The organism is Oceanitalea stevensii, assembly GCF_014837105.1.
Classification (GTDB): domain Bacteria; phylum Actinomycetota; class Actinomycetes; order Actinomycetales; family Actinomycetaceae; genus Oceanitalea; species Oceanitalea stevensii.
In genome coordinates, this window is record NZ_JACSPO010000005.1 from 182,207 (window position 1) to 232,367 (window position 50,161).

Consider the following 50,161-nt stretch of genomic DNA (forward strand, 5'->3'; position numbering starts at 1 on the left):
GCAGTCGCCGTCGGAGACGAAGGACTCGATGTCGGAGATCTGCTTGTTGTCGTCGTCGCCGGCGTCGGCGACGCGGAACTCACCGATGACGCCCTCCTCCTGGAGGACCTCCACCTGCTGCTGCATGGTGGTCCACCCGGTGACGCGCCACGGGTTGGAGATCGAGGCGTTGGAGAAGCACAGCGTCTGGGCGCCGTCGGCGGCGAACTCGGAGGTGTCGACCATCTCGATGGGCTCGATCATCTGCAGCCACGGGGTGGCGGGGTCGCCCTCGGGCTCCATGTCGCGCTGGGCGAGCTCGCGCTCATAGTCCGCGCGGACGAAGAACTCGCCCTCGGGGGTACCGCCCTCCTCGCCGGTGCCGTCACCGGCGTCGTCGCCGGCGTCCTGGGAGGCGGCGGTCGTGGGGTCCGCGGACTCGGACGGGGTGTCGGTGGTGCAGGCCGTGAGGACGAGGCCCAGGCCGAGGACGCCTGCGGTGAGGCGGAGCGTGGTGTGCTTCATCAGTACCCTCCTTGGTAGCGATGCGGGGTCGGTAGGTCGTGGGTCGGGCGTGCGGACGGGACTGCGGCTCAGCTCATGCGGCTCCCACGGGCTGGGGCTCGGCCGGGGTCTGCGGGGCGGTCGTGCGGCTGCCGCGGCGCATGCGGGACTGGTTCGCCGCGAAGGCGACGGCGGCGATGATGATGACGCCCTGGATGGTGGGGTTGAGGGTCGAGGGCATGTCGAGCTGGACGAGCAGCCGCTCGAGCAGCTGGTAGGTGAGCGCACCGGCGATCGCCCCGACGATCCACCCGCGCCCTCCGCCGAGGAGCACACCACCGAGGACGACGGCGGTGATCGCGGTGAACTCCATGCCCTGGCCCACCTGGGCGGTGACGCCGGCGAAGCCGCCGACGAGGATGCCCGCGACCGTGGCGAAGAGGGCGGACAGGACGAAGGCCCCGGTGCGCACGATCCACACGCGGCCGCCGGCGAAGGTGGCGGCGGTGTCGTTGTCGCCCGTCGCGACGAGCACCCGCCCGTAGGAGGACCTCATGACGAGGATCCCGACGACGGCGAGCGCCACCATGATGAGCAGCGCGTAGGGCAGCTGGCGCAGGACGGGCATGTCGATGCCCATGCGGCCCCACTGGCGGAAGGTCTCCGACAGCGCGCCGGTGGGCGCGCCGCCGGTCCACAGCCGGATGGCGCCGTAGAGGACGAGCATCGTGCCGAGGGTGGTGATGAAGGACGGGACCCGCAGCAGGGTGGTGACGAGGCCGTTGACGAGGCCGACGAGCAGCCCGAAGCCGATCATGAGCGCGATGACCGGCCAGGTGCGGTCCTCCTCGCCGTTGATGAGCTTGGCGGCGATGACCACCTGCGCCCCCACGAGGCTGCCGACGGAGAGGTCGAACTCACCGGAGACGATGACGAAGTACTGGCCGATGGCGAGGACGACGAGCGGCGCCGCGTTGCGCAGGAAGGCCATGAGCGACGGCGGCTCGTAGAAGCCCGGGTTGAGCACGAGCATGACGACGACGAGGAAGGCCAGCACGACGAGCACCGGCCCGCTGCCGTTGTGCCGCAGCTGGGTGAGGACGGAGGGCCGCGCGGGGCGGGCAGCCTCGGTACGGCTGGTCACGAGTGGCCCCCTTCGGTCGCCGGTGCCGGTCTCGCGCGGCGGGACGTCGCGTCCCGGAAGCGGGCCCTGGCCTTCTTCGGGTCGATCTGCCGGCGGGCGTACATGGCGACGGCCGCGATGATGATCGTGCCGCGCAGCACGTCGCGGAAGAACGGGTTGATCTGCAGCGAGTTGAACAGGCTGTCGAGGACGCCGAGGATGAGGACGGCGGCGATCGTGCCGCCGATCCCGCCCCGGCCACCGAGGAGCAGCGTGCCGCCCAGGACGACGGCGGCGATGGAGTCGAGGTCGTAGCCCGCGCCGTAGATCTGGGCGCCGACGCCCGTGCTGAACCGGGCGGCGAGCAGCAGGCCGGCCAGTCCGGCCATCGTCGAGCACATGACGTGCGCGATGACGAGGGTGCGGTCGGTGCGGATGCCCGAGAGCCGGGCGACGTCGATGTTGCCGCCGACGGCGAACATGCTGTGGCCCAGCCGCGTGCGGTGGAGCATGAGGACGCCCACGCCGGCGATGACGAGCATGATGACGGCCGACAGCGGCAGGATCCCGATGCGCGTGTAGCCGAAGCCCTGGAAGGACGTGGGCACCGCGCCGGACGGGCCGGGGTAGCGGGTGTCGAGGAAGCCCTTGATGATGAGGCCCGAGCCGAGCGTCGTGATGAACGCGTGGACGCCGAGCTTGGTGGTGACGATCCCGTTGAACAGGCCGACGGCGGCCGAGACGCCCAGCGCCGCGGCGACACCGAGGAGCACCCGTGACTCGTCACCGTCCATGACGACAGCGGCGACGAGGCTGCTGAGGGCCGCCACGTACCCGACCGACAGGTCCAGGGAGCGGCACAGGATGACGAGGGTCTGCCCGATGGCGATGAAGCCGAGCAGGCTGGAGCGGGTGAGGATGTCGATGATCGAGCCACCGCTGAACAGGTTGTCCCCGCGCATGGCGAGGAGCACGCCGGCGACGACGAGCAGGATCAGCAGGGCGACGTAGATGAGCGGGACCGAGCGCAGCGGGGAGCGCCGGGCGGGAGAGGTGCGGGCGGGGCTGCTCGGTGCGGCTCCGACCTCGGGGGTGGCGGTCATCATGCGCTCTCCTCCAACGCGTCGTGGCGGGTGGCCAGGGCCATGACGGCCTCCTCGTCGCAGCCGCCGGGCAGCTCGCCGCTGATCTCACCGTCGTGGAGCACGATGATCCGGTCGGCCATGCCGATGACCTCCGGCAGCTCGGAGGAGATGAGGACGATGGCCACGCCCTCGGCGGCGAGGTCACGCATGAGCTCGTAGACGGCCCGCTTGGCCCCGACGTCGATGCCGCGGGTGGGCTCGTCCATGACGATGACGCCGGGGTCGGTGACGAGCCACTTGGCCAGGACGACCTTCTGCTGGTTGCCGCCGGACAGGAAGCGGACCTCGTGGCTGCCGCTGCGGGCGGCGAGCTCGAGGGAGGAGAGGATCTCGGGGACCCGGCGGGCCCGGCGCGCGGCCTGACGGGGGACGACGGCATCGAGCACGAGGCGGGCGTTGGCGGCGACGGACTGGTTGAGGGCCAGGCCCTCGGCCTTGCGGTCCTCGGTGACGAGGGCCAGGCCCGAGCGCACGGCGTCGCGAGGGGAGCGCGGGTCCACGCGCTTGCCGTCGACGTGCACCTCGCCGCTGCGGAAGCGCTCGACGCCGAAGAGGCCGTGGGCGATCTCGGTGCGCCCGCTGCCCTGGAGGCCGGCGAGGGCGACGATCTCCCCCGCGCGGACCTCGAAGCTGATGTCGCGGACCATGTCGTTGCCCACGCCGCGCACGGCCAGACGGACGTCACCCTTGCGGGTGCCCTCCCGCGGCTCGGGGAACAGGGCGCTGATCGAACGGCCGACCATCTTCCGGACGAGCTCGTCGGAGGTGATGCTCGCGGTCTCGACCGTGTCGACGAGACTGCCGTCCTTGAGGATGGTGATCCGGTCGCAGAGGTCGAAGATCTCCTTGAGCCGGTGCGAGACGTACAGGACGGCGACGCCGCGGTCCTGCAGACGGCGCACGAGGCGGTAGAGGAGCTCGACCTCGTGGTCCGCGAGCGCCGCGGTGGGCTCGTCCATCGAGATGATCCGGGCGTCGAAGGACATCGCCTTGACGATCTCGACGACCTGCTGCTCGGCGACGGACAGCGCGCGGACCTTGACGTCCGGGGCGATGGTGTCCACGCCGAGGTCCGCGAGGAGGGCGGCGGTGTCGCGCACCATCTGGGCGCGGTCGACCAGGCCGCGGCGGCGTGGCTCGCGGCCGAGGTAGACGTTCTCGGCGACGGTCCGCTCGGGCAGGAGGTTGAACTCCTGGAAGACGGTGGTGACGCCGGCGGCCTGTGCCTCGAGCGGGTGGGCGAAGGTGACGGGCGCGCCGTCGAGCTCGATGGTGCCGGTGTCGGCGGGCTGCACCCCGGCGAGGATCTTCATGAGCGTCGACTTGCCCGCGCCGTTCTCCCCGACGAGGGCGTGGACCTCCCCCGCGCGGACCTCGAGGTCGATGCCGGTGAGGACCTGCACCCCGAAGAAGGACTTGGTGATGCCGCGCATCCGGAGGAGCGGCGCGTCCGCGCTCACCGTCCGACCTCGACCCAGGTCCGGGAGGCGGCGGAGCGGACGACGGCGTCGGCCAGCAGGGTGGCGCGCAGCCCGTCGTCGAAGGTCGGCAGCCCGTCGACGGACTCGCCGGCGATGGTGCGGGCGGTGTCCGCGACGAAGCTGGAGAAGCACTCCTGGTAGCCCTGCGGGTGCCCGGCGGGCACGCGGGCGTACTGCGCGGCGGGGCCGGAGAGGGTGTCGGGGTCACGCACGAGCAGGCGTGAGCCGTCGCGGGCGCCGTGCCACAGCTTCTCCGACTCCTCCTGGTCGAAGGCGATGGTCGAGGAGGCCCCGGAGACCTCGAGGAACAGGCGGTTCTTCCGGCCGGGTGAGACCTGGGAGATGGTGGCCGTGCCGACGACCCCCTTCTCGGTCTCGAGCTGGAGGGCGACGAGGTCCTCGGTGTCGACCGTCGCCCGGTCCGTGCCTCGCTCGGCGTTGACGGTGGCGCTGGTCGCGCTGACGGCGGAGATGCGGTCCCCGGTGACGAACTCGAGGAGGTCGCACCAGTGGGAGCCGATGTCCCCGAAGGCGCGGGTCGCCCCGCCGAGGCGGGCGTCGACCCGCCAGTTGTCGTCCTCCGGCCCGGCGAGCCAGTCCTGGAGGTAGGAGCCGTGGGCGAGGACGACACGGCCGAGCTCGCCGCGCCGGACCATCTCGCGGGCCTCGCGGACCATCGGGTGGAAGCGGTAGACGAAGGGCACCGCGCCGACGAGACCGGCAGCCGCGGCGGCCTCGCGCATCTGCGCGGCGTCCTCCGGGGTGGTGGCGAGCGGCTTCTCGCACACGACGTGCTTGCCGGCGGCGAGCGCTCGCATGGTCAGCTCGTGGTGCAGGTAGTTGGGCGTGCAGACGTGGATGACGTCGACGTCGTCGGAGGCGAGGAGCTCGTCGACGTCGCTGAACAGTCGCGTGGCGAGGAGCTCGTCGGCGGCCTGCGCGGAGCGCCCCTCGCTGCTCGCCACCACCCCGACGACCTCTCCGCCGTTCACCCGCACGGCGCGCGCGTGCACGCCGCCCATGAATCCGGCTCCGACAATTCCTGCGCGGTAGCTGCCAACGCTGGCAGCCTCGCGTCCCCGGTCTGCTGTGACCCCCGTAACAGGCATGGCTAGGACCGTACGGAGGACTTAGGTCACATGTCAAGCAAAAGCCGCAATATCAACATCGGACATGTGGTCGACAATTACGTCAGGCCATCCGACAAAAGTCCGGGTCCGCTCGCCCCACCGGCCGGCCCGACACATACTGCGGCGCAGCGCTCATCGACCGTGCGCGCGAGCCGATCATCCGAGGGGATGGCCGACCCGCCCCGGGTCGTCGTCCCTCACACCATCGGGAGTGCCTGTGTACCGCCGTCTCGTCCGCGCCGCCGTCGTCGGACTCGCCGCGATCGGGCTGGTGGCGGCCGGCGCCCTCGCGCCCGCGTCGGCCGACTCCACCGGCGGCTCGGGGGGCTCGCGGACCAACCGGCTCGACGTCCCGTTCACCTCCAGCGGCTACCGGTCGAGCTACCACATCTTCGCCGCGGGCCTGGACTGGTCACGCCCCGTGGGCCTGCTCGTCTACACCGACGGCTCGGGCGGTCTGGGGCTGGACCAGCCGAACAGCGACTTCCTCCTGGACGCCGACGGCAGCAAGGGCCTGGTCGCCGTCGCGCGGAAGCACAACATGCTCCTCGTGACCCCCGAGGCCCCCGGGCCGGACTGCGACGACTCCGACAACTGCTGGTACGACGTCGCGCACGCCCCGGGCAAGGCGCGCTGGTCCTCCGACCTCCTCGCCCGGGTGAAGTCCCAGTACGACATCGACCTCGATCGCGTCGTCATCGCCGGCTACTCCTCCGGCGCGCAGTGGGCCACCCGCTTCTTCCTGCCCGCCCACGGCGAGGCGCACTCGGTCGACCTCGCGATCGCCATCTCCTACGGCGGCTCGCCCGTGGGCACCGCCCGGTTCTCGCCCGGCTACAAGGCCTCGACCGTCGTCTCCTTCGACACCGGGACGGCGGACGAGGACGGGTACACGACCAAGCCGTGGGGCGCCCGCGGCGGGTACAGCTGGTACACCCGCAACGGCTTCACCACGGACGCGACGTGGGTGGCCCGCGAGGACCACTACCGCTGGGGCCAGTTCGCCCCGATCGTCGACCGCGAGATCCGGCAGCACCTGGGCGGCGCGCCCAGGCCGAGCACCCCGAAGGTGCGCGCGATCCCGGCCGAGGACGGCAGCAGCACGCGTGACATCGTCGACGGCGGGATCGGTGGCCAGGGCAACGTCTACCATCTGGCCGACAGCTTCTCGGGCAGCGCCCGGTACGTCTTCCAGTACGGCAACACCGGCGGGCGCAGCTACGTCGGCGACTGGGACGGCGACGGCCGGGACTCCCTCGCCTACCGGGTGGGCAAGACCTTCTTCATCCGCGACATCACCAGCGCCGGCGCCCCCACGCGGGCGATCGACTACGGCCGTGCCGGGGACGCCGTCCACGTGGGCGACTGGGACGGCGACGGCGTGGACACCTTCACCGTGCGCCGCGGCCAGACGTACCACGTGAAGAACTCCGTCCAGGGCGGGGACGCGGACCACGTCATCCACTACGGCCGCGAGCAGGACACCATCCTCGTCGGCGACTGGGACGGCAACGGCCGCGACACCTTCGCCGTGCGCCGCGGCAAGATCTACCACCTGAAGAACGCCATCCGCGGCGGGGACGCCGACCACGTCGTCAGCTACGGACGGGCCGACGACGACGTGTACGTCGGGGACTGGGACGGCGACAGCCGCGACACCCTCACGGTCCGCCGCGAGCGCACCTACTACGTGAAGAACGCGATCCGCGGCGGGGACGCGGACGTCGTCCTGAAGTACGGCCGCGACGAGGACACCACGCTCGTGGGCGACTGGAACGGCGACGGCAAGGACACCCTCGGCATCCGCCGCTGAACGAGAACGGTGACTCCGTCGCGACCCTCGGCTCACCCGAGGTCTGGCACCCTCCAGCACCTACCGTCCGCGCGACTGCAGTGCTAGACATAGACGTGACGCAGGTCACAAACTGTGTCCTGTGCGTGACATCGGGGGGTACTCCAGCATGCGCACGTTCACCTATCGCCGAGCGGTTCCGGTCGGAGCCCTGGCACTCGCGCTCATCGCAGGGATGAGCGTCGCACCACAGGGAGCTCGAGACGCGGCGGCACAGACCGACCTGCCGTGGATGGACACCTCCCTGTCGCCCGAGGAGCGGGCAGATCTCCTGATCGACGCCATGACCCTGGACCAGAAGATTCAGCAGATCTCCAACGAACCTGTCTACAACGAGGACCTGGACGTCGACGGCGATCCGGACACCGACGACCGCACCCGGTGGGACTGCGACTTCACCCCGGTCGGTCGCCACATCGAGGGGATCCCGGAGCTCGGCATCCCCGACTTCCGCCAGGCCAACGGCGGCACGGGAATCCGAGGGGGCGACTGCGTCCCCGAACCCGTCGCCACAGCCCTGCCCGCCCAGGTCGCCTCCGCGGCAACCTTCAACTCCGACATCGCCTACGAGTGGGGCGAGCTCCTCGACGTCGAGCTCCGGTCGTGGGCGCACCATGCCCTGTGGGGCCCGGGGATGAACCTCATCCGCACCCCGTACGGCGGCCGCAACAACGAGTACTTCAGTGAGGACCCGTACCTCACCGGTGTGATGGCCTCCGAGATCATCAGGGGCGTCCAGGCCCGGGGAGTGAGCCACGCGACGGCGAAGCACTTCGCGGCCAACGAGTCGGAGTACCAGTTCGAACGGTGGACCTCCGCCAACCGCGTGCCGTCGCGGGCGATGCACGAGCTCTACCTGCTGCCCTTCGAGATGGCGGTCAAGGACGCTGACGTCGCCTCGATCATGTGCGCCTACCCGCACGTCAACCACAGCTACAACTGCGACAGCATCCCGCTCCTGCAGGACACGCTGCGCGACCGGTGGGGCTTCGACGGCTACGTCTACTCCGACCGGCGCGCGCAGCAGAGCACCGTCGCCTCGGTCCTCGCCGGCGTGAACGTCGAGCTCGATGAGACCGCCGAGTGGTACACCCCCGAGCTCATCAAGGCCGCCATCGCGGACGGCGAGATCACGGAGGAGCACATCGACGGGCTCCTGCGGGAGCGGTACATCGTGATGTTCGAGTACGGCGACTTCGAGGACCCGCACACCGAGTTCCTCTGGGACGAGCTCGACCCGCTCATCGAACGGGGCGGTGAGCACGCCGAGCTGGCCAAGCAGGCGGCCGCGGAGAGCCTCGTGCTCCTGCGCAACGACGAGGACGTGCTCCCCCTCGACGCCGACGCGATCGACTCGATCGCGCTGATCGGCGCGGAGTGGTTCGCCGGTGAGGCGACCCTTCCGCCTCGCAGCGGCAACCGCGAGGAGAACATCTCGGTCATCGAGCCCTACCAGGTGACTCCTGAGGAGGGCCTTGAGGAGGTGCTCGAGGACCTCGACTCCGACGCGACGGTGACCTACAACAGCGGTGACTCCACCGCGGAGGCCGTGGAGCTCGTCGAGGACTCCGACGTCACGATCCTCATGATCGGCGACGTCGCCCGCGAGACCTGGGACAAGAACAGCAACTGGCGCGAGGAGAACCCGGGCGGCGGCACCAACGGTGCGGAGAACGAGATCCCGGACATCGACCTCCCGTCGGTCGAGGGGACCAACCAGGTGCTGCTCATCGAGCGGGTGCTGGACGCCGACCCCGACACCATCGTCGTCGCCAAGACACAGGGGCAGGTCAACATGCCTCGCCTGGAGGACATGCACACGCTGGTGCAGGCCTGGTACCCGGGCCAGGAGGACGGCGCGGTCGTCGCCGAGGCGCTCTTCGGCGTCACCAACTTCTCGGGCAAGCTGCCGGTGACCATCGGGTCCACCGACCGCGAGGCGGCCTTCGCCACCGAGCTGCAGTACCCGGGCCGGCTCGAGGACACCGGAGTTCCCGGTGGCATCGGTCGTGACCCGCTGTGCAACGACGAGGACGAGACCCCGCCCTGTGAGGAGTCCGGACCGGCACCGCAACGCGTGGTGCGGTACCTGGAGAACCTCGAGATGGGGTACCGCTGGTACCAGGCCAACGACCTCGAGCCGGAGTTCCCCTTCGGCTTCGGCCTGTCGTACACGACCTTCGAGTACTCCGACCTCAGCGTCACGACGTCGCAGACCGGCGGGTCCCACTCGTTGCACATCGACTTCACGGTGACCAACACCGGCGACGTCGCGGGCGCCGAGGCCGCGCAGGTCTACCTCACGCTGCCGGCCGAGGCCGAGGAGCCGCCCAAGCGGCTCGTCGGCTTCGACAAGCCCTACCTGGAGCCGGGCGAGAGCGAGCGGGTCTCGGTCGTCCTCGACGAGTCGGCCTCCAACCACCCGCTGTCCTACTTCGCCCCGGACCACCCGAACGACCTCGCCAGGTGGGCCGAGGGTGACTGGGTCACCCCGGAGGGCACGTTCACGGTCCACGCGGGCTCGTCCTCGGCGGACACCCCGCTGACCCAGGACGTCGTGCTCGAGGCCGAGGAGCCGCCGGCCCAGCGCTACGGCTTCTTCCTCTCGAACGACTGGACCGGTACGGCGCACTACGCGTTCCAGTACGGCCGGTGGACCGACGAGGTGCTGATCGGTGACTGGAACGGTGACGGGACGGACTCGATCACCGTGCGCCGCGGCGCGGACTACTTCGTCAGCAACGCCCCGCGGGGCGGGGACGCCGATCGGGTGTTCCGCTACGGCAGGCCCGACGACGTCGTCCTGGTCGGTGACTGGGACGGCAACGGCGTCGACACGCTCGCGGTACGCCGCGGCAAGACCTACCACGTGAAGAACTCCCTGCGCGGTGGTGACGCCGATGCTGTGATCCAGTACGGGCGGACCAACGATGCCGTCGTGGTCGGCGACTGGGACGGCAACGGCACCGACACCTTCGCGGTCCGCCGCGGCGCGACCTACTACGTGAAGAACTCTCTCCGCGGCGGCGCCGCCGACCGGGTGTTCGTCTACGGCCGGGCCGACGACATCACGTGGGCCGGCGACTGGGACGGCGACGGACGGGACACCTTCGCGATCCAGCGAGGCCGCGTGTTCCACGTCAACAACTCGCTGTCCGGCGGTCCGGCGGACTTCGCGATCACCTACGGCCGCGTCGGCGACGAGGTCCTCGTGGGTGACTGGAACGGCGACGGGAGGGACAGCCTGGGCGTGCGCCGGGCGCCCGCGGTCGACTGACCACCTCGGGTCTCGGGACAACGAGAACGGCCCCAGCAGGCTCTCGCCGTGCTGGGGCCGTTCTGTTCGCTGTCTCAAACGAAGTGCGCCCGGAGGGACTCGAACCCCCAACCTTCTGATCCGTAGTCAGATGCTCTATCCATTGAGCTACGGGCGCATCAACCCCGGAGGGCCGAGAACGAGCATAGCCGTCCTACGCCGCCGGTGAAAATCCCAGACCCCCTCCAGAGGCCGTGACTTTTACCACGCACCCCCGTCCCCCTCGCGTCCCCCCTTCGCCGACAGCTGGATCCCGCACCGGGCAGGATCCAGCTGTCGGCGCATGGGGTGGGTGGTCAGCCCGCCTTGGTGAGGGCGGTGACGTCCTTGGTCGAGCCGGCGGCGGCCGGGGCCTCGCCGCGGGGGCGGCGGACACCGATGGTGTCGCTGCCGTTGCCGTCCCAGTCGCCCACGTGCACCTCGTCGCCCTCACGACCGAAGGTGACGACCGTGTCCGCGTCCCCGCCGCGCAGGGCGTTGTTCACGTGGTACGTCCGGCCGCGCTGCACGGCGAAGCTGTCACGCCCGTCGCCGTCCCAGTCGCCGGCAAGCACGACGTCGTCCGCCTTGCCGTAGGGGAAGACCACGTCCGCCGGTCCACCGGTCAGGGAGTTGCGCACGTGGTAGACCTGCCCGCGCCGCACCGCGAAGGTGTCTCCGCCGGCACCGTTCCAGCTGCCCACGAGCACCTCGTCGTCGGCGCGGCCGTAGCGGAAGACGGTGTCGGCATCGCCGGGGTTGAGGGAGTTCTTCACGTGGTACTCCGCCCCGCGGCGCACGGCGAAGGTGTCGGTCCCGTCGCCGTCCCAGTCGCCGACGAGGACGGTGTCGCCCTCGCGGCCGTAGCGGAAGACGTCGTCCGGAGCGCCACCGGCGACGCCGTTGGCCACGTGGAACTCGTTCCCGCGGCGGACCGCAACCGTGTCACGGCCGTCCGCGTCCCAGTCACCGATGTACACCTCGTCGGCCCACCGGCCGTACATGAAGTGGACGTCCGTGGACCCGCGCCACGTGTTGGAGAGGTGGAACTCCGCCGTCCGGCGGTCCACCGGCTCGGGCTCGGGCTCGGGCTCCGGCTCCGGCTCGGGCTCGGGCTCCGGCTCGTCGGTCTCCGCCGGCAGGACGAGCGGCAGCGAGGTGACGACGTTGCCGTCGTCGTCGGCCACGCGCGCGAACCACAGCTGGTCGACGTCGGTGGCCGCGAGCGGCACCGTGACGGCCTCACCCGGCGCCGCGGAGGCGGACACGACCTCCGTCGACGGCGCGGTGACCGCGAAGGCGGTCGGGCGCAGCGTCGTCGAGCGCACGAGGTCGATCTCGACGACGAGCTCCTCGTCCGTCGCGTCGTAGCGCGCGTTCTCCCCGCGGAACGCGGGCTCGTCGTAGCGCCACGCCTCGAAGGTCTCGAGCGTCGGGGAGTAGGCGTTGACGGCCATGAGCCCGGCGTCGAGGTCGAGCTGGAGGAGCCGCTGGAAACCGGTGTCGCGGTCGAGCATGTCCTCGCGGGTGACGGTCGGGTCCTCTGCCTGGGTGGAGCGGTAGCCCTGGTAGTCGGCGAGCATCTCGACGACGGTCCGCCCGGTGGCGCCGACGTTGCTCACGGCGACGACGTCGGGCGAGACCTCCGTCGCGTCGGTCTGCTCCCCGGTCACCGGGTCCCCGTACATGGTGGAGACGCCGTGGTAGTGACCGCCGAGGACGAGGAAGACGTTGTCGTTGGGCGCGACGACCGTCTCCCAGACGTCGTTGCCGGTGGCCGTGTAGCGGTTGTCGATGTCCTCGCGCTCACCGCTCGTGTGCAGGTAGGAGTGCACGCCGAGGACCACGCTGTGGTCCGGGTGCGCGGCCGCCTGCTCGGAGGCCCAGGCGAGCTGCTCGTCCGACGGGCGGTACGGGAGGCTGATGGAGAGGAAGTCCGTGCCGCCGGCGGAGAAGTAGTCGGTGTGCGCGGAGTTGTCCTCCGGCGCCCACGGCTCGCCGTACCAGGGCTCGTCCTCGTACATGCTCACCGGGAAGTAGTCGTTGTACTTGTCGTTGTTGTGGCCCCACATGTTGTCGTGGTTGCCCGGCAGCACGCCGTTGGGGATCTGGGCGTCGTTGAGCAGGCTCATGATGTCCTGCGCGGCCTGGAACTCGCGGTCGGCCCGCTCCTCGGCGTTGTTGCCATTGATCCAGTTCTCGATGATGTCGCCGGTGAGGGTGTTGTAGCCGATGTGGCGGGCGTCGGCGTTGGCGACCACCCACGTGACCATCTGGCGGAAGACGTCCCGGAAGCCCTCGGCGAGGAACTGGGTGTCGGTCATGTGGTTGATGGCGACGTCGTAGCTGCCCGGGTCGGCGAAGGCGTTGTCCTGGACGCCCACCTCGTCGAGCAGGCCACCGCTGGTGCGGGGTCCGTCGATCACCATGACGTGGGCGACGCCGTCGACGACCGCCGACGCCGGCACCTCGCCGACGAGCGTGAGGGCACCGTCGGCCGACGGGACGGCCGTCTCAAGCGGTTGCCACGCGCCGTCGGCCCAGAGCAGGAGCTGGAGCTCGTTGCGCGGGGTCGCCGTGCCTGTCCAGACGACCTCGACGGGCCCGTCGGTGGGGACCTCGAAGCGCTGGAAGGGGAAGCCGTCCGTACCGGTCACCTCGCCGGGCTCCTCGACGAGCTCCTCGCCGTCGACCTCGAGGGTCGCGGGCACGGCGTCGGGGCTCGCGCCCTGACGGACGACGACGTCGGCGGAGTCGCGCAGGTCGGCCACGCGGGCGGTGACCTCGAGGGACGTGCCGCCCTCGTCCGCCGTCGTCACGGTGGTGGCGCCGTCGTCGGCGGTGGAGACGGACGGGGTGCCGGGGACGTGGTTGGTCTCCACGCTCACGGGGTCGAGCTCGCCGGGCAGCGGCTCGGTGGGGTCGACGTACTCGGCGTCACGCAGCTCGCCGGGGGTGCGCTCGGCGGTGACGACGAAGTCGAGCTCGTTGTCACCGGTCGCCTGGGCGCGGGTGTAGCTCTCGCCGAGGTCGTCCTTCGTCCAGTTCCGGGTCTCCTCACCGAGGCCGCAGGGGGTGTACCTGTCGACGGTGACGTCGTAGGAGGCAACGGCGTCGACGAGGGTGCCCTCGGCGTCGGTGATGTACATGCCGTAGCCGTCGGTCTGGTTGAGGCCGGTGGCGTAGACGCCGTCGGCGATGTCGCGCAGCGCGGCGGGGGCGCCGGTGGGGACACCGACGTAGGTCTCCCCGGGCTGCAGGGTGACGCCGAGGTCGGCGATCTGGACGTCGGCGCCGATGCCGGGCTGGCCGGTCCCGTAGCAGCGGTAGGCGCTCCAGCCGGACAGGTCGACGGGCTCGCTGCCGTAGTTGCCGAGCTCGAAGAACTCGTCGTTCCCGCCCGCGGGGCCGCCGGCCGCGATCTCGCTGAGCCGCACGTCCCGGAGGCCCGCGAAGGTGGGCGCGGGGGCGTAGTCGGTCGTGGGGTCGTCAACACCGGGGGTGCGGGTGGCGGTGACGACGAAGTCGGTGAGGTTGTCGCCGGTGTCGGCGACGCGCTGGTAGGTGGTGCCGTCGAAGTGGTTGAGCTTCTGGTCGACCGGCGAGCCCGCGGTGCAGGGGCTGTTGCGGTTGTCGTAGACACCGACGCGGTCGACGATCTCGTCCTCGCCCGTGAGGAGCATGACGCCGAAGTCGCGCCAGTGCATCGAGGTGCCGTAGGTGACGTCGGCGTCGGCCGCGTACGTGCCGCCGTCGCGCGCCGCGAGGTAGCTGTCGCCGGGCTCGACGACCGACCCCTCGGGCAGCGCGCCGATCTGGAGGTACTGGGTGCCGTTCTCGCCGCAGCGGAAGAGCTGGTAGCCGCTCATGTCGACCGGCTCGTCGCCGTAGTTGGTGATCTCGACGTACTGGTCGGTGGTGCTCTGCGCGCCGCTGCTGTTGAGCTCGGAGAAGCGCAGCCCGTTGTCCACGGTGGCGACGTCCTGCTCGGTGACGTTGGGGGCGCCCACGGTGCGCGGCGCGACGACCCAGTCCCGCTCGATGTCGCCGGTGCTGCCCACGCGCTGGTGGGACTCGTCGAGGCGGTGCTGGAGGCCGCGCTGCAGCCACTGGTTCTCGACGTCGCAGTCGGTGGCGACGTCCTCGTGGTAGAAGCCGATAGCGTCCACGCGCTGGCCGCTGGCGTCCTCGATGAAGGCGCCGAAACCGAACTCGTGCAGGCTCGTGCCGTAGAAGGAGTCGGCCTCGTAGCCGGAGCCCTCCCGCGCCGTCGTGTACTGGTCCCCCGGCTCGAGGACGGTGCCGTCGGCCACGACCGCCTGCGGTCCGTACCCGCCGCCGGTCTGGCCGCAGCGGAAGACCTTCCACCCGGAGATGTCGACCGGGGTGGAGCTGTAGTTGGTGAGCTCGATGAAGTTCTTCGTCGAGTCGCGGTTGGCCTGCGTGGTGGCGCCGGCGCCACCGTTGGCGACCTCGCTGATGAGCACGGGCGAGCCCGGCTCGATGTCGTAGCGCATGGGAAGCAGCGCGGCTGCCGGGAGCGCGGCCCCCAGCGTCACCGCCCCCGCGGCACCCGCCGCGAGCAGCGCGCGGCCGGCACGGGAGAGCCGGTCATGTCGACGGAGCATGACGTCCTTTCGGTCGTGAGCAGGGCAGGCGTGTACCTGCCGAGCGTCATGCTTGCGGGGCAAGACGACCGAAAAGTGGACCCTGTGTGACCGGTGGATGAACGCCTAGCGTTCGGCGAGGTCCTTCTTGAGCGTGGTCCAACGCTCGCGCGCGGCTTCGGCGTGAGAGGCGAGGAGTTCCGTTCGCGGCATCCGATCGCTCGGAACCTGGAGCCTTTGTCCGTTGAGCGGCTCGAGTGAGGGGTACCTGTCGAGCAGCGCTGGCGCGACGTGCGCCCGCGCATCGTCAGGGTCGACGAGCAGGAGCATCGAGTCGAAGAGTCTATGGACGTCCTTCCGGAGCAGAAGGCCACCTCGCTCCTCGTGGACGGGCCGGGCGGCGTACGAGTAGAGGTGGGCAGCGTCGAGCACCTCCCGGGGCTGCCGCCCGGTCACCGCGCACACTTCGCCGAAGCGGTCGAGCAGCTTGCCGCGAAACTCGTCCTGGAAGCGGCGCACCCTCACGCGCGTCTCGCGCAGCCCGCCCTGCCGGACCCATTCACCCGGGTCTTCGAACTCGACCACTAGGTCGGTAGGGACGCCCTGGTGGATGTCGATGTAGGAACGCGCAGCCGTCGGATCGAGCCGGCGAATCGCGTTCTGCTGATCCTTCATCGCGAACACGGGCCGGAGGTCCCGCACAGGTACCGGCGCGCCGAACTCGATCCAATTGTCTCCGTAGTAGGCGGAGAACTCTGTCACGTCGATCTCGACAGCAACGAGGACGTTCGACTCGTGTCCGCACCGGCCACACCGGAATCGCGGGGTCAGCGTCTTTCGTTCGATCCACTTCGACGTGGAGCCGCAGCGTTCGCACGCACGCGCTTCCTTGATGCCAGGCCTGGACACCACGGCAGACACGACACCCCAGCCATAGACGAGGTGCTGGTCGCGCATGACGAGAACGTCGCCCTGGCGGATCTGGCGTGAGTTCGGCACACGAGAATCGAAGTCATACCGCTCGCCGATGACGTCGCCGTAGATGTTCGCGAACGGGTCACTGAACTGCCGGGTGAAGCAACTCCAGAATGTCGCCACACCCGCTGGCTCCGGTGGCGACATTCGCATGTGCAGAGCTCACCACAGTCATGCCAGTCAGAACAAGGACATCAGTTTGGCCGACAGGACAGCATGTCGCCCGTCCCGCAACGCACGAAGGGCCCGCAGCCGGCGAGATTCGCGGCGGGGCCCTTCGGACACGAGCGGAGACGGTGGGATTTGAACCCACGGACGGGTTGCCCCGTCACGGCCTTAGCAGGGCCGCGCACTAGACCTGACTATGCGACGTCTCCAAGGGTCATGCGCCACCCAAGATACCCGGAGACGCGCGCGCGTCCAAAGCGCGTCGTCGTCAGCGGTCGAAGGCCCAGTTCTTGTCGGTCAGCATGCGGGCTACGGCGAGCCCCACGCCCAGCCCCATGACGACGAACGTCGCCTCCACGCCGTTGCCCAGCGCCTGCGCCACCTCACCCTCGTTGAGGTGCACGAGGGACCGGTAGATCATCACGCCCGGCACCATGATGACGACGGCGGGGACCGAGAGCGTCACCCGCGAGGCCCGCCCGCGGGAGGCGGCGAGCGCCGCGAGCAGCCCGATGACGCATGCCGCCGCCAGCGACGCCGCCTGCGGCGCGACCCCTGCCTCGACGAGGTAGATCCGCGCCGGGTTGGCGATCCCGCCGATGACCGCCGCGACGCACGCGGCGCGCGGGGTGGAGTTGAAGAGCATGGCGAAGCCCGCAGCCGCGACGGCACTGGCCACCACCCGCAGCGCGAGGAGGAGCGGGCCGGCGAGCGCCGTCGTCGTCGTCCCGTCGAGCTCGAGCGCGGCCACCCACGACACCGCCCACACGCTCATCCCGGCCGACAGGAGCGTGACGGTGACGTACGCGAGCCGCGCGACGCCGGCGGACAGGTCCATGCGGACGAGGTCGAGCACGCCGGTGACGAGCGGGAAGCCGGGAACGAGGTAGAGGACCGCGGAGATGAGGCCGGCCTCGTGCGAGGCGTCGGCGACGCCGAGCTCCTCGAGCCCGAGGACGATCCCCACGTACACGCTGCTCGACAGCGCCGCCGCGAGCGCCGTCATCGCGAACTTGTTGAGGCGCGCGTGCTGCATCCGCCGGCGCACCGTCTGGCCCAGTCCCGCGGCCACGAGCACGGCGGCGCAGACGATGGGCCCGCCGTTGTTGAGGAAGGCGAAGGCCGCGCACGCCAGCGCTACGGCGAGCGCGTTGAGGACGGCGCCGTAGCGCGGGGGCGTGCGCTCGGCCCGTTCCAGGGCCTCCTCGAGCTCGGTCACGGGCTGGCCGGGGCGCAGGCGCTCGACGACGCCGGCGAGCGCGTCGATCCGGTCGGCGTTGACGCCCACCTCACGCTGCTCGACGACCTCGGTGCGCACCTGCTCGCCGTCGCGCGCGGTGGTGGTGATCTCGGTGAGCGTCACCTGCGCGCGGTGGTGGTGCAGGCCGAGGGCGGTGGCCGCCCGCCGCATCGAGTCCTTGACCCGGTAGGAGCCGGCGCCTGCGGCGAGCAGCATCGACCCGAGCCGGAGGACGGCAGCCGACCTGCGCTCGAGGGAGTGTTCGGGAGCGTCCTGCACCGGACCATCATGCCGGGCGACGACGACGGCGCCACGGGTCGTCCGCCCCACGGCCGGCGGGCCGCGTGCGAGACTTCCGTCATGCGACGCAACAGCCTCCTGACGATCCTTCTCGTCATCGCCGCCGTCGTGCTGGCGTGGTGGCTGGTGGGCGTCCTGTTCAGCGCGGTGTGGTTCCTCGTGCGGCTCGTCGTCGTGCTCGTCGTCGCCCTCGTCCTCTACCTCGCGCTGCGCTCCTGGTTGACCACCGACAGACGCTGACCCTCCGGGTGCGACCCTCCGGCCCCGCTGAGACGCTGGAGGGCATGAGGCGATCCGTGCGCGTGACCGCAATTGCCGCCCTGACGGCGGGCTTCGTCGTCGGCTGCACGAGTGCTGACGACCCGCCTGCGGACGAGGGCACGACGAGCGACGGCATCGTCACCGACCGTGAGCCCGACAACCCCGAGTTCTCCCCCGGTGAGGAGGAGTCGCCCGAACCCGTCCCCGGCGAGGACGGCGCTGCCAATGCGCTGAGCACCGCCGCCGAGGAGCTCGGGGGGCAGGCCTTCAGCGTGGACCGCAGCGACGACGACGGCGAGGAGCTGTGGCAGGTGTCGGTCGCCGTCGGGGACGAGGAGGTCGAGGTGCACGTGTCCGTCGACGGCAACGAGATCGTCCACGAGGGCGAGCGTGAGCCGCTCGAGGACGAGGACCGCCGCCGGCTGGAGGAGGCGTCGATCTCCGCCGCGGAGGCCGCGACCACCGCCGCCACCGAGATGAGCGCGGCCGTCGAGGAGGTCGACCTCAACGAGCACCTCGGGACCGTCGTGTGGGACGTCGAGCTCCTGTCGACCGACGGCGCGATGACCGAGGTGCGCGTCGACGCGACGACGGGCGAGGTTCTCTGACCGCCTGACGTTGCGTCGCATTTTCGGCTCCGAGGAGGGGCGCCAGAAAGGGCGACCGGATCGGAAAGTGCGCGGCAAGCGGGGTGCTGGCGGAGGGCAAGGGATTCGAACCCTTGGTGGGTTGCCCCACAACGGTTTTCAAGACCGTCACATTCGGCCGCTCTGTCAGCCCTCCCTGCCGCAGGCCTCTCGGCGCCACGGCGCGACCAGTCTACGCAGCGCGTGAGACCGGATTGCGGTAGGCAAGAGGCATGCGCGCCATCACCGTCTCCGCCGACTCCCGTCTCGAGCTCACCGAGGTGCCCGACCCCTCACCGGGCCACGGCGAGGTCGTTCTCGACGTCGCTGCTGCCGGGCTAAACCGTGCCGACGTGCTCCAGCGGGCCGGCCACTACCCACCGCCGCCCGGGGCCAGCGACATCATCGGGCTCGAGGTCTCCGGGACCGTGGGGGAGCTCGGTGAGGGCGTGGCCGGGTGGCAGGTGGGCGACCGTGTCTGCGCGCTTCTCGCCGGAGGCGGGTACGCCGAGCGGGTGGCCGTGCCGGCCGGGCAGCTGCTGCCGGTGCCCGCGGGCACGGACCTCGTCGACGCCGCCGCCCTGCCCGAGGCCGTGTGCACGGCCTGGTGGAACCTCGTGGACGTCGGTGGCCTGCGCGCCGGCCAGACGGTCCTCATCCACGGCGGCTCCGGCGGGGTGGGCTCCGCGGCCATCCAGCTCAGCCGCGCCCTCGGTGCGCGCGTCCTCACAACGGCGGGCGGCCCGGACCGGGCCGCGCGGTGCGAGGAGCTGGGCGCCGACGTCGCCATCGACTACCACGGCGACGTCCCCGCCGCGGTGGAGGAGGCCACCGGCGGCACGGGCGCCGACGTCATCCTCGACGTCCTCGGCGCGGGCGGGCTTGCCGACAACGTCGCCATGCTCGCCACCGGTGGGCGCCTCGTGGTGATCGGCACGCAGCGCGGCACCCGCGGCGAGGTCGACCTCATGGCGCTCATGCGCAAGCGCGCGAGCGTCCACGGCACCACCCTGCGTGCCCGGCCGCTCGGGGAGAAGGCCGCGATCGTCACGGCGGTCCGCGAGCGGGTGTGGCCGATGCTCGAGGACGGCCGGCTCCGCGCCGTCGTCCACGAGCGGTTGCCGCTCGCGGAGGCGGAGCGGGCGCACGAGCTGCTCGACTCGGGTGAGGTCTTCGGCAAGCTCCTGCTCGTCACCGGCACCTGACGGGGCGGAATCCAGCTGTCGGCGCGAGTGGGGGGCGCCGCCGTCGGAACAACTCAGCTGTCGGCGCGAGTGTGGGGCGCCGTCGTCGGGAACAACTCAGCTGTCGGCGCGAGTGGGGGGGCGCCGCCGTCGGGAACAACTCAGCTGTCGGCGGGGTGGGGGTCCCCGCCGACAGCTGAGGTGTTGCGGCTAGCCCTTGACGGAGCCTGCGAGCAGGCCGCGGACGAAGTACTTCTGCAGCGCCAGGAACACGACGATTGGCACGATGATCGAGACGAAGGCGCCCGCGGTGAGCAAGTGCCAGTCCTGACCGCGCGAGCCGGCCATCTCTGCGAGCCGCGCCGTGAGCGGCTGGACCGCGTTGTTGCCGCCGGTGAAGGTGAGGCCGACGAGGAGGTCGTTCCACACCCACAGGAACTGGAAGATCGCGAAGCTCGCGATCGCCGGCACGAGCAGCGGAAGCATCACCCGGAGGAACACCGTCACGTGACCGGCGCCGTCCACCCGCGCCGCCTCGATGAGCTCGCGCGGGATCTCTGACATGAAGTTGTGGAGCAGGAAGGTCGCCAGCGGCATCGCGAAGCACGCGTGGGCGAACCACACGGCGAGATACGGGAACATCTCCCCGACCGCCGAGCCGGAGAAGATCCGCAGCAGCGGGATGAGCGCCATCTGCAGCGGAACGATCTGCAGCGCGAAGACCGCGATGAAGACCGTGTCCCGGCCCTTCCACTGCAGCACGGAAAACGCGTAGGCCGCCATCGTCGCGACGACGAGCGGGATGACCGTCGACGGCACCGTGATGACGATCGAGTTGACGAAGAACCCGGACAGCGCGCCGGAGGACGCGCGCCCGAAGAGCACCTCCTGGTAGTTCTCCAGCGTGAAGGTCGGGTTGGTGAAGAAGGTCCACCAGCCCGAGGTGCGGATCTCCGACTCCGGACGCACCGAGCTGAGGAGCATCCCGATGATCGGGACGGTCCACAGCAGCGCGATGACGATGGCGACGACGGAGCCCACCCGGGAGGTGAGCATCGCCTTGGCCCGGCCGGACGCCGTCGTCGGACCCATCGGGTCCGGCAACGAGCGTGAACGTCCGGGCTCGGTGATGGCTGGGTTGGCAGGTGCGACGCTCATGCTCCCCGTACCTCCCGGTTCTTGATCATCTGGCGGACGTTGAACACGACGATCGGGATGACGAGGACGAAGATGACGACGGCAAGCGCCGAGCCCGTCCCCGCGTTGCCGAAGGTGAAGGACTGGTCGTACATCATGTTCGCCAGCACCTGGGTGTCGAAGCGCGCGCCCGTCATGGTGCGCGGGATGTCGAAGATCTTCAGCGTGGCGATCGTGATCGTCGTGACGACGACGACGAGCGTGGGCCGCACGCTCGGCACCGTGATGCTGCGGAACATCTGCCAGGCGCTCACGCCGTCCAGCCGCGCCGCCTCGACGATGTCGGCCGGAATCGCCTTGATGGCCGCCGAGAGGAGGACCATCGCGAAACCGGCCTGGATCCAGATCATCACCGCGATGAGGAAGAACGTGTTCCACGGCGAGTCCTGGAGGAAGCGCAGCGGCTCGAAGCCGAGCCCCACGATGATCGCGTTGAGCAGACCGATCTGCTCCTGAGCGGCACCGCGGTACTCGTAGACGAACTTCCAGATGATGCCGGCGCCCACGAAGGAGATGGCCATCGGCATGAACAGCAGCGTCTTGGCGACCTTCTCGAAGCGGGACTGGTCGATGATGATCGCGTAGAGCAGCCCGACCCCGGTGGCGACGGTCGGCACGAGCACGACCCACCAGAAGGTGTTGATGAACGCCTGCAGCGAGTCGGGGTTGGTGAAGACCCACTCGTAGTTGGCGAAACCGACCGCCGTCGAGCTCGTGCGGTCCATGAAGGACATGATCGTCGTGCGGATGGCCGGGTAGATGAGCCCGACGCCGAGCAGCAGCAGGGCAGGGCCGCCGAAGAACAGCACCATCCACAGCGTCCGCGTGCGGCCGGCGACCCGGTCCGCGACGCGGGCGAGCAGGAGGATGACGGCAATGACGGCGAGGAAGGCGACGACGGCCAGGATCATCTGACCGAACTTGGAGTAGAGGAAGAAGTCCATGGTGATCAGCTCCCGTCAACGACCGGGGCGGGGACCCGGCAGCGCCGTGCCCCCGCCCCCCTGTCGTCTCGTCAGCCGGCCGGCCAGGCGGCCTCGATACCGTCGAGCACCGACTGGGTGTCGCTGCCGTTGATCCAGTCGACCATCCCGGTCCAGAATGCACCGGCGCCGACCTCGGACGGCATGAGGTCCGAGGCGTCGAAGCGGGCCACCGAGTTGGGGTCCTGGAGGATCTCGATCGACTGGCGCAGCACGTCGGAGGACGCGACGGCCGGGTCGACGCCGAGGTTCGCGCTGATGACACCACCGATCTCGACGCGGGTGTTGGCCCACGTGTCGGACGCGAGGAAGGCCTGCGTGGCCTGCGTGGCCTCGCGGTCGTTGAACGCGGCGACGAACTCACCGGCGACGAGGACGGGGGTCTCGCTCTCCTCGATGCTCGGCAGGTAGAAGGCGAAGACGTCACCGTTCTCGCTCACGTCCGTGCCCTCGGGCCACTGAGCCTCGTAGAAGTTCGCCTGGCGGTGCAGGAAGCAGTTGCCTTCGATGATCGGCAGGCCGCCGTCGTTGAACGAGGTCGTCGCGATGGAGCGGGAGTCGCCGATGCCGCCGTTGACGTAGTTGTCGTCCTTGAGGATCGCGCCGGCCAGGTCGACCGCCTCGACGATCTCCGGGTCGTTGAAGGGGATCTCGTGGTTGACCCACTGGTCGTAGACCTCGCCGCCGCCGGTGCGCAGGACCATGTCCTCGATCCAGTCGGTGGCCGGCCAGCCGGTCGCGCCGCCGGACTCGATGCCCGCGCACCACGGCTTGACGGTGTCCGAGCCGTGGTCGGTGGCGATCTGCTCGGTGAGGGCCATGAGCTCGTCCCAGGTGGTGGGAACCTCGTAGCCGTTCTCCTCGAACGCCGTCGGGGAGTACCAGACGAAGGACTTGACGTTGGACATCAGGGGCGCGGCGTAGAACTCACCGTCGACGGTCCCGTAGGTCTTCCAGTCCTCGGTCCACCCCTCGTCCACCTTGGCCTCGACGGCGTCCGGTGCCGGCTTCACGTGACCGTCGGCGACCATGCGCTGGAGAAGACCGGGCTGCGGGATCGCCGCGAGGTCCGGGGCGTTGCCACCCTCGGCCTGGACGACGAGCTGCTGCTCGAACTCACCCGAGCCGTTGTGGGTGACCTCGATGCCGGTGCACTCGGTGAACTGCTCGAACGAGTCCTGCAGCTGGTCGGCCTCGACCTCACGGATCGAGGTGAAGAAGGTGACCGTCTCACCCTCGAAAGTGCCGTACTCCTCGAAGTCGGCGCAGTCGGCCTCGGTGGTCGCGTCGTCGTCCCCACCGCCGCCCCCGCCGCCGCCCCCGCCGCCGAGGTCGTCAGCGCCGCCACAGGCGGCCAGGACAAGCGCCAGCGCTGCGGCCCCAGCCGCGAGCGATCCGGCACGTCGCTGCTTACGAATCCTCATTGATCTCCTCCACACCATCGTTGGACTGGCGCACATACGTGCGCGCCTCCAATCAAGCGCGGATGACGCGTTCCTGCAAGGATTTCAGACCCGGGGAGTGGTCACGATCTGGTCACGCAGGCAGGAGCGCGGACAGCACGGGCACGACGCCGTCGTCCTCGACCGGTGCCGTGACGAGGTCGGCGGCCGCACGGGTCACCTCGTCCGCCCCGCCCATCGCCACACCGAGCCCCGCCCAGCGGAGCATCTCGATGTCGTTGCGCCCGTCACCCACCGCGACCGTGGCGCCCGGTGCGACGCCGAGGCGCTCGCGGAGCATGTCGAGGGCGGAGGCCTTGGTGACGCCGTCGGGGGCGAGGTCGAGCCAGGCGGTCCACCCGACGGCGTAGGAGACGCCGTGCAGACCCACGCGCTCGACGAGCGCGTGGAAGTCCGCGGCCGACAGGTGCGGCGCACGGAGCGTCACGCGGCTGGCGGGAGCGGCGCACAGCTCCTCGAAGTCGACGACCGTCATCTCCCCGCTCAGCTCCCCCATGGGGAACGGCGCGGTCACCTTGAAGCCGCGGCCGAGGTCCTCGACGGCGAAGAGGCCGTCCGGCAGCTCCTCGCGCAGCAGCCGCAGGGCCGGCTCGGGGTCGAAGGTGACGACGTCGCTGATCTCGTACCCGTTCTCGAGCGTCGGGTCCAGGCGCAGGCAGACGGCACCGTTGGAGCACACCGCCCAGCCATCGCGGAGCTCCAGCTCCTCGAGGATGGGCACGACGGCGGAGACAGAGCGGCCCGTCGAGAGGACCACGCGGGCCCCGGCGTCCCGGAGCCGGCCGACGGTCTGGCGCACCGCCGTCGTCATCCGCTCCTCGTGGTCGATGAGCGTGCCGTCGATGTCGAGCGCGACGAGGAGCCCCGGCCCGGCCTCCGGGACGGAGGCCGGCAGGTGGTCGCGGACGGCGTCGACGGTCAGCGTCATCGCGCGGCCACCGGCTCGAGGACCTCCAGGCCGCCGAGGTAGGGCTGCAGACCGGCCGGGACGCGGACGGAGCCGCCCGGGAGCTGGTGGTTCTCGAGGATCGCCACGAGCCAGCGGGTGGTGGCGAGGGTGCCGTTGAGGGTGGCGACCGGCTCGGTGCCCTTCGCGCCGCGGTGGCGGATGCCGAGGCGGCGGGCCTGGAACGTCGTGCAGTTCGAGGTGGAGGTGACCTCCATGTAGCGCTCCTGGCTGGGCAGCCAGGCCTCGCAGTCGAACTTCCGGGCGGCGGAGGAGCCGAGGTCACCGGCGGCGACGTCGATGACGCGGTAGGGCAGCTCGACCTTGGCGAGCATCTCCTCCTCCCAGGCGAGCAGGCGGGCGTGCTCGTCCTGGGCGTCGTCGGCGGTCGTGTAGCTGAACATCTCCACCTTGTTGAACTGGTGGACGCGGATGATGCCGCGGGTGTCCTTGCCGTAGGAGCCGGCCTCGCGCCGGTAGCAGGTGGACCAGCCGGCGTAGCGCATCGGGCCGCCGGACAGGTCGAGGATCTCGTCGGCGTGGTAGCCCGCGAGCGCCACCTCGGAGGTGCCGGTGAGGTAGAGGTCGTCGGCCGGCAGTTGGTAGACCTCGTCGGCGTGCTCGCCGAGGAAGCCGGTCCCGCTCATCACCTGCGGGGAGACGAGCGTGGGCGTGATCATCGGGGTGAAGCCGGCGGCGATCGCCTGGTCCATCGCGGCGTTGAGCAGCGCGAGCTCGAGGCGGGCGCCGATGCCGGTGAGGTAGTAGAAGCGGGCGCCGGAGACCTTCGCGCCGCGCTTGACGTCGATCGCGGCCAGGCCCTCGCCGAGCTCGAGGTGGTCGCGGACCTGCTCGAGCTCGCGGCGCTCCCCCTCGGTGCGGAGCACGACGAAGTCGTCCTCCCCGCCCGGGGGGACGCCGTCGACGACGACGTTGGACAGCTGGTAGGTGATCGTCGAGGCCTCCTCGGCGGCGGCCGCGGCGTCCCGCTCGGCGACCTTGACCCGCTCGGCGAGCTCCTTGGCGCGGGCGAGGGCGGCGGGGCGCTCGTCCGGGGTGGCCTTGCCGACCGAGCGGCTGACCTCCTTCTGCTCCGAGCGCAGCTCCTCGAAGGTGGTGAGCGCGGAGCGGCGGCGCTCGTCGGCCTCGAGGGCCCGGTCGACCAGGCCCGGGTCCTCGCCACGGGCCCGCTGGCTGGCACGGACGACGTCGGGCTGCTCGCGCATGGCTCTGAGATCGATCACGTGCCGAGCCTATCCGGGGAGGCTGCCCGCCTCACACGCGGGCGGACGGCGGTGGCACTAGGGTCTGGCTCGTGAGACTCCGCCGCGCCCTGGCCCGCGCCTACTGGCGCCTGAGCCGCTGGTCCCCGGACCCGACCCAGCCGCCCGCCGAGGGCCGCGGGATCCTCCTCGGCGCCCCGCACACGTCCAACTGGGACTTCGTCCTCATGCTCGCCCTCTCGTGGCAGTGGGGCGTCAACGTGCGTTGGCTCGGCAAGAACAGCCTGTTCAAGCGGCCCTTCGGACCGCTCATGCGGGCGCTGGGCGGTATCCCGGTGCAGCGCGAGGACCCGAGCGGGCTCGTGGACGAGCTCGTCGCGCAGGTGCGCACCGGGCCGACCTACCTCGTCATCACCCCCGAGGGCTCCCGCTCGGCCACGCCGTACTGGAAGTCCGGCTTCTACCGGATCGCCCGGGCCACGGGCATGACGGTCACCCTCGGGTACGTCGACCGCCGCTCCATGACCGCCGGCCTCGGCCCGACGCTCACGATGACCGGCGACGTCCGCGCCGACATGGACAAGGTCCGCGCCTTCTACGCCGGCAAGGTCGGCGTGCGCGGCGGCCCCGAGCGCGTCCCGCGCCTCCACGCCGAGGAGGAGTAGCCCCTGGGCTCAGCACCGCCCGCTCCGGGCACACGGGGCACGGTCGCCCACTACCGCCGACAGCTGACTTGTTACTCGCCGCACCGGCGGCCGCGGACACCTCTCACGGGGTGCGCACGATGAGCCCACCCGGCTCGACCCGGGCGTGGACGACGGTGGCCTCGCCGAGGAGGTCGCCGTCGACCTGGACGGACTCCGGCTCCTCGGTGCGGATCGTCAGGGTCTGCGCCCGCCGGAAGTCGATGCTGCCGGTGCTGTAGGGCAGCGGGTCGCGCCGCACTCCCATCCCCTGGAGCACGACCTTGCGCAGCAGGTCGGCCCAGCCGATGATCCCGCCGCGGGTGTCGATGGCCGCGACGTCGAGCCAGCCGTCGTCGAGCTGCGCGTCCGGGAAGAGGACGACGCCGCCCGGCAGCCGCCCGCAGTTGGCGATGAGCACGGTGCGCGCCTGGAAGCTGGCGGTCTGCGAGGACTCGCCCAGCTCCAGGGTGGCGTGCATCTTCCGGCCGAGCAGGTGCTTGACGCCGCCCACGAAGTAGGCAATCCAGCCGATCCGCGCCTTCAGCTCGTCATCAGCACCGCCGACCATCGCGGCGTCGAAGCCCATCCCGCCGATGACGAGGAAGACGTGCTCCTTCTCGAGCTCGGCACCGGGCACCTCGCCAGCCTTGACCTCCGGCGCCGTGCTGTCGTCCGAGGGCGTGGGCGCGACCTCGGTGCGGCCGGGCTCGCCGCGGTAGACGTCGTCCTCCGGCCGGGTGGCCGCGGGCGGCTTCTCCAGGCGGAGCCAGCCGAGGTCCATCGACCGGTTGCGCCCCGTCAGCGCCGCGACCGCCATGTCCCGGTGGCCGCTGAGCGGGAGGTCGAGGTTGCGGGCGAGGAGGTTGCCGGTACCCATGGGCAGGATGCCCATCGGGGTGCCCGTTCCGGCCAGGCCCTCGGCCACGGCGCGGACAGTCCCGTCGCCGCCGGCCGCGATGACGACGGATGCGCCCTGCTCGAGTGCGGTGCGGACCTGCCCTCCGCCCGGGTCCTCGACGGTCGTCTCCAGCCACAGCGGCTCAGGCAGCCCCGACTCGGCCGCGACCTCGGCGACGAGGGCGCGCAGCCGATCACCGTCGGCACCCTTGGAGGGGTTGAAGACGACGGCGGGTGGACCGGTCGGCGTCTCGGGCTCCGGCGCCGGGGGGTCGTCGTGCGCGAAGGACGGGGTGCGGCGCTGCAGCGCGCGCCACACGGCGAGCCCCACGACGAGGCCGGCGACGGCGACGACGAGTGCGATGACGGCGACCCACTGCTCCCAGCCCACGTGCCGACGGTAGTGGTCAGCCCGACCCACCGCGCCCCGGCCGGGAGTGATCCGGCACTCCCGTCCCGCCTCGCCCCACCTCGTGCACTGTCGCCCGCTGCCACCGACGGTCGGACTCCTCCGGCGGGACGCCGCCCCTCCCCCGCCGACGGTCGGACTCCTTCGGCGGGGCGCCGCCCCTCCCCCGCCGACAGCCGGATTTCTCGGGCGAAGCGCCGCCCCTCCCCCGCCGACAGCCGGATTTCTCGGGCGGAGCGTCGCGCTCCCGTCCGGAGAATCCGGCTCTCGGCGATGCGGGGGTCACACGCGGGGGTTACACGCGGGGGTTACACCTGGCCGGTGCGGATGCGCTCGACCCAGGCGCGGGCGGCGACGAAGTCGGCGTCGTGGGTGCCGGGCGCCACGTTCGGGGCCACCCGGTCCCACCGCGGGTAGGAGCCCATGAAGCGGACGAACGGGCACACCCGGTGCAGGCCGATGAGCGCGGCCGCGACCCGCTCCTCGGCGACGTGCCCCTCGAGGTCCATCGAGAAGGAGTACCGGCCCAGGGAGTCCCCGATCGGCCGCGACTCGATGCGGGAGAGGTTGACCCCCCGCACCGCGAACTGCTCGAGCATGTCGAGGAGCGCGCCGGCCTCGTTGTCGGGCAGGTGGGCCATGAGCGTCGTCTTGTCCGCGCCCGTCGGCTCGGGCAGCGCGCCGGGACGGGAGACGACGACGAAGCGCGTCACCGCGTGCGGGTTGTCCGCCACGCCCTCGGCGAGCGCCTCCAGGCCGTAGCGCTCGGCCGACAGCGCCGAGCACAGCGCGGCGTCGAAGCCCGCCTCGCGTCCCCTGTCGGCGAGGAGTGCGGCGGCCGCGGCGGTGGACGTCGCCGGGACGTGGACCGCGCCGTCGAGCTCGCGGCCCACCCAGCCGCGGCACTGCGCCCACGCGTGCGGGTGGGTCGAGACCCGGCGCACCTGGTCCAGCGTCGTGCCGGGCAGGACGGCGAGGACGAAGGCGACCGGGACGACGACCTCCCCCACGATGACGAGCGGCTCCGGCGAGGACGCGAGCGTGTCGAGGGTGACGTTGACCCCGCCCTCGACGGAGTTCTCCATCGGGACGACGGCGAAGTCGGCGCGGCCGCCGCGCACGGCGTCCAGCGCGGAGACGACGTCGGTGGAGGGGTCGGTGCGCACGTGCTCGGTGCCGACGAAGGCCCGCAGCGCCGCCTCGGTGAAGGTCCCCTCGGGACCGAGGTAGGTGTAGCGGGCCAGCTGCTGCTCGGACATCGGCTCTCCTCTGCGTCGGTGCACGCCGTGCGCACCCAGCGCAGCCTAGCCAGCCAGCGGTCGACGTCGGGGCCGCCACGTAGGCTGCCCCGGTGAGGCGTCGTCGGAACACCGTCACGCGCGCGGGCCTGGTCCTGCTCGCGGTGGCACTCATCGCTGCCCTCGTCCTGCCCGTCGCCGGCACCGCGTTCGGCGCCACGGAGGACGGCGACGACGCCGCCCCGGCCCCGTCGGCCGGCGCGCCCGTCGTCCTCCTCGGCACGGGCGGGCTGCGCTGGGAGGACCTGTCCGCCCTCGCCACGCCGCAGCTGTGGGCGCTCGCGGAGGACGGCGGCGTCGCGAACTCGGTGGTCCGCTCCGTGCGCTCGAGCACCTGTCCCGCCGACGGCTGGCTCGCCGTCTCCGCCGGTCGCCGCGCCGCGGACCTGCCCGCCGCCACCAGCGGCGTCTGCCGCCGCCTCGAGGACGCCGCCGACGGCGTTGTCCCGGGCTGGCCCGACTACCTCAGCGCCGCCGCGGACGCCTCCTACGACGCCCGCCCCGGCACCCTGGGTGATCTCCTCTCCGGCGCCGGCGTGGCCGCGGCGGCGGTCGGGCCGGGCGCCGCGATCGCGCTCGCGAACCCGGACGGCGCCGTCGTCGGTGAGTACGCACCGCGCCCGGAGGACCCGGCGCAGCTCGGCGGGCTCCTCGAGCAGCTCGCCCCCGAGGCGGGGCTGCTCGTCGTCGACCTCGGTGCCGTCCGCGACCGCGACCACCCGCTCCTGCCGGCGACGGACCGGCGCTTCTCCGGCCCCGAGGACGACGCGCCGGAGAAGGCGACGAGCGACTGGCCGCTGGCCGGGCTGGACCGGACCGAGCAGGTGGCCGTCGTCGAGGCGCGTGCCGCGGCCGTCGTGGACGCCCTGCCTGCCGGCGCCACCGTCCTGCTCGCCTCGCTCGCGGACTCCGGCACCACGCCGGTCATGCAGGTGACCGCGCTCGCCGCGCAGGACGAGCCGGCCGGGATGCTCGAGAGCCGCTCCACCCGCCAGCCGGGGATGATCCAGTCCACCGACCTCCTGCCCACGCTTCTCGACCGCCTCGCGATCGACGCGCCCGCGGGCCTGGCCGGTGCGCCGGTCCGGGTCGTCCTGGGCGAGGGCTCCGGCGCCGGACGCATCGCCACGCTCATCGACGAGAACCGGCACGCGATGGCCGTCCGACCGCTGACCGCGCCCTTCTTCTCCGGGCTCGTGCTCGTCAACCTCGGGCTCTACGCGCTCGTCACCGTGGGGCTCAACCGCGGCGTCCTCGACCGCGTGAGCCGCTGGCTGGGCCGGCGCCGCTCGAGCGGGTGGGCCGGGATCGGCCGCGCCGCGCGGGCCGTCGACCCGGACACCGCGCTGCGGGCGCTGCGCGGGGCCGCCGTCACCGTCGCCGCCGTGCCCGTCGCCAGCTACCTCGCCAACCTCCTGCCGTGGTGGCGCACCGGCTCGCCCGGGCTCGTCGTCTACACCGCCACGCTCGCCATCGCGGCGCTCATCGCCGGGCTCGCCCTGGCCCGGCCCTGGCGCCGCCGCCTCCTCGCCCCCGTGGGGATCGTCGCCGGCATCACCGCCCTCGTCCTGGCCGTCGACGTCATCACCGGCGCCCGGCTGCAGCTCGCCGCGCTCATGGGTGTCCAGCCGCAGGTGGGCGGGCGCTTCTACGGCATCAACAACTCCTCCTTCGCCCTGTGGGCCACGAGCACGGTGCTCACCGCGGCCTGCCTCGCCGAGCCGCTCGTGCGTCGTGGGCGACGGCGGGCGGCGGCGCTCGTCGTCGCCGTCGTCGGGCTCGTGGCGACGGGCCTCAACGGGGCCCCGGGCATCGGCGCGGACTTCGGCGGCCCTCCGGCGCTGCTGCCGGCCTTCATGATCCTCGCGCTGCTCGCCCTGGGGGTGCGGCTGACGTGGCGGCGGGTGCTGCTCGTCCTCGGCGTCGCCGCCGTCGTCGCCCTGTCCTTCTCGATCGTCGACTGGCTGCGCCCGCCCGCCGAGCGCAGCCACCTGGGCCGCTTCGTCGAGACCGTGCTCGACGGCGGACTCCTCGACGTCGTCCTGCGCAAACTCGGGCAGAACCTCGCCAACCTCTTCGGCTCCACCCTCACCTTCCTCGCCGCGGGCGGGATCGCGCTCGTCATCCTCGTCCTCACCCAGCCGCTGCGCCGCGCCGCGCGCCGGGGCGACCACGCCGCCTACGGGTGGCTCGCGGAGGGCTCCTCGCTGCGGCGGCTCGAGGCGGACGCGCGGATGCTGCGCCCGGCGCTCGTGGCCGTCGCGATCGCGCTGGGCATCGGCTTCGCGGTCAACGACTCCGGCATCGTCATCCCCGCGATCGGCATCTCGGTCGCGGTCCCGCTCCTCATCGGGGTGGTCGCGAGCTGGCTGCTGCGGCTGCGGGCGGCCAGGCCGGCTCAGCCGGTGGCGACGGCGCGGTAGGGCCGGCCGGGCTCCTGCTGCGTGGGGCGGTCGCCGAGCTGGCGAGCGCCCACCCGCACGCCGCGGGCGCGGCGCACAGCCGCGGCGAGCATGACGTCGCGGTACTGGGCGGCGCGGTGGAGCTGGCCGCCGAGGTCGTTGCTGCTCGCGCGGTGCCGCAGGTCGCAGGGCACCTCGACGAGCGTGAAGCCCTTGACGAGCAGGTCGATCGTCATGCCGGTCTCCACGCCCCACCCGCCGGCCAGCGGCACGGCCGCCTCGAAGGCCTCGCGGGTGAGGCAGCGCTGGCCGGACAGCGGCTGGGTGGGCAGCCACCCCGTCGCGCCGGCGATGGCGCGCCGCGCCTTGCCGACGACGATCCCCCGCCCGCCCGCACCCGGCTGGGGCGGCAGGACGGCGATGGCGCAGTCGGCGCTGCCGGAGAGCACGGCGTCCACGAGCGGGGCCACGCCGACGGCCGTCTCGCCCAGGTCCGCGTCGATGAACAGGAGGAGCCGCCGCGGACCGTCCGGGGCGTCCCGCATCGCGACGACGGACGCGCCGGTCTCCATCGCCGAGGCCTTGCCACGGTTGACGGAGTGGCGCACGACGACGGCGCCCGCGGCCCGGGCGATGTGCTGGGTCTCGTCGCTGGAGCCGTCGTCGACGACGACGACGAGGTCGACGTGCGGGATGGCACGCGCGGCCCTCACGGTCGCCGCGATCCGCGCGCTCTCGTCCTTGGCCGGGATCACGACGGCGACCCGCTGGGGGCTCGGGCGCCGGTTCACCCCTCGAGCGTAGTCGCGGTCAGGGCCTTCGTGCAGGTTCACGGCACAGGGCCGTCAGCGCAGCGTGACCTGGCGGGAGACGATCCCCGCGCGAGCGCGCCGGGCGTCCGCGTCGAGCGGGCCCGTCTCGGCGAGCGCCGCCTCGAGGCGCTTCTCGAACTCGGCGCACGGACCGGCGAGCTCGTCGGCCTCGGTGCCCGGCACCAGCTCCCACACCGGCACGAGGATCCCGCTGGTGCGGAAGGCCCCGACGAAGCGGGCGCCCTCCTCCAGCTCGGACTCGCGGCGGGCGTGGAGACGGGCGAAGGCGTCCAGGACGTCCTCCTGCGGCTCGGGGCGTGCCCAGCGCAGGAACTCGCGGCCCATGCGGCACCAGTAGGCGGACTCGACGCCGGCGACCTTGACGGTCGGGACGATGCCCTCGCTGGACTGCTCGATGGCGGCGGTGACCTCCGCGTCGCGCTCCTGGTCGGGGGCGAGCCAGAACGCGAAGTCGTCGTGGACGACCGGCTCGAAGGGGACGGTGAGGTCGAGGACGTCCTGCAGGCGCGGGCCCGGCTCGAGGATGCCGAGGTTGAGGACCGGCGCACCGGGCTCGGCGTCGAGGGCGAGGAGGAGCGCGGCGGCGACGTCGCGGCTCGCGTCCCCGGACTTCGCGGCCGTCTGCAGGCCGACGAGGACGGTGCCGTCCTCGCGGTGCAGCGCCGGCCACAGCTCGGGGAGCATGGTGGCGACGACGACCTCACGGGAGCCGTACTCCGCCGTCGTGCGGACGGTGGCGGTCGCCGAGGGGACGACCTCGCGCATCGCGACCCAGTCCGTCTCCCCCGGCAGGCCCTCGAAGGGACGCTCGACGAAGGGCACCTCCACCCGCTTGGGGCGGGGGGTCTCGGACTGGCGCTTACGGCTCTTCTTACCCATGACCACCAGCCTATCGGTGCCTAGAGGACGTACGGGTCACGGCCCTCGTCGGCGGTCATCGGCAGGCCGGCCACACCCCAGGCGTGCATGCCGCCGTCGAGGTTGCGAGCGGTGAAGCCGGAGTGGTTGAGCCACGCGGTCGCGCGCATCGATCGGCCCCCGGAGCGGCACACGACGAGGAGGTCCTCCTCGGGCAGGTCGTCGAGGCGGTCGGGCAGCTCGCCGAGCGGGATGTGGACGGCGCCGGGGATGTGCCCGGCGTCCCACTCGTCCTGCTCGCGCACGTCGAGGACCGCGTGCCCGGCCGGGACGGGCGCGGCGGGGTCGAGCTCGCCGACGGTGAGGTCACGGGGCTGGTCGAGGTCGTCCATGCGATCCACGGTAACGCGCCCGCGGGTCGTGGGCGCTCGGCGCCGGAAGGGCTGATCGGTGGGCCGGGGTGCGGGCGGGGTGGCAGGATCGGGGCATGCACGAGCGCGCCGGAACCCCCGCCCTGCCCGAGGACCTCATCGACGTCGATGAGGTCGTCTCCGCGTACTACGACCGCACACCCGACATGGACGACCCGTCCCAGCAGGTGGTCTTCGGAACGTCCGGCCACCGCGGCTCGAGCCTGGACTCCGCCTTCACCGAGGCCCACATCGTCGCGACGACGGCGGCCATCGTCGAGTACCGCCGCGCGCAGGGCACCGACGGCCCCCTCTTCATCGGCCGCGACACGCACGCGCTGTCCGAGCCCGCCTGGCGCACCGCCGTCGAGGTCCTCGCCGCCGCCGGGGTCGAGCTGCGGGTCGACGCCCGCGACTCCTTCACCCCCACGCCCGCCGTCTCCCACGCGATCCTCCTCGCCAACGGGGCCGGCACCGCCGCCGGTGTCCGCGTCGAGGGCCCGGGCCGCGCGGACGGCATCGTCGTCACCCCCTCCCACAACCCGCCCCGTGACGGCGGCTTCAAGTACAACCCGCCGCACGGCGGGCCGGCCGGCTCCGACGCGACCTCGTGGATCGCGGCGCGCGCCAACGAGATCCTCCGCTCCGGCGTCGCCGCCGTCCCTCGCATCCCCGTGGAGCGGGCGCTGGCCGCGGAGACCACCCGGCGCCACGACTTCCTCGCGGCGTACGTCGACGACCTCGCCAACGTCGTCGACCTCGAGGCGATCGCCCGTGCCGGCGTGCGCATCGGCGCCGACCCGCTCGGCGGCGCCGCCGTCGAGTACTGGGGCGCGATCGGCGAGCGCTACGGGCTCGACCTCACCGTCGTCAACCCGACCGTCGACCCGCGCTGGTCGTTCATGACCCTCGACTGGGACGGCAAGATCCGCATGGACTGCTCCTCGCCGTCGGCCATGGCCTCGCTGCTGCGGGTCATGCGCCCCGAGGACGGCGGGCCGGCCCCCTACGACATCGCCACCGGGAACGACGCCGACTCCGACCGGCACGGCATCGTCACGCCCGACGGCGGGCTGATGAACCCCAACCACTTCCTCGCCGTCGCCATCGAGTACCTCTTCGCCCACCGGCCGGGCTGGCCCGAGGCCGCCGCCGTGGGCAAGACCCTCGTCTCCTCCGCGCTCATCGACCGGGTGGCGGCCGGGCTGGGCCGGCGCCTGCTCGAGGTGCCGGTGGGCTTCAAGTACTTCGTGCCGGGCCTCCTCGACTCCTCGGTCGGTTTCGGCGGCGAGGAGTCGGCCGGCGCGTCCTTCCTGCGCCACGACGGCTCGGTGTGGACCACCGACAAGGACGGGATCATCCTCGGGCTGCTCGCCTCGGAGATCCTCGCGATCACCGGCCGCAGCCCGAGCCAGCTCCACGAGGAGCAGGTCGAGCGCTTCGGTGCCTCCGCGTACGCCCGCATCGACGCCCCCGCCACCCGCGAGCAGAAGGCCAAGCTCGGCGCGCTGAGCCCCGACGCCGTCACCGCGACGACGCTCGCCGGCGACCCGATCACCGCGCGGCTCGTCCGCGCGCCCGGCAACGACGAGCCGATCGGCGGGCTCAAGGTCACCACCGAGCACGCGTGGTTCGCCGCCCGCCCCTCGGGCACCGAGGACGTCTACAAGATCTACGCCGAGTCCTTCCGCGGCGAGGAGCACCTGGCGCAGGTGCAGGCCGAGGCGAAGACTGTGGTCGACGACGCCCTGGGGTGACCCCCTCACCGCCCCGGCGCGGTGGAAGAATGCCGGGGTGCTCAGGCCGTACCGCGACGTGCTGGCCCGGCCGGGTGCACTGCGCTTCACCCTTGCCGGGCTGATCGCCCGACTCCCCACGCCGATGGTCGGGCTCGGCATCGTCCTCATGGTGTCGGCGCTGTACGGCTCCTACGGCATGGCCGGGCGGGTGTCGGCGGTGTTCGTCGTCGTCCAGGCGGTCTGCTCACCGCAGCTGGCCAAGCTCGTCGACCGGTACGGGCAGGCCCGGGTCATGCGGCCCTCGCTCGCCGTCGCGTGCGTGGGCCTCACGGCGCTCGTCGTGGCCGCCGTCCAGCACGCCCCCGAGACCGTCCTCTACCTGGCCGCCGGGGTCAGCGGCGCGACGATGGGATCGATCGGGGCGCTCGTGCGCGCGCGCTGGAGCGGCACCCTCACCACACCGGCCGAGATGCACACCGCGTACTCCCTCGAGTCCGCCCTGGACGAGCTGACCTTCATCGGCGGCCCGGTCATCGCCACCTTCCTCGCGACGGGCGTGACCCCCTGGTCGGCCCTCGTCGTGCCGATCGTCGCCGTGCTCGTCGGCGGGTACTGGTTCCTCTCCCAGCGGGAGACCGAGCCGCCGGCCACCGGCCGTCCTCCGCGCCGCACCGGTGAGCCGATGCTCAGCGGGGCGCTGCTCGTCCTCCTCGTCATCTTCCTCGCGACCGGGGTGGTCTTCGGCGGGATCGACGTCGCCGTCGTCGCCTTCACCGAGGCGCACGGCGCGCCCGCCACGGCCGGCCTCGTCCTCGCCGCCGTCGCGCTCGGCTCCCTCATCGCCGCGCTCACCTACGGGGCCCGGCCGTGGACGAGCCCGCTGTGGCTGCGGCTCATCGGCGGCACGGCGCTCCTCGCCGTGGGCACCGCGGCGCTGCTCGCGGCCGGGTCCATCCCGGTGCTCGCCGCCGTCGGCTTCCTCGCCGGCTTCGCGATCGCCCCGACGATCGTCAACGGCAACTCCTTCGTCCAGCTCATCGTCCCGCCGCGCCGCACGACCGAGGGCTTCACCTGGCTCAGCGCCGCCATCGGGATCGGGGTCTCCCTGGGCGCCTCGGTGTCCGGCACGGTCATCGACCTGCACGGCGCCCGCGCCGGTTTCGCGGTGGTGGCGGCCCCCGGCGCCCGCCGCGGGTCGGCCCGCAGCGCGAGAACCGCGGCGGCGGCCGCGGCCGCGCTCCTCGTGTGCCTGGCGGCGGTCCCGGCGCTGCGGCGGGCCGCCGAGCGTCGTCCCACCCTGGACGAAGCCACCGCCTGACCGCCGGCTCGGGGTGCGGTGGCAGTCGAGTCCCGCCACACTCGGGGCACCTCTAACGGAAGGATGAGTCATGGGAATCGGTGGAGGGATCTTCCTCATCGTGGTCGGCGCGATCCTGGCCTTCGGGCTCAGCCCGGACACCTGGGAAGTCTTCAACATCCAGATCATCGGCTACATCCTCATGGCGGTCGGCGTGCTCGCCCTCGTGCTCGCCTTCGCCATGCAGCGTCAGCGCCGCAACACCAGTCACACCGCGTACGTCGAGCGTCGGGACATCGGGGACCCCCCGCCGCCGGTGCGCTGATCTCCACACGGCCCGCGTCCCTCCCCGGGGCGCGGGCCGTCGCACGCTCGTCTACGGTCGTGACCATGGCCCGCCCCTCCCTCGCCTCCACCCTGGAGGACGGACTCAACCGTCGTCTCCTGCCACGCCTGCGACGGCGCGGGTGGCGACCCACGACGATCACCTACACCGGCTACGGCAGCCCCGAGCGGCTGCGGGTCCTCGCCCGCGTGCTGCTCAAGGAGGACGACGGCGACGCCGCGGCCGCGGACGTGGGCGCCACCGCGGGCGAGCTCGTCGAGGCGCAGGAGGCCGAGCGCGGGTGGCGCTCCTTCCTCACCACGCCGGTGTCGCACCTCCCCGTCGTCGTCGAGATCGCCGGCCGCGAGCACCCCGCCCGCGTGGACCGCGGCGGCTACCTCGACCTCCTCGTGCCCGACCACGGCCTGCCGCCGGGCTGGCACGACATCACCGTGCGCGCCCGCGGGGCCCGGCCGACGACGGCGCGGGTGCTCGTCATCGGCGCCGAGACCCGCTTCGGTGTCATCAGCGACATCGACGACACCGTCATGGTCACCCGCGTGCCGCGCCCCCTCGTCGCCGCGTGGAACACCTTCGTCCGGCACACGAGCACCCGCCAGCCCGTGCCCGGGATGACCGAGCTCTTCCGGCACGTGCAGGCGGCCCGGCCGGATGCGCCGGTGCTCTACCTGTCGACCGGCGCGTGGAACGTCGTACCCGCCCTCGAGCGCTTCTTCCGCCGCAGCGACCTGCCCGCCGGACCGATGCTCATGACCGACTGGGGACCGACGAACACCGGCTGGTTCCGCAGCGGCCAGGAGCACAAGCGCACGACGCTGCGGCGCCTGCTCATCGACTTCCCCGAGGTCAGCTGGCTGCTCGTGGGCGACGACGGGCAGCACGACCCGGAGATCTACGCCGAGCTCGCGCGCGAGCACCCCGACCGCGTCACCGCCGTCGCCATCCGCCAGCTCACCCCCACCGAGCACGTCCTCTCCCACGGCACCCCGCAGGCCATGGACGGCGGGCGCGGGCAGCACGACGGCGGCCGGCTCACCGAGGGACGCCGCGTCCCCTTCGTCGAGGCCGGCGACGGCGAGGCGCTGTGGGAGCAGCTCCGCCCCCACCTCACCTGACCGCCTCCCCTCCGCCCGTTTCACACGCCGAGAGCCGGATTCCTCGTGGAGGGATCCGGCTCTCGGCGCACATGGGGTCTACGCGGCGGGGCGGCCGCCGAGGTAGAGGTCGCTGAGCTTGGGGTCGGCGAGCAGCTCGCGCGCCGGCCCCGTGGCGAAGACCCGCCCGAGGTCCAGGACGCAGCCGATGTCGGCCATCTCGAGCGCCCGGCGCGCGTTCTGCTCGACGAGCAGCACCGCGACCCCGGCCTTCCGCATGACGTCGACCTGCTCGAAGATCGTCGTCACACGCTTGGGGTCGAGCCCCATCGACGGCTCGTCGAGGAGGACGACGTCGGGACGGATGACGAGCGCGCGGGCGAACTCGACCTGCTTCTGCTGGCCGCCCGAGAGGAGACCTGCCGTGTCCTTCCAGCGCTCCCCGACGAGCGGGAAGATCTCCTTGACGTACTCGCAGCGCTCCGGCAGGACCGACTGGTCCTTGAGGGAGTAGCCGCCGAGCATGATGTTCTCCTCGACGGTCATCTCCTTGAAGACGCTGTGCCCCTGGAGGACGTGCGACAGGCCCCCGCGCAGGAGCCGCTGCGGGCCCTGGCCGGTGACGTTCTTGCCGTTGAGGGTGATGGTGCCCTCGCGGGGCTTGAGCATGCCGCTGGCCACCTTGAGGACGGTGGACTTGCCTGCGCCGTTGGGACCGACGAGGCAGACCACCTCGCCGCGGCGGACCTGGACGGACAGGCCGCGCAGCACGAGCGCCGCCTTGCCGTAGCCGGCCTGGATGTCGTCGAGCTCGAGGACGATGTCAGACGCCAAGGTATGCCTCCAGCACCTTCGGGTCGGACTTCACGACGTCGGGCGTGCCCGTCGCGATCGGCCGGCCACGGTCGAAGACCACGATGTGGTCGCACAGACTCATGATGAGGTCCATGTTGTGCTCGACGATGAGGAAGGTCGTGCCCTCGTCGTTGAGCTCCCGCACGAGCAGGGCGATCCGCTCGATGAGGGAGGGGTTCACGCCGCCGGCCGGCTCGTCGAGCATGACGAAGGGCGGGTCGGTCATGAGCGTGGAGCCGAGCTCGAGCAGCTTCTGCTGCCCGTAGGAGATGTCGCGGGCCTCGGCGGCCTCGAGGTGGTCGATGCCGACCCGGGCGAGCATGGCCCGCGCCTTCTCGACGGTCTCGGTGCTCCGCGTGTTCCCGAGGTACTCCCCGAGCGTGCGCGGCTGCACCGCGACGAGCATGTTCTCCAGCACGGTCATCCGCGGGAAGACCCGGCACAGCTGGAAGCTGCGGCCCAGGCCCGCGCGGGCGATCTTGTGCGGGGCCCAGCGGGTGACGTCCTTGCCGTGCATGGTGACGGTGCCGGAGTCGGGGCGGATCATGCCGGTGACGCAGTTGAAGAACGTCGTCTTGCCCGAGCCGTTGGGGCCGATGAGCCCGTTGATCTTGCCCTCGTAGAACTCCGTCGTCGCGCCGTCGACGGCGTGGACGCCGCCGAAGGACTTCGTCAGGCCCTCGGTGCGCAGGACGGTGTCAGCCGCGCTCATCGTCGGCCTCCTTCGTGGTGGTGGTCGTCGCCTGCTGCTGCGCGCGCAGCTCCTCGGCGGAGACCTCGCGGATCGAGGAGCTCTGCGGACCGAAGCGGCGCAGGAGCTGGGCGGCACCGGTGAGGACGCCGTCGGGCAGGAAGAGCACGACGAGCCCGAGGAGCAGGCCGGTGGCGACGAGGTGGAACTGGGACTGCCCGTAGTTGAGGACGAAGTACTCCAGCGCGGACCCGACGACGATCGCGCCGAGCAGCGGGCCGAAGAGGAACCGCACCCCGCCGAGGAGCGCCATGAGGACCACAGTGGAGCCCAGGACGATGTCGAACTGGAAGATCGGGTCGAGGTCACCGAACCACAGGGCGTAGAACCCACCGGCCATCGCCACGAAGAACGCGGAGATGACGAAGGCGACGAGCTTGAGCTTGCCGGTGGGCGCGCCGAGGGACTCGGCCTTGTCCTCGTCCTCGCGCACGCCCTTGAGGGAGGCGCCGAAGCGCGAGCGGTCGATGAGCGTCCAGGTGAGGAGCGTGACCGCGAGCAGCGCGAGGAAGATGTAGAAGAAGGTCTCGTGGTGCTCGGGCCGCAGCATGTCCGGGAAGGGCCGCGGGACGACGAGCCCTGCCGAGCCGCCGGTCACGGTGCTCCAGCTCTGGAAGAGCAGCTGGAGCACGAGGACGAGGGCGATCGTCACGATGACGAAGGAGGAGCCCCGCACCCGCAGCGCGGCGAAGCCCACGGGGATGGTGAGCACCGCCGTCACCAGGGCCGCGATGAGGGCGGCGAGGAACCAGTTCATCCCGGTGTGGATGACGAGCAGCGCCGTCCCGTAGGAGCCGAGGCCGAAGAACGCGGCGTGGCCCAGGGAGATGTACCCGGTGAACCCGCCCATGATGTTCCACCCGGTCGCGAAGACCGCGTAGTTGAGGACGATGACGCCCGCGCTGAGCATGTAGGGGTTGGGGGCGATCGAGGGCCACAGCGCGAGCACGGCGATGATGACGACGACGAGGAGCACCGGCCGCAGCCGGCTCACCCCGCCGCCACCGGCGACGCGGCTGCGCGCGGGGACGGGCTTGGTCCGGTCAGAAACGCTGAGCAAGGCGACCTCCGAAGAATCCCTGCGGCCGCACCATGAGGGTGAGGAACAGTGCCAGGTAGAAGATGGTCTGCGCCAAGGTCGGCGTGACACCGGGGAGCAGCTCGGCCATGACGCGCAGCACCCCGAGGAGCAGGGCCGCGATCGCCGCGCCCGGGATCGAGCCCAGGCCACCGACGACGATGATCGCCATGAGCGGGCCGATCCAGTGCCAGTGCAGCGAGGGGTAGATCGTCTGGTTGAGCGCGAGCGCCGTCCCGCCGACCGCCGCCGTGGCCAGGCCCAGGCCGAAGCCGAGCCCCGCCGTCCGGTCGGTGTCGATGCCGACGAGCTGGGCCGCCTCCCGGTGCTGGATCGTCGCGCGCAGCGCCCGGCCGAACCGGGTCTTCTTGAGCACGAGGAACAGCGCGAGCAGGCTGAGACCCGCGAGCACGAAGGAGATGATCTGCACGACCGGGATCGAGGCGCCGAACAGGTCGATGCTCGAGGACCCGTAGGGCAGCTGGATGCGGCGCTGGGTGCCGGTGAAGATCATCCCGAGCAGGCCCTCGATGATGAGGGCGATCGCGAAGGTGATGAGCACCGACATCATCGTCATCGTCGACGGCTTGAGCCGGCTGATGAGCCAGCGTTGGATCGCGAAGCCGAGGAGGAAGAACAGCGGGACCGTGGCGATGAGCGAGATCATCGGGTCCAGCCCGGTGGAGCTGGAGAAGCGCCACGCGATGTACCCGGCGAGGATGATGAAGGCGGCGTGGGCGAGCATCACCACCCGCATGACTCCGAAGTAGAGCGTGAGCCCTGCTGCAAGGAGGGCGTAGAGCCCTCCTTGCAGCACGCCCAGGATCAGGCTCTGGAAGATGAGTGACACGGTCGGGTCACCACTCCGGCTTCGGGTAGACGAGCTCGGCCGTGGCGGTGTCCTCGGGCAGGACGATGGCGATCTCGCCGTCGACGTACTGGAGGATCATGTGCGCCCCGTTGGGGCGGCCGGCCTCGTCCCAGGCGAGCGGCCCGACGACGGTGTCGACGGTCGCGCCGCGCAGGTAGTCGATGAGCTGCTGCTGGCACTCGCCCTGCTCGGCGCAGCCGACCTCCTCGACGGCGGCCGCGACGACCTGGCCGGTCGTGTAGGCGTTGGCCTCGTCCTCCTGCGGCGCCTCGCCGTGGAGCTCGGTGTGCGCCTCGACGAACTCGGCGTTCGAGGGCCAGTCGGCCTGGTTGGAGTAGCCGGTCGGGGACAGGATGCCCTCGACCGCCCCGCCGATGGCCTCGGGGAACTCGGGGTTGGTGGGCGCCGTGGAGAAGGCGGCCATGCGCGGCTGGTAGTTCAGCTGCTGCAGCGCGAGGATGAGGTTGACCGCGTCCTGGTACTGCGTGCCGCCGACGACGAGGTCGGGGTCCGCGTCGGCGATCTTCGCGGCGATGGCGTTGAAGTCGGACTGGTTGGGCGGGTAGACCTCGTCGACGACGAGCTCCACGCCGGCCTCGACGAGCTTGTCCCGCAGGCCGTAGGCCGTGCCCTGCGCGAACGGGTCGTCCATGGCGGCGACGGCCATGGTCTGCGGCCGCTCCCCCTCGGGCATCGAGAGGATGTGCTCGACGAGGTTGTTGTAGTGGTCCGGCGCGATGGCCGGGGCCGCGTAGAAGATGTTCTCGAAGCCGTTCTCGAAGACCTCGGCGGCGGCCGCGGCCGGCTCGACGAAGAGCATCCCGTACTCGGAGGCCACGCGGGAGGCGGGCACGACGAGCCGGGTGGAGAACGGGCCGAAGAGGAGGTCGACCTCCTCCTGGGCGATGAGGGACTCGTAGTCGGAGACGACGCGAGCGGCGTCCGAGGCGTCGTCGAGGATCTTGAGCTCGACCTGCCGGCCGAGGAGGCCGCCGTTGTCGTTGGTCACCTGTGCCCAGGTCTCGTAGCCTCGCTCGACGCCCTTGCCGGGCTCGGCGAAGTCACCTGTCAGCGGGAGCGAGACACCGATGACGATGGGGTCGTCGGAGCCTTCACCGTCGCCGGTGTCGCTTCCTCCGCCGTCCCCGCAGGCCGCCAGCGCAAGCATGGCAACCGCACCTGCTGCGATCCCCCGGGTCAACCGCATCGTTGACATCCGTCCTCCTTCATTGGTAGCGGACGCGCTCTCGAAAGCGCTTTCCGGACAGTACGGCCTCCGGCGCCTGCCGCGCAAGGGCGTTGCGTGATCGTGATCACTCTCGGCACCTCAGAACGGCCGGATCCCGGGCGGAACCTGACGGAAAACGCATCCCCAAATCCCGCCGCCACCACGCCGACAGCCGGATTCCTCCGCCCACCCCCTCACCGCCGACAGCCGGACTCCTCCGGCCCACCCCCTCACCGCCGACAGCCGGATCCCTCCGGCCCACCCCCTCACCGCCGACAGCCGGATCCCTCCGGCCCACCCCCTCACCGCCGACAGCCGGACTCCTCGTGGAGGAATCCGGCTGTCGGCGCGGGGTAGTGGCGCGGGGTGGTGGCGCGGGGTGGTGGCGCGGGGTGGTGGGGCGGGGTAGGCGGGGCGGGGTCGTGGGGCGGGGTCGTGGTGCGGGGTCGTGGGGCGGGTTGGTGGCGCGGGTGCGGGCCGCGGTCAGGCCGGTGCCGGGGACGGGGACCCGGAGAGGGCTGCCGCGCGGGCACCCTCGGCGCGGGCTCGCTCGATCGCCGCGCGCTGCCGCCTGCGCAGCCGCACCCGCCACACGACGAGGGCGACGGCGAGGGCGAGCACGGCGAGCTGCGCCCACGGCACGGCCCACGTCGTCACCCCGGCCTCGGCGACGGTGAGCGGCACGTCGACGACGTCGTCGCCGACGACGACCTGGGTCGCCGTGACCGTCGAGCTCAGCGGGCCGAGGGGCCACACGCCGTCGACGGTGGTGCTCACGCTCGTCTCCTGGCGCGGGAGGATCTCACGCTGCTGGCCGAGGATCGCGCCGTCGGCGCCGGCGGACACGCCCAGGACACCCGCGGCGCTGAGGGTCTGGGTGGAGCCGAGGCGGACGTTGCCGTCGTTGACGACCGTGTAGTCGAGGTGGAGCGTCCCCGGCTGGAAGGGGTTCCACGACGGCGTGTACGTGGCCTCGAGGCCGGTGACGGAGACCTGCGGGATGAGGTCGCCGGAGACGCGCAAGTGGATGCGGGCGCCCACGCGGGTGTCCAGGCCCACGAGCGGGCCGTCCTCGGTCTCCCCGACCCGGCTCACCGAGGCGGCGATGCCGCCGGGGTGGTCGCCGGGCAGCGCGTCCTCCGGCACGGTGAGCGTGAAGGGGACGACGGCGCTGGACTGCGGCTCGAGCTCGACGCTCTCCTGCACGTCGATCCAGGCGCCGGTGGCCTCGGGGGCGACGTCGGCGGGGAGCAGGTCGAAGGCGCCGTCGGGACCGACGACGCCGTCGCTGCTCAGGAGCTGGAAGGTGACGGCGCGGTCGGAGTAGTTCGTCACCTCGAGGAAGTCCTCGACGACGGCGCCCGGGTCCAGCTCGTAGCGGAAGGAGACCCGGCCGTCGGCCTCGTCCTCGGCGGCCGGGGCGACGCCCCAGGTGACGCGGTCGGCGTCGTCGGCGGCGGTCGCCGGGACAGCGAGGGCCACGGCGGGCACGGCGACGGCGAGGGCCACGGCGGGCACGGCGACGGCGAGGGCGAGGATGCGGCGGATCAGGGTCATGGCAGGTCCAATCGGGTGGAGCTCGGGGTGGTCGTGGCCCCCGCCCCTAGCGCCGACGGCCGGATTCTTCGGCCGAGGAATCCGGCTGTCGGCACTAGAAGGGGTGTGGATGACCGGGTGGGTCAGTCGACGGGGAAGAGCGAGAGGGTCAGGGTGCTGGTGTAGGCACCGGCGGTGGTGTCCACCGGGACCTCCAGCTCCAGGTCCGCGCCGAGCTCGGTGGTCCCGAGCCGGCCCTCGCCCACGGCCGAGGCCAGGGTCGCCGGCAGCGCCAGACCCGGACCACCGGACAGCTCACCGGCCACCTCGGCGCCCGGGGTGACCCCGACCTTGTCGGCCAGCTGCCCCGGCACCCAGCCCAGGTAGGAGGCCTCCAGTGCACCGTCGGAGTGCGCGAAGTCCCCCGCCCGGCCCGAGACCGTCCAGCCGTCCTGCGTGGACTGCGCCGCCCGGGAGTCACTCACCGAGACGGTGGGCAGCTCACCGGAGAACCGGAACCGGTCACCGGAGTTCAACGCCCGACCCAGGTCCACCACCTCACCGAAGTCCGCGACCGACATCGTCAGCGCACCGTTGCCGTTGTCACCGAGCTCGGGCACGGTGGCAGCGAGGGGCACGCCGTCGCTGTCGACCGACGGGTCGGCGGTGAGGTTCGCGTAGCTGTTGCACGCGGACGTGACGCCGTCCGGCGTCGGGCGGTCGTGCTCGATGAAGTAGTACTCGATGCCCGCGAGGTCCCGGAGGGCGAAGATCTCCTGGAAGTCGATGACCCCCTCGCCGACGTCGGCGAAGGAGCCGTCCTCGGCCATGTCCTTGACGTGGACGAGCGGGAAGCGGCCCGGGTTCTCCGAGATGAGCTCGACGACGTCGACACCCACACTGGAGGACCAGTACAGGTCGAGCTCCATCGCGACGTTCTCGGCGTCGGTCTCCTCGAGGAGGACGTCGTAGCCGGTCCGGCCGTCCTCCTGGGTCTCGAACTCCCAGCCGTGGTTGTGGTACGCGAGGGTGATGCCCGCGTCGGCGAGCTCGGCGCCGATCTCGTTCATCTGCGCGGCTGTCTCCGCGTACTGCGCCATGGTCCAGTCGCGGCCGCCGGAGAACCGGGCGTAGGTCGCGCCCACCGCTTCTGCCTCGGCGATGACACCCTCGACGTTGTTCTGCAGGTCGTTCCAGCTCACGCCGATGGACCGGACGTTGATCCCCGCGTTCTCCGCGAGCGGGGCGAGCTGCTCGCCGGTGAGCCCGTAGAAGTTGCCGACCGAGCCGGACGGCTCGGCGTTGGTGATGCCGCACTGGGCGAGGGCGTTGAGCGTGCCCTGCGGGTCCGCCGCCATCTGGGAGCGGGCGGTGAACAGGACGACCCCGATCTGGTCCTCGGGGACCGGCCAGTACGCGTCGGGGTCGGTGGGGGTGGCGGCCATCGCGGGGCCGGCGAGCGCGGCCGCGGGCAGGGCCGCTGCGGCCAGCACAGCGGCAGTGCGCCGCCAGGATCGGGTTCTCAGCATGTGCGTTCTCCAATGAACATCGCCGCGTGAGACGGCTTGGGGGAAAGCGGAAATTGAGCCTTCCGCTCCTTCGACAATGACCAGCCGAAATGCGCCCGTCAACGCTTTGCCGTGCTTTGCCCCACCGCCTTTCGCGAGTACGCACAAACGACCCGCGGAACGCCTTGAATGGCGCCCGCACATGACCGTATGTGCGTATTCGCGTGGGGTGGGTATGTGGGGGTTAGGTGAGGGTGGCGGGGTTTGTCGCTCTTCCTGTCTCTGCTGCTTCGTAGATGGCGCACAGGAGGCGGACCGTCTCGACGGCGTCGCGTGCCCCGACGGCGGGCGGGGCGCCGTCGTCGAGGGCACGGACGATGTCCCGCCACTGGTTGAGGTGGCCGGCGTGGCCGATCGCCAGCGGTGCCGCGGCGCCGCTGCTGATCTCCCGGCTGGATCCCGCTGGGGGCGGGACGTCCCCGACCTCCCACCGCTCCACGCTGCCCTGCCCGAGCTCGACGACTCCGGTGGACAGCCGCAGCATGATCGTCGCCGGCGAGCCGGGCGGGGTGGCGGTCGACGTGCTGATGAGCCCCAGTGCCCCCGAGGCGAAGCGGACCGTGGCGACCGTCGTGTCCTCGGCATCCATGTCGTGGGCGAGGGTGGCGTACTGGGCGGTGACGGACTCGACCGGACCGCACAGCCACCGCAGCAGGTCGACGTTGTGCACGCCCTGGTTCATGAGGGAGCCACCGCCGCCGGCCATCGAGGTGCGCCACGGCGCCGCGGCGTAGTACGCGTCGTCGCGGTGCCAGTGGACCTCGGTGCTCGCCACCCGCAGCTGCCCCAGCTCCCCGGAGCGGAGCAGCCGCTGCACGTGGACGTGCTCGGGCTCGAAGCGCCGCTGGGACACCATCGACACGAGCAGGCCGCGCTCCTCGGCGAGCCGGGCGACTGCCTCTGCCTCACCCACCGTGACCGCGAGCGGCTTCTCGACGACGACGTGCCGCCCCGCCTCGAGCGCGGCGAGGGCGAGCGCCGCGTGAGTCTGCGTCGGGGAGCAGATCGCGACGACGTCGACGCCGTCCTGCTGGGCCACCTCCTCGTGCGCCACCCGGACGGCGTCGTGCCACCCGGCGGCGGCGACCACGTCCGGGCCGCCGCCGCTGTAGGCCACGAGCCGCACCCGCTCGCCGAGCTCGGCCAGCGCCCGCGCGTGGATCGCGCCGATGCCGCCCAGGCCGACGATGCCGACGCCGATCCGTTCCGCCGTCGTCATGTCAGTCGTGCGCCTGGCTCGCGCCGAGCAGGTCGCGTACCCGCTCGGAGGCCGCGGCGAAGCGCGGGTCGGACATCGTGGGCCCGTAGTCACGGTCGTCCGGCAGGCCCGGCTCGATGATCTCGGCGATCCGGCCCGGCCGCGGCGTCATGACGACGATCCGGTTGCCGAGGTAGACGGCCTCGGCCACCGAGTGGGTGACGAGGACGATCGTCGTCCCGGTCTCCCGCCAGATCCGGTTCATCTCGAGGTTCATGTGCTCGCGGGTGAGCGCGTCGAGCGCGCCGAAGGGCTCGTCCATGAGGAGCACCTTGGGCTCGTGGAGCAGCGCCCGGCACAGGGCGACGCGCTGCTGCATGCCACCGGACAGCTCGTGCGGCAGCGCCTGCTCGAAGCCCTTGAGGCCGGTGAGCTCGATGAGCTCGTCGGCGCGGCGGGCGGCGTGCGCCCGGTCCATCCCGCGCATCTCGCCCTGGAGCAGGATGTTCTTGCGCACCCCGCGCCACTCGAGGAGCGCCGAGCGCTGGAAGGCGAAGCCGATCTCCTTCTGCGGGCCCTTGACCGGCTTCCCGTAGAGGTGGACCTTGCCCGACGTCGCAGCGGTGAGGCCGGCGACGATCTTGAGCATCGTCGACTTCCCGCAGCCCGACGGGCCGGCGATGGTGACGAACTCCCCCGCCGCGACCGACAGGCTGACGTTGTCGAGGGCGACGGTCTCCGAGCGCTTCGACACGAAGCGTCGGGTGAGGTTCTCGACCTCGATGATTCCCTGCGTCACGGTGTGCTCCCGTTCGAGGACGGCCGGCGCGGCGCTCACCGCTGACCGCCGAAGCTGTCGTCCCAGTAGGTCTCGACGGTCGTCTCGCCGTCGAACTCGGTGTGCTCGGAGAGGAAGGCGAGCGTCTCCTCCCACTGCGCGGCCGTGTTGGTGCCGGGGCTCGTCTCCTCGAGACTGAGGAGCTCGATGGTCGTCTCGAGCTGGCCGAGCATGACCTCCTCCGGGGGAGCCTGGTCGGCACCCTCGGCCATGGCCGCGACCGCGGCCTCGGGGTCCTCCGCGGCCGCCTCGAAGGAGGCCGCCGTCGCCCGGTGCATGGCCTGGACGAGCTCGGGGTCGTCGGCGATCGTGCTGTCGTGGGCGATGAGGCCCAGGCCGAGGAGGTTCATGCCGAAGTCGGCGAAGGGCAGCGCCTCGACCTCGCGGCCGGTCTGGTTGGCGATCGTCGGCGCCTGGTCGTGGTGGAAGCCCTGGATGACGTCCACCTGGCCCTCGATGAGGGCGGAGATCTTGCCGGCGGCGTCGACGTTGACGACGGTGACGTCGGCCGGGTCCACCCCGTTGATCTCCAGCCACGCGGGGAAGGTGCCGTACATGGCGTCACCGGGTGTGCCGCCCACCGTCTTGCCGACGAGGTCGGCCGGCTCGGAGATGTCCTGGTCGGCGAAGAACTCCACCGAGCTGGGCCCGGTCTGGAGGAAGACACCGACGCTCTTGACCGGCATGCCCGAGGCGATGCCGTTGAGCAGCGGCGGGGTGTCGACCCAGCCGAAGTCGGTGTTGTTCTGGGCGACCTGCTGGACGGTGTTCCCCGAGCCGTTGCCGGGCTGGATCGTGAGGTCGATGCCCTCGTCCTCGAAGATGCCCTCCTGCACGCCGTAGTAGAACGGGGCGTGCTCGCCGTAGGGCACCCAGTTGAGGGTGACGGTGACCTCGGCGAGCTCGCCGTCACCGCCCGTGGCGCTTGGGCTGTTGCTGGAGCCGGCGCCCTCGGAGCCGGAGCAGCCGGCGAGGACGAGGCCCGCTGCGGCGAGCGAGACGAGGATCTTGGCACTCGTGGAGTGACGCATGGGGGTACTGCCTTTCGAGAGGTAGGGGTGACTGAGCACGGCGGTGTGCCGTCAGGAGCCCGCGAGGGCGAGGTTGTCGCGACGGCTGGCGTGCCATGGGATGACCGCGGCCTCGAGCGCCTCGACGAGGACGAAGAGGACGACGCCGATGAGCGACATGAGGATGAGGTCGGCGAAGAGCAGCGGGGCGTCGAGGTTGCCGCTGGCGAGCAGCAGGACGTAGCCGAGGCCCCGGTCCGCTCCGACGAACTCACCGACGACGGCGCCGACGACGGCGAGGGTCACCGCCACCTTGAGGCCCGACATGAGCGAGGGGAGCGCGGAGGGGAAGCGGATCTTGACGAAGGTCTTCCACCGCGAGGCGCCCATGGTGGCGGACAGCTCGAGGAGCTCCGGGTCCACCGACCGCAGCCCGGCCACGGCCGAGACGACGACGGGGAAGAACGCGATGAGGACGGCGAGGATCACCTTGGGGGTGAGGCCGAAGCCGAACCACACGACGAGGATCGGGGCGATGGCGATCTTTGGGATCACCTGCGCGAAGAGGATGAGCGGGTAGAGCGACTTCTCCGCCGTCGGGGAGTAGACGAGGAGCACGGCGGTCGCCACGCCGATGACCGCCGCCAGCACGAAGCCGATGAGGGTCTCCTGCGTCGTGACCCAGGTGTGCTCGAGGAGCAGGGTCCGGTCGGCCCACAGCGTCGTGAGGACGTCCTGCGGGGCGGGCACGAGGTAGGCCGGCACCATCTCGCGCCAGGTGACGAACCACCAGGCGGCGACGACGGCGACGAGCACCAGCGCCGGGCGCCACGAGGCGCCGAGCACCCGGACCGACCGGGTGACGAGCTTGCTGCTCTCCCTGCGGGCGCGTGCGGCCTCGACGGGAGGGCTGGGGGTCTCCGTCATGACGTCGTCCACCACTGCCATGCTGCTTCTCCAAAGTCTGTCGACGCGGCGGGGACGCCGCGCACCTGCGAGTCGATCCGGGGTGTTCGTCGTGCCGGGGAAATGGCTGACATGGCACCTCCACACTGAGGGTTCCGGAATATCGGAAAGCGCTTGCATTCGCGGTTCTCCGAACGTAAGCGGCGCTTCTCGCACCCGTCAAGGAATGCGGCTGTCGGGGACGGCAAACGAGCGCAAAAAGCGCTGCGAGGCCTACCGGCGCGCCGACAGCCGGGTTTCCCGGCAGAGAAATCCGGCTGTCGGCGGAACAAAGGGACCGGGGGGGGGGGGGGGGGGGGGGGGGGGGGGGG

40 protein-coding genes and 3 tRNA genes (1 of these 43 only partly in view) are annotated in these 50,161 nt (G+C 71.8%); 11 read left to right on the plus strand and 32 right to left on the minus strand.

Translation table 11 applies throughout. The features are described 5' to 3' along the window. The 5 genes from H9624_RS10925 to H9624_RS10945 all read right to left on the minus strand — a co-directional run. Positions 1–504 carry the 5' portion of a substrate-binding domain-containing protein gene (locus H9624_RS10925; RefSeq protein WP_251839919.1) on the minus strand. Its footprint begins 744 nt before the window's first position, so only the first 504 of its 1,248 coding nucleotides appear in the window; the start codon lies at positions 502–504; its stop codon lies off the left edge, out of view. 73 nt (positions 505–577) lie between these two features. After that, positions 578–1,627: an ABC transporter permease gene (locus H9624_RS10930; protein WP_251839920.1), complete on the minus strand. Its 1,050-nt coding sequence runs from the start codon at positions 1,625–1,627 to the stop codon at positions 578–580. Beyond that, positions 1,624–2,712 carry an ABC transporter permease gene (locus H9624_RS10935; RefSeq protein ID WP_251839921.1) on the minus strand — a complete coding sequence of 363 codons (1,089 nt, stop codon included), beginning with the start codon at positions 2,710–2,712 and terminating at the stop codon, positions 1,624–1,626. The genes H9624_RS10930 and H9624_RS10935 overlap by 4 nt, the downstream gene beginning before the upstream one ends. Further along, positions 2,709–4,184, minus strand: coding sequence for a sugar ABC transporter ATP-binding protein (locus H9624_RS10940; RefSeq protein WP_251839963.1), 1,476 nt, complete (start codon positions 4,182–4,184; stop codon positions 2,709–2,711). Before H9624_RS10940 ends, H9624_RS10935 begins: the two co-directional genes overlap by 4 nt. A gap of 23 nt (positions 4,185–4,207) precedes the next feature. Further along, positions 4,208–5,341 (minus strand): Gfo/Idh/MocA family protein, encoded by a 1,134-nt coding sequence (locus H9624_RS10945; RefSeq protein WP_286011082.1) that lies wholly within the window; start codon positions 5,339–5,341, stop codon positions 4,208–4,210. Between the two features lie 232 nt (positions 5,342–5,573). On the opposite strand from H9624_RS10945, the gene H9624_RS10950 reads away from it, so the two are divergent. After that, positions 5,574–7,175, plus strand: a complete 1,602-nt coding sequence (locus tag H9624_RS10950) for an alpha/beta hydrolase family protein (RefSeq protein WP_251839923.1) — start codon at positions 5,574–5,576, stop codon at positions 7,173–7,175. 271 nt (positions 7,176–7,446) lie between these two features. Beyond that, the gene (locus H9624_RS10955) at positions 7,447–10,491 is read left to right on the plus strand and encodes a beta-glucosidase family protein (protein ID WP_251839924.1); all 3,045 of its coding nucleotides are present in this window, start codon (positions 7,447–7,449) and stop codon (positions 10,489–10,491) included. A gap of 84 nt (positions 10,492–10,575) precedes the next feature. On the opposite strand, the gene H9624_RS10960 is transcribed toward H9624_RS10955, so the two are convergent. The 5 genes from H9624_RS10960 to H9624_RS16925 form a co-directional block, all read right to left on the minus strand. After that, positions 10,576–10,648, minus strand: a tRNA-Arg gene (locus H9624_RS10960). Positions 10,649–10,826: 178 nt separating this feature from the next. After that, positions 10,827–15,137 carry a lamin tail domain-containing metallophosphoesterase family protein gene (locus tag H9624_RS10965; protein ID WP_251839925.1) on the minus strand — a complete coding sequence of 1,437 codons (4,311 nt, stop codon included), beginning with the start codon at positions 15,135–15,137 and terminating at the stop codon, positions 10,827–10,829. A gap of 105 nt (positions 15,138–15,242) precedes the next feature. Then, positions 15,243–16,214: an HNH endonuclease gene (locus H9624_RS16920; protein ID WP_251839926.1), complete on the minus strand. Its 972-nt coding sequence runs from the start codon at positions 16,212–16,214 to the stop codon at positions 15,243–15,245. A 165-nt stretch (positions 16,215–16,379) separates the two neighbouring features. Next, a tRNA-Ser gene (locus tag H9624_RS10975) sits at positions 16,380–16,468 on the minus strand. Between the two features lie 59 nt (positions 16,469–16,527). Then, entirely contained in the window at positions 16,528–17,778 is a 1,251-nt protein-coding gene (locus H9624_RS16925; protein ID WP_251839927.1) for a threonine/serine exporter family protein, read from the minus strand. An 81-nt stretch (positions 17,779–17,859) separates the two neighbouring features. Here H9624_RS16925 and H9624_RS10985 point away from each other — a divergent pair, with 81 nt between their 5' ends. Next, positions 17,860–18,039 (plus strand): hypothetical protein, encoded by a 180-nt coding sequence (locus tag H9624_RS10985; protein WP_251839928.1) that lies wholly within the window; start codon positions 17,860–17,862, stop codon positions 18,037–18,039. Between the two features lie 44 nt (positions 18,040–18,083). Next, the gene (locus H9624_RS10990; protein ID WP_251839929.1) at positions 18,084–18,668 is read left to right on the plus strand and encodes a PepSY domain-containing protein; all 585 of its coding nucleotides are present in this window, start codon (positions 18,084–18,086) and stop codon (positions 18,666–18,668) included. An 87-nt stretch (positions 18,669–18,755) separates the two neighbouring features. Here H9624_RS10990 and H9624_RS10995 read toward each other — a convergent pair. Further along, positions 18,756–18,843 (minus strand) — tRNA-Ser (locus tag H9624_RS10995). Positions 18,844–18,919: 76 nt separating this feature from the next. Between H9624_RS10995 and H9624_RS11000 the strand changes: the two genes are divergently transcribed. Continuing rightward, positions 18,920–19,891, plus strand: coding sequence for an NAD(P)H-quinone oxidoreductase (locus H9624_RS11000; protein ID WP_251839930.1), 972 nt, complete (start codon positions 18,920–18,922; stop codon positions 19,889–19,891). A gap of 189 nt (positions 19,892–20,080) precedes the next feature. On the opposite strand, the gene H9624_RS11005 is transcribed toward H9624_RS11000, so the two are convergent. From H9624_RS11005 to serS, 5 genes are all read right to left on the minus strand, one after another. Next, on the minus strand, positions 20,081–20,962 hold the full coding sequence (locus H9624_RS11005) for a carbohydrate ABC transporter permease (protein ID WP_251839964.1): 882 nt from the start codon (positions 20,960–20,962) through the stop codon (positions 20,081–20,083). Between the two features lie 62 nt (positions 20,963–21,024). Then, positions 21,025–22,011 (minus strand): carbohydrate ABC transporter permease, encoded by a 987-nt coding sequence (locus H9624_RS11010; RefSeq protein WP_251839931.1) that lies wholly within the window; start codon positions 22,009–22,011, stop codon positions 21,025–21,027. Positions 22,012–22,082: 71 nt separating this feature from the next. After that, a complete protein-coding gene (locus H9624_RS11015; protein WP_251839932.1) occupies positions 22,083–23,474 on the minus strand; it encodes an ABC transporter substrate-binding protein in 1,392 nt (463 codons plus the stop codon). A 112-nt stretch (positions 23,475–23,586) separates the two neighbouring features. Continuing rightward, positions 23,587–24,441 (minus strand): HAD family hydrolase, encoded by an 855-nt coding sequence (locus H9624_RS11020; protein ID WP_251839933.1) that lies wholly within the window; start codon positions 24,439–24,441, stop codon positions 23,587–23,589. Further along, entirely contained in the window at positions 24,438–25,703 is a 1,266-nt protein-coding gene (gene serS, locus H9624_RS11025) for a serine--tRNA ligase (protein ID WP_251839934.1), read from the minus strand. Before serS ends, H9624_RS11020 begins: the two co-directional genes overlap by 4 nt. A 71-nt stretch (positions 25,704–25,774) precedes the next feature. Here serS and H9624_RS11030 point away from each other — a divergent pair, with 71 nt between their 5' ends. Further along, a complete protein-coding gene (locus H9624_RS11030; RefSeq protein ID WP_251839935.1) occupies positions 25,775–26,347 on the plus strand; it encodes a 1-acyl-sn-glycerol-3-phosphate acyltransferase in 573 nt (190 codons plus the stop codon). A gap of 103 nt (positions 26,348–26,450) precedes the next feature. On the opposite strand, the gene H9624_RS11035 is transcribed toward H9624_RS11030, so the two are convergent. Continuing rightward, entirely contained in the window at positions 26,451–27,656 is a 1,206-nt protein-coding gene (locus tag H9624_RS11035; RefSeq protein ID WP_251839936.1) for a diacylglycerol/lipid kinase family protein, read from the minus strand. A 326-nt stretch (positions 27,657–27,982) separates the two neighbouring features. After that, a complete protein-coding gene (gene pheA, locus H9624_RS11040; RefSeq protein ID WP_251839937.1) occupies positions 27,983–28,933 on the minus strand; it encodes a prephenate dehydratase in 951 nt (316 codons plus the stop codon). Between the two features lie 92 nt (positions 28,934–29,025). On the opposite strand from pheA, the gene H9624_RS11045 reads away from it, so the two are divergent. Then, positions 29,026–31,395, plus strand: coding sequence for a hypothetical protein (locus H9624_RS11045; protein WP_251839938.1), 2,370 nt, complete (start codon positions 29,026–29,028; stop codon positions 31,393–31,395). On the opposite strand, the gene H9624_RS11050 is transcribed toward H9624_RS11045, so the two are convergent. The 3 genes from H9624_RS11050 to H9624_RS11060 are packed head-to-tail and all read right to left on the minus strand — an operon-like array spanning position 31,371 to position 33,457. Further along, positions 31,371–32,165, minus strand: coding sequence for a glycosyltransferase family 2 protein (locus H9624_RS11050; protein ID WP_251839939.1), 795 nt, complete (start codon positions 32,163–32,165; stop codon positions 31,371–31,373). The genes H9624_RS11045 and H9624_RS11050 overlap by 25 nt on opposite strands. Positions 32,166–32,219: 54 nt before the next feature. Further along, positions 32,220–33,086 (minus strand): DUF5926 family protein, encoded by an 867-nt coding sequence (locus H9624_RS11055; RefSeq protein WP_251839940.1) that lies wholly within the window; start codon positions 33,084–33,086, stop codon positions 32,220–32,222. Positions 33,087–33,106: 20 nt separating this feature from the next. Continuing rightward, the gene (locus H9624_RS11060) at positions 33,107–33,457 is read right to left on the minus strand and encodes a rhodanese-like domain-containing protein (protein ID WP_251839941.1); all 351 of its coding nucleotides are present in this window, start codon (positions 33,455–33,457) and stop codon (positions 33,107–33,109) included. 95 nt (positions 33,458–33,552) lie between these two features. Between H9624_RS11060 and pgm the strand changes: the two genes are divergently transcribed. The 4 genes from pgm (at position 33,553) to H9624_RS11080 (ending at position 37,972) form a co-directional block, all read left to right on the plus strand. Next, complete coding sequence (gene pgm, locus H9624_RS11065) at positions 33,553–35,232, plus strand: phosphoglucomutase (alpha-D-glucose-1,6-bisphosphate-dependent) (RefSeq protein WP_251839942.1); 1,680 nt, start codon at positions 33,553–33,555, stop codon at positions 35,230–35,232. 37 nt (positions 35,233–35,269) lie between these two features. Beyond that, entirely contained in the window at positions 35,270–36,532 is a 1,263-nt protein-coding gene (locus H9624_RS11070) for an MFS transporter (RefSeq protein WP_251839943.1), read from the plus strand. A 70-nt stretch (positions 36,533–36,602) separates the two neighbouring features. Beyond that, positions 36,603–36,836 carry a DUF6458 family protein gene (locus H9624_RS11075; RefSeq protein ID WP_251304473.1) on the plus strand — a complete coding sequence of 78 codons (234 nt, stop codon included), beginning with the start codon at positions 36,603–36,605 and terminating at the stop codon, positions 36,834–36,836. A gap of 65 nt (positions 36,837–36,901) precedes the next feature. Next, positions 36,902–37,972 carry an App1 family protein phosphatidate phosphatase gene (locus H9624_RS11080; protein ID WP_251839944.1) on the plus strand — a complete coding sequence of 357 codons (1,071 nt, stop codon included), beginning with the start codon at positions 36,902–36,904 and terminating at the stop codon, positions 37,970–37,972. Positions 37,973–38,050: 78 nt separating this feature from the next. On the opposite strand, the gene H9624_RS11085 is transcribed toward H9624_RS11080, so the two are convergent. From H9624_RS11085 to H9624_RS11135, 11 genes are all read right to left on the minus strand, one after another. Further along, entirely contained in the window at positions 38,051–38,785 is a 735-nt protein-coding gene (locus H9624_RS11085) for an ABC transporter ATP-binding protein (protein WP_251839945.1), read from the minus strand. After that, a complete protein-coding gene (locus tag H9624_RS11090) occupies positions 38,775–39,518 on the minus strand; it encodes an ABC transporter ATP-binding protein (RefSeq protein ID WP_251839946.1) in 744 nt (247 codons plus the stop codon). The genes H9624_RS11085 and H9624_RS11090 overlap by 11 nt, the downstream gene beginning before the upstream one ends. Continuing rightward, positions 39,505–40,617 carry a branched-chain amino acid ABC transporter permease gene (locus tag H9624_RS11095; protein ID WP_251839947.1) on the minus strand — a complete coding sequence of 371 codons (1,113 nt, stop codon included), beginning with the start codon at positions 40,615–40,617 and terminating at the stop codon, positions 39,505–39,507. The genes H9624_RS11090 and H9624_RS11095 overlap by 14 nt, the downstream gene beginning before the upstream one ends. Continuing rightward, positions 40,601–41,485, minus strand: a complete 885-nt coding sequence (locus H9624_RS11100) for a branched-chain amino acid ABC transporter permease (protein WP_251839948.1) — start codon at positions 41,483–41,485, stop codon at positions 40,601–40,603. Before H9624_RS11100 ends, H9624_RS11095 begins: the two co-directional genes overlap by 17 nt. Positions 41,486–41,492: 7 nt before the next feature. Beyond that, positions 41,493–42,674, minus strand: coding sequence for an amino acid ABC transporter substrate-binding protein (locus H9624_RS11105; RefSeq protein ID WP_251839949.1), 1,182 nt, complete (start codon positions 42,672–42,674; stop codon positions 41,493–41,495). A gap of 543 nt (positions 42,675–43,217) precedes the next feature. Further along, positions 43,218–44,291, minus strand: coding sequence for a DUF916 domain-containing protein (locus H9624_RS11110; protein WP_251839950.1), 1,074 nt, complete (start codon positions 44,289–44,291; stop codon positions 43,218–43,220). 122 nt (positions 44,292–44,413) lie between these two features. Then, a complete protein-coding gene (locus tag H9624_RS11115; RefSeq protein ID WP_251839951.1) occupies positions 44,414–45,799 on the minus strand; it encodes a TIM barrel protein in 1,386 nt (461 codons plus the stop codon). 223 nt (positions 45,800–46,022) lie between these two features. Continuing rightward, positions 46,023–47,057 carry a Gfo/Idh/MocA family protein gene (locus H9624_RS11120; protein WP_251839952.1) on the minus strand — a complete coding sequence of 345 codons (1,035 nt, stop codon included), beginning with the start codon at positions 47,055–47,057 and terminating at the stop codon, positions 46,023–46,025. A 1-nt stretch (position 47,058) separates the two neighbouring features. Then, positions 47,059–47,835 (minus strand): ABC transporter ATP-binding protein, encoded by a 777-nt coding sequence (locus tag H9624_RS11125; RefSeq protein WP_251839953.1) that lies wholly within the window; start codon positions 47,833–47,835, stop codon positions 47,059–47,061. Between the two features lie 35 nt (positions 47,836–47,870). Next, positions 47,871–48,905: an ABC transporter substrate-binding protein gene (locus H9624_RS11130; RefSeq protein WP_251839954.1), complete on the minus strand. Its 1,035-nt coding sequence runs from the start codon at positions 48,903–48,905 to the stop codon at positions 47,871–47,873. Positions 48,906–48,956: 51 nt separating this feature from the next. Further along, the gene (locus tag H9624_RS11135; RefSeq protein WP_251839955.1) at positions 48,957–49,832 is read right to left on the minus strand and encodes an ABC transporter permease; all 876 of its coding nucleotides are present in this window, start codon (positions 49,830–49,832) and stop codon (positions 48,957–48,959) included. Positions 49,833–50,161 lie beyond the last annotated feature (329 nt).

What these genes read in the sequence shown, in the direction of transcription:
- H9624_RS10935 (WP_251839921.1), bottom strand. Translation starts at nt 2,712, where the DNA reads ATGATGACCGCCACCCCCGAGGTCGGAGCCGCACCGAGCAGCCCCGCC.
- H9624_RS10940 (WP_251839963.1), bottom strand. Translation starts at nt 4,184, where the DNA reads ATGCGCGGCATCACCAAGTCCTTCTTCGGGGTGCAGGTCCTCACCGGC.
- H9624_RS10945 (WP_286011082.1), bottom strand. Translation starts at nt 5,341, where the DNA reads ATGCCTGTTACGGGGGTCACAGCAGACCGGGGACGCGAGGCTGCCAGC.
- H9624_RS10955 (WP_251839924.1), top strand. Translation starts at nt 7,447, where the DNA reads ATGGACACCTCCCTGTCGCCCGAGGAGCGGGCAGATCTCCTGATCGAC.
- H9624_RS10965 (WP_251839925.1), bottom strand. Translation starts at nt 15,137, where the DNA reads ATGCTCCGTCGACATGACCGGCTCTCCCGTGCCGGCCGCGCGCTGCTC.
- H9624_RS10985 (WP_251839928.1), top strand. Translation starts at nt 17,860, where the DNA reads ATGCGACGCAACAGCCTCCTGACGATCCTTCTCGTCATCGCCGCCGTC.
- H9624_RS10990 (WP_251839929.1), top strand. Translation starts at nt 18,084, where the DNA reads ATGAGGCGATCCGTGCGCGTGACCGCAATTGCCGCCCTGACGGCGGGC.
- H9624_RS11000 (WP_251839930.1), top strand. Translation starts at nt 18,920, where the DNA reads ATGCGCGCCATCACCGTCTCCGCCGACTCCCGTCTCGAGCTCACCGAG.
- H9624_RS11005 (WP_251839964.1), bottom strand. Translation starts at nt 20,962, where the DNA reads ATGGGTCCGACGACGGCGTCCGGCCGGGCCAAGGCGATGCTCACCTCC.
- H9624_RS11010 (WP_251839931.1), bottom strand. Translation starts at nt 22,011, where the DNA reads ATGGACTTCTTCCTCTACTCCAAGTTCGGTCAGATGATCCTGGCCGTC.
- H9624_RS11015 (WP_251839932.1), bottom strand. Translation starts at nt 23,474, where the DNA reads ATGAGGATTCGTAAGCAGCGACGTGCCGGATCGCTCGCGGCTGGGGCC.
- H9624_RS11020 (WP_251839933.1), bottom strand. Translation starts at nt 24,441, where the DNA reads ATGACGCTGACCGTCGACGCCGTCCGCGACCACCTGCCGGCCTCCGTC.
- pheA (WP_251839937.1), bottom strand. Translation starts at nt 28,933, where the DNA reads ATGTCCGAGCAGCAGCTGGCCCGCTACACCTACCTCGGTCCCGAGGGG.
- H9624_RS11055 (WP_251839940.1), bottom strand. Translation starts at nt 33,086, where the DNA reads ATGGGTAAGAAGAGCCGTAAGCGCCAGTCCGAGACCCCCCGCCCCAAG.
- H9624_RS11060 (WP_251839941.1), bottom strand. Translation starts at nt 33,457, where the DNA reads ATGGACGACCTCGACCAGCCCCGTGACCTCACCGTCGGCGAGCTCGAC.
- pgm (WP_251839942.1), top strand. Translation starts at nt 33,553, where the DNA reads ATGCACGAGCGCGCCGGAACCCCCGCCCTGCCCGAGGACCTCATCGAC.
- H9624_RS11075 (WP_251304473.1), top strand. Translation starts at nt 36,603, where the DNA reads ATGGGAATCGGTGGAGGGATCTTCCTCATCGTGGTCGGCGCGATCCTG.
- H9624_RS11080 (WP_251839944.1), top strand. Translation starts at nt 36,902, where the DNA reads ATGGCCCGCCCCTCCCTCGCCTCCACCCTGGAGGACGGACTCAACCGT.
- H9624_RS11090 (WP_251839946.1), bottom strand. Translation starts at nt 39,518, where the DNA reads ATGAGCGCGGCTGACACCGTCCTGCGCACCGAGGGCCTGACGAAGTCC.
- H9624_RS11105 (WP_251839949.1), bottom strand. Translation starts at nt 42,674, where the DNA reads ATGCTTGCGCTGGCGGCCTGCGGGGACGGCGGAGGAAGCGACACCGGC.
- H9624_RS11110 (WP_251839950.1), bottom strand. Translation starts at nt 44,291, where the DNA reads ATGACCCTGATCCGCCGCATCCTCGCCCTCGCCGTCGCCGTGCCCGCC.
- H9624_RS11115 (WP_251839951.1), bottom strand. Translation starts at nt 45,799, where the DNA reads ATGCTGAGAACCCGATCCTGGCGGCGCACTGCCGCTGTGCTGGCCGCA.
- H9624_RS11120 (WP_251839952.1), bottom strand. Translation starts at nt 47,057, where the DNA reads ATGACGACGGCGGAACGGATCGGCGTCGGCATCGTCGGCCTGGGCGGC.
- H9624_RS11130 (WP_251839954.1), bottom strand. Translation starts at nt 48,905, where the DNA reads ATGCGTCACTCCACGAGTGCCAAGATCCTCGTCTCGCTCGCCGCAGCG.
- H9624_RS11135 (WP_251839955.1), bottom strand. Translation starts at nt 49,832, where the DNA reads ATGGCAGTGGTGGACGACGTCATGACGGAGACCCCCAGCCCTCCCGTC.